General features: G+C 73.1%; 57 protein-coding genes (2 of these 57 cut by a window edge). 20 read left to right on the forward strand and 37 right to left on the reverse strand.

Annotation, left to right across the window (positions count from 1 at the left end; all coding sequences use genetic code 11):
• The 5 genes from ACZ60J_RS08380 to ACZ60J_RS08400 form a co-directional block, all read right to left on the reverse strand.
• On the reverse strand, positions 1-1,283 hold the 5' portion of the coding sequence (locus tag ACZ60J_RS08380) for an alpha/beta hydrolase family protein (protein ID WP_469679770.1). Its footprint begins 172 nt before the window's first position; only the first 1,283 of its 1,455 coding nucleotides appear in the window; it begins with the start codon at positions 1,281-1,283; its stop codon lies beyond the left edge, outside the window.
• A gap of 80 nt (positions 1,284-1,363) precedes the next feature.
• Positions 1,364-2,044, reverse strand: a complete 681-nt coding sequence (locus tag ACZ60J_RS08385; RefSeq protein ID WP_469679772.1) for a (2Fe-2S)-binding protein — start codon at positions 2,042-2,044, stop codon at positions 1,364-1,366.
• A gap of 1 nt (position 2,045) precedes the next feature.
• Entirely contained in the window at positions 2,046-2,594 is a 549-nt protein-coding gene (locus tag ACZ60J_RS08390) for a hypothetical protein (RefSeq protein ID WP_469679774.1), read from the reverse strand.
• A 125-nt stretch (positions 2,595-2,719) separates the two neighbouring features.
• Positions 2,720-3,772 carry an SIS domain-containing protein gene (locus ACZ60J_RS08395; protein ID WP_469679776.1) on the reverse strand — a complete coding sequence of 351 codons (1,053 nt, stop codon included), beginning with the start codon at positions 3,770-3,772 and terminating at the stop codon, positions 2,720-2,722.
• Positions 3,773-3,898: 126 nt separating this feature from the next.
• Positions 3,899-5,149 carry a PTS transporter subunit EIIC gene (locus ACZ60J_RS08400; protein WP_469679778.1) on the reverse strand — a complete coding sequence of 417 codons (1,251 nt, stop codon included), beginning with the start codon at positions 5,147-5,149 and terminating at the stop codon, positions 3,899-3,901.
• Positions 5,150-5,335: 186 nt separating this feature from the next.
• On the opposite strand from ACZ60J_RS08400, the gene ACZ60J_RS08405 reads away from it, so the two are divergent.
• Positions 5,336-6,106, forward strand: coding sequence for a GntR family transcriptional regulator (locus ACZ60J_RS08405; protein WP_469679779.1), 771 nt, complete (start codon positions 5,336-5,338; stop codon positions 6,104-6,106).
• Positions 6,107-6,232: 126 nt separating this feature from the next.
• Here ACZ60J_RS08405 and ACZ60J_RS08410 read toward each other — a convergent pair whose 3' ends face one another.
• Positions 6,233-7,039, reverse strand: a complete 807-nt coding sequence (locus ACZ60J_RS08410; RefSeq protein ID WP_469679781.1) for an alpha/beta fold hydrolase — start codon at positions 7,037-7,039, stop codon at positions 6,233-6,235.
• 140 nt (positions 7,040-7,179) lie between these two features.
• Between ACZ60J_RS08410 and ACZ60J_RS08415 the strand changes: the two genes are divergently transcribed.
• Positions 7,180-7,866 carry a GNAT family N-acetyltransferase gene (locus ACZ60J_RS08415; RefSeq protein WP_254380534.1) on the forward strand — a complete coding sequence of 229 codons (687 nt, stop codon included), beginning with the start codon at positions 7,180-7,182 and terminating at the stop codon, positions 7,864-7,866.
• An 87-nt stretch (positions 7,867-7,953) separates the two neighbouring features.
• Here the strand turns inward: ACZ60J_RS08415 and ACZ60J_RS08420 are convergent, their stop codons facing one another.
• Together ACZ60J_RS08420 and ACZ60J_RS08425 are read right to left on the reverse strand one after the other, a co-directional pair.
• Positions 7,954-8,982, reverse strand: a complete 1,029-nt coding sequence (locus ACZ60J_RS08420; RefSeq protein WP_469679783.1) for a TolB family protein — start codon at positions 8,980-8,982, stop codon at positions 7,954-7,956.
• A gap of 56 nt (positions 8,983-9,038) precedes the next feature.
• On the reverse strand, positions 9,039-9,920 hold the full coding sequence (locus ACZ60J_RS08425) for an alkaline phosphatase family protein (protein WP_469679785.1): 882 nt from the start codon (positions 9,918-9,920) through the stop codon (positions 9,039-9,041).
• Between the two features lie 262 nt (positions 9,921-10,182).
• Here ACZ60J_RS08425 and ACZ60J_RS08430 point away from each other — a divergent pair, with 262 nt between their 5' ends.
• Positions 10,183-11,325 (forward strand): alpha/beta hydrolase, encoded by a 1,143-nt coding sequence (locus tag ACZ60J_RS08430; RefSeq protein ID WP_469679787.1) that lies wholly within the window; start codon positions 10,183-10,185, stop codon positions 11,323-11,325.
• Here the strand turns inward: ACZ60J_RS08430 and ACZ60J_RS08435 are convergent.
• Positions 11,303-12,796: a carboxylesterase/lipase family protein gene (locus ACZ60J_RS08435; protein WP_469679789.1), complete on the reverse strand. Its 1,494-nt coding sequence runs from the start codon at positions 12,794-12,796 to the stop codon at positions 11,303-11,305. The two genes, ACZ60J_RS08430 and ACZ60J_RS08435, sit on opposite strands and share 23 nt — an antisense overlap.
• A 149-nt stretch (positions 12,797-12,945) precedes the next feature.
• On the opposite strand from ACZ60J_RS08435, the gene ACZ60J_RS08440 reads away from it, so the two are divergent.
• Positions 12,946-13,341 carry a hypothetical protein gene (locus tag ACZ60J_RS08440; protein ID WP_469679791.1) on the forward strand — a complete coding sequence of 132 codons (396 nt, stop codon included), beginning with the start codon at positions 12,946-12,948 and terminating at the stop codon, positions 13,339-13,341.
• Between the two features lie 154 nt (positions 13,342-13,495).
• Positions 13,496-13,774: a chaplin gene (locus ACZ60J_RS08445; RefSeq protein WP_469679793.1), complete on the forward strand. Its 279-nt coding sequence runs from the start codon at positions 13,496-13,498 to the stop codon at positions 13,772-13,774.
• Positions 13,775-13,891: 117 nt separating this feature from the next.
• On the opposite strand, the gene ACZ60J_RS08450 is transcribed toward ACZ60J_RS08445, so the two are convergent.
• From ACZ60J_RS08450 to ACZ60J_RS08470, 5 genes are all read right to left on the reverse strand, one after another.
• Entirely contained in the window at positions 13,892-14,755 is an 864-nt protein-coding gene (locus ACZ60J_RS08450; protein WP_469679795.1) for a tyrosinase family protein, read from the reverse strand.
• 6 nt (positions 14,756-14,761) lie between these two features.
• Positions 14,762-15,148 carry a tyrosinase family oxidase copper chaperone gene (locus tag ACZ60J_RS08455; protein ID WP_469679796.1) on the reverse strand — a complete coding sequence of 129 codons (387 nt, stop codon included), beginning with the start codon at positions 15,146-15,148 and terminating at the stop codon, positions 14,762-14,764.
• A 72-nt stretch (positions 15,149-15,220) separates the two neighbouring features.
• Positions 15,221-15,781 carry a GNAT family N-acetyltransferase gene (locus tag ACZ60J_RS08460; RefSeq protein WP_469679798.1) on the reverse strand — a complete coding sequence of 187 codons (561 nt, stop codon included), beginning with the start codon at positions 15,779-15,781 and terminating at the stop codon, positions 15,221-15,223.
• A 17-nt stretch (positions 15,782-15,798) separates the two neighbouring features.
• Positions 15,799-16,410, reverse strand: coding sequence for a trimeric intracellular cation channel family protein (locus ACZ60J_RS08465; protein WP_469679800.1), 612 nt, complete (start codon positions 16,408-16,410; stop codon positions 15,799-15,801).
• Positions 16,411-16,505: 95 nt separating this feature from the next.
• Positions 16,506-17,132, reverse strand: coding sequence for a sigma-70 family RNA polymerase sigma factor (locus tag ACZ60J_RS08470; protein ID WP_469679802.1), 627 nt, complete (start codon positions 17,130-17,132; stop codon positions 16,506-16,508).
• Positions 17,133-17,219: 87 nt separating this feature from the next.
• Between ACZ60J_RS08470 and ACZ60J_RS08475 the strand changes: the two genes are divergently transcribed.
• On the forward strand, positions 17,220-18,047 hold the full coding sequence (locus ACZ60J_RS08475) for an alpha/beta fold hydrolase (protein WP_469679804.1): 828 nt from the start codon (positions 17,220-17,222) through the stop codon (positions 18,045-18,047).
• A gap of 65 nt (positions 18,048-18,112) precedes the next feature.
• Here the strand turns inward: ACZ60J_RS08475 and ACZ60J_RS08480 are convergent, their stop codons facing one another.
• The 3 genes from ACZ60J_RS08480 to ACZ60J_RS08490 are packed head-to-tail and all read right to left on the reverse strand — an operon-like array spanning position 18,113 to position 21,431.
• The gene (locus tag ACZ60J_RS08480; RefSeq protein ID WP_469679806.1) at positions 18,113-19,237 is read right to left on the reverse strand and encodes an acyl-CoA dehydrogenase family protein; all 1,125 of its coding nucleotides are present in this window, start codon (positions 19,235-19,237) and stop codon (positions 18,113-18,115) included.
• Positions 19,234-20,436, reverse strand: a complete 1,203-nt coding sequence (locus tag ACZ60J_RS08485; protein ID WP_469679807.1) for an acyl-CoA dehydrogenase family protein — start codon at positions 20,434-20,436, stop codon at positions 19,234-19,236. The genes ACZ60J_RS08480 and ACZ60J_RS08485 overlap by 4 nt, the downstream gene beginning before the upstream one ends.
• Entirely contained in the window at positions 20,433-21,431 is a 999-nt protein-coding gene (locus ACZ60J_RS08490; protein ID WP_469679809.1) for an NADPH:quinone oxidoreductase family protein, read from the reverse strand. Before ACZ60J_RS08490 ends, ACZ60J_RS08485 begins: the two co-directional genes overlap by 4 nt.
• Positions 21,432-21,677: 246 nt before the next feature.
• On the opposite strand from ACZ60J_RS08490, the gene ACZ60J_RS08495 reads away from it, so the two are divergent.
• From ACZ60J_RS08495 to ACZ60J_RS08510, 4 genes are all read left to right on the forward strand, one after another.
• Entirely contained in the window at positions 21,678-22,844 is a 1,167-nt protein-coding gene (locus ACZ60J_RS08495; protein WP_469679810.1) for a hypothetical protein, read from the forward strand.
• A 64-nt stretch (positions 22,845-22,908) separates the two neighbouring features.
• Positions 22,909-23,808, forward strand: a complete 900-nt coding sequence (locus ACZ60J_RS08500; protein WP_469679812.1) for an SDR family oxidoreductase — start codon at positions 22,909-22,911, stop codon at positions 23,806-23,808.
• A gap of 128 nt (positions 23,809-23,936) precedes the next feature.
• Positions 23,937-24,539, forward strand: coding sequence for a TetR family transcriptional regulator (locus ACZ60J_RS08505; protein ID WP_382966565.1), 603 nt, complete (start codon positions 23,937-23,939; stop codon positions 24,537-24,539).
• Between the two features lie 63 nt (positions 24,540-24,602).
• Positions 24,603-25,421, forward strand: coding sequence for a hypothetical protein (locus tag ACZ60J_RS08510; protein WP_469679813.1), 819 nt, complete (start codon positions 24,603-24,605; stop codon positions 25,419-25,421).
• On the opposite strand, the gene ACZ60J_RS08515 is transcribed toward ACZ60J_RS08510, so the two are convergent.
• Positions 25,408-26,241, reverse strand: coding sequence for an enoyl-CoA hydratase/isomerase family protein (locus ACZ60J_RS08515; RefSeq protein WP_469679815.1), 834 nt, complete (start codon positions 26,239-26,241; stop codon positions 25,408-25,410). The two genes, ACZ60J_RS08510 and ACZ60J_RS08515, sit on opposite strands and share 14 nt — an antisense overlap.
• A 23-nt stretch (positions 26,242-26,264) precedes the next feature.
• Complete coding sequence (locus ACZ60J_RS08520; RefSeq protein WP_469679816.1) at positions 26,265-27,029, reverse strand: PIG-L deacetylase family protein; 765 nt, start codon at positions 27,027-27,029, stop codon at positions 26,265-26,267.
• A gap of 18 nt (positions 27,030-27,047) precedes the next feature.
• Between ACZ60J_RS08520 and ACZ60J_RS08525 the strand changes: the two genes are divergently transcribed.
• Positions 27,048-27,851, forward strand: a complete 804-nt coding sequence (locus ACZ60J_RS08525; RefSeq protein ID WP_469679818.1) for an MBL fold metallo-hydrolase — start codon at positions 27,048-27,050, stop codon at positions 27,849-27,851.
• A gap of 89 nt (positions 27,852-27,940) precedes the next feature.
• On the forward strand, positions 27,941-28,405 hold the full coding sequence (locus ACZ60J_RS08530; protein ID WP_469679819.1) for a DUF3887 domain-containing protein: 465 nt from the start codon (positions 27,941-27,943) through the stop codon (positions 28,403-28,405).
• A gap of 21 nt (positions 28,406-28,426) precedes the next feature.
• On the opposite strand, the gene ACZ60J_RS08535 is transcribed toward ACZ60J_RS08530, so the two are convergent.
• The 4 genes from ACZ60J_RS08535 to ACZ60J_RS08550 all read right to left on the reverse strand — a co-directional run bounded on the left by ACZ60J_RS08535 (position 28,427) and on the right by ACZ60J_RS08550 (position 33,143).
• Positions 28,427-29,767 (reverse strand): alpha/beta fold hydrolase, encoded by a 1,341-nt coding sequence (locus ACZ60J_RS08535; RefSeq protein ID WP_469679821.1) that lies wholly within the window; start codon positions 29,765-29,767, stop codon positions 28,427-28,429.
• 97 nt (positions 29,768-29,864) lie between these two features.
• Positions 29,865-30,815, reverse strand: coding sequence for a phosphotransferase (locus tag ACZ60J_RS08540; RefSeq protein WP_469679823.1), 951 nt, complete (start codon positions 30,813-30,815; stop codon positions 29,865-29,867).
• Between the two features lie 144 nt (positions 30,816-30,959).
• Positions 30,960-32,045: an S-(hydroxymethyl)mycothiol dehydrogenase gene (locus ACZ60J_RS08545; protein ID WP_469679825.1), complete on the reverse strand. Its 1,086-nt coding sequence runs from the start codon at positions 32,043-32,045 to the stop codon at positions 30,960-30,962.
• Between the two features lie 138 nt (positions 32,046-32,183).
• Positions 32,184-33,143, reverse strand: a complete 960-nt coding sequence (locus ACZ60J_RS08550; RefSeq protein ID WP_469679826.1) for a LysR substrate-binding domain-containing protein — start codon at positions 33,141-33,143, stop codon at positions 32,184-32,186.
• A 70-nt stretch (positions 33,144-33,213) separates the two neighbouring features.
• Here ACZ60J_RS08550 and ACZ60J_RS08555 point away from each other — a divergent pair, with 70 nt between their 5' ends.
• The 3 genes from ACZ60J_RS08555 to ACZ60J_RS08565 all read left to right on the forward strand — a co-directional run bounded on the left by ACZ60J_RS08555 (position 33,214) and on the right by ACZ60J_RS08565 (position 36,327).
• Positions 33,214-34,155: a dihydrodipicolinate synthase family protein gene (locus ACZ60J_RS08555; protein WP_469679828.1), complete on the forward strand. Its 942-nt coding sequence runs from the start codon at positions 33,214-33,216 to the stop codon at positions 34,153-34,155.
• Positions 34,156-34,248: 93 nt separating this feature from the next.
• The gene (locus ACZ60J_RS08560; RefSeq protein ID WP_469679830.1) at positions 34,249-35,289 is read left to right on the forward strand and encodes a DUF5954 family protein; all 1,041 of its coding nucleotides are present in this window, start codon (positions 34,249-34,251) and stop codon (positions 35,287-35,289) included.
• Positions 35,290-35,646: 357 nt separating this feature from the next.
• Complete coding sequence (locus tag ACZ60J_RS08565) at positions 35,647-36,327, forward strand: LysM peptidoglycan-binding domain-containing protein (RefSeq protein ID WP_469679831.1); 681 nt, start codon at positions 35,647-35,649, stop codon at positions 36,325-36,327.
• 41 nt (positions 36,328-36,368) lie between these two features.
• On the opposite strand, the gene ACZ60J_RS08570 is transcribed toward ACZ60J_RS08565, so the two are convergent.
• Complete coding sequence (locus ACZ60J_RS08570) at positions 36,369-36,815, reverse strand: nuclear transport factor 2 family protein (RefSeq protein WP_469679833.1); 447 nt, start codon at positions 36,813-36,815, stop codon at positions 36,369-36,371.
• Positions 36,816-36,933: 118 nt separating this feature from the next.
• Positions 36,934-38,676 (reverse strand): serine/threonine-protein kinase, encoded by a 1,743-nt coding sequence (locus ACZ60J_RS08575; RefSeq protein ID WP_469679834.1) that lies wholly within the window; start codon positions 38,674-38,676, stop codon positions 36,934-36,936.
• Between the two features lie 325 nt (positions 38,677-39,001).
• On the opposite strand from ACZ60J_RS08575, the gene ACZ60J_RS08580 reads away from it, so the two are divergent.
• Positions 39,002-39,487, forward strand: a complete 486-nt coding sequence (locus ACZ60J_RS08580; protein WP_469679836.1) for an NUDIX domain-containing protein — start codon at positions 39,002-39,004, stop codon at positions 39,485-39,487.
• 27 nt (positions 39,488-39,514) lie between these two features.
• Here ACZ60J_RS08580 and ACZ60J_RS08585 read toward each other — a convergent pair whose 3' ends face one another.
• The 4 genes from ACZ60J_RS08585 to ACZ60J_RS08600 form a co-directional block, all read right to left on the reverse strand.
• On the reverse strand, positions 39,515-39,781 hold the full coding sequence (locus tag ACZ60J_RS08585; RefSeq protein ID WP_469679837.1) for a GlsB/YeaQ/YmgE family stress response membrane protein: 267 nt from the start codon (positions 39,779-39,781) through the stop codon (positions 39,515-39,517).
• Between the two features lie 93 nt (positions 39,782-39,874).
• On the reverse strand, positions 39,875-40,198 hold the full coding sequence (locus ACZ60J_RS08590) for a hypothetical protein (protein ID WP_469679839.1): 324 nt from the start codon (positions 40,196-40,198) through the stop codon (positions 39,875-39,877).
• A gap of 5 nt (positions 40,199-40,203) precedes the next feature.
• Complete coding sequence (locus tag ACZ60J_RS08595) at positions 40,204-41,133, reverse strand: DMT family transporter (protein ID WP_469679841.1); 930 nt, start codon at positions 41,131-41,133, stop codon at positions 40,204-40,206.
• The gene (locus ACZ60J_RS08600; RefSeq protein WP_469679843.1) at positions 41,130-42,002 is read right to left on the reverse strand and encodes a phosphatase PAP2 family protein; all 873 of its coding nucleotides are present in this window, start codon (positions 42,000-42,002) and stop codon (positions 41,130-41,132) included. Before ACZ60J_RS08600 ends, ACZ60J_RS08595 begins: the two co-directional genes overlap by 4 nt.
• Before the next feature lie 215 nt (positions 42,003-42,217).
• Here ACZ60J_RS08600 and ACZ60J_RS08605 point away from each other — a divergent pair, with 215 nt between their 5' ends.
• On the forward strand, positions 42,218-42,862 hold the full coding sequence (locus tag ACZ60J_RS08605; protein ID WP_469679845.1) for a TetR/AcrR family transcriptional regulator: 645 nt from the start codon (positions 42,218-42,220) through the stop codon (positions 42,860-42,862).
• 250 nt (positions 42,863-43,112) lie between these two features.
• Here the strand turns inward: ACZ60J_RS08605 and ACZ60J_RS08610 are convergent, their stop codons facing one another.
• Positions 43,113-43,649 carry a TerD family protein gene (locus tag ACZ60J_RS08610; RefSeq protein ID WP_469679847.1) on the reverse strand — a complete coding sequence of 179 codons (537 nt, stop codon included), beginning with the start codon at positions 43,647-43,649 and terminating at the stop codon, positions 43,113-43,115.
• A 147-nt stretch (positions 43,650-43,796) separates the two neighbouring features.
• Positions 43,797-44,969, reverse strand: coding sequence for a hypothetical protein (locus ACZ60J_RS08615; RefSeq protein ID WP_469679849.1), 1,173 nt, complete (start codon positions 44,967-44,969; stop codon positions 43,797-43,799).
• Positions 44,970-45,228: 259 nt separating this feature from the next.
• On the opposite strand from ACZ60J_RS08615, the gene ACZ60J_RS08620 reads away from it, so the two are divergent.
• Positions 45,229-46,044, forward strand: coding sequence for a glutamate ABC transporter substrate-binding protein (locus ACZ60J_RS08620; RefSeq protein WP_469679851.1), 816 nt, complete (start codon positions 45,229-45,231; stop codon positions 46,042-46,044).
• Positions 46,045-46,553: 509 nt separating this feature from the next.
• Here the strand turns inward: ACZ60J_RS08620 and ACZ60J_RS08625 are convergent.
• Positions 46,554-47,126, reverse strand: a complete 573-nt coding sequence (locus ACZ60J_RS08625) for a DJ-1/PfpI family protein (RefSeq protein ID WP_469679853.1) — start codon at positions 47,124-47,126, stop codon at positions 46,554-46,556.
• A 237-nt stretch (positions 47,127-47,363) separates the two neighbouring features.
• On the opposite strand from ACZ60J_RS08625, the gene ACZ60J_RS08630 reads away from it, so the two are divergent.
• Positions 47,364-48,188: an endonuclease I family protein gene (locus ACZ60J_RS08630; RefSeq protein WP_469679855.1), complete on the forward strand. Its 825-nt coding sequence runs from the start codon at positions 47,364-47,366 to the stop codon at positions 48,186-48,188.
• Positions 48,189-48,219: 31 nt separating this feature from the next.
• Here ACZ60J_RS08630 and ACZ60J_RS08635 read toward each other — a convergent pair whose 3' ends face one another.
• From ACZ60J_RS08635 to ACZ60J_RS08650, 4 genes are all read right to left on the reverse strand, one after another.
• On the reverse strand, positions 48,220-48,660 hold the full coding sequence (locus tag ACZ60J_RS08635) for a GNAT family N-acetyltransferase (RefSeq protein WP_469679856.1): 441 nt from the start codon (positions 48,658-48,660) through the stop codon (positions 48,220-48,222).
• A 103-nt stretch (positions 48,661-48,763) separates the two neighbouring features.
• Positions 48,764-50,434, reverse strand: a complete 1,671-nt coding sequence (locus ACZ60J_RS08640) for a beta-N-acetylhexosaminidase (RefSeq protein ID WP_469679857.1) — start codon at positions 50,432-50,434, stop codon at positions 48,764-48,766.
• Positions 50,435-50,504: 70 nt separating this feature from the next.
• Positions 50,505-50,981, reverse strand: a complete 477-nt coding sequence (locus ACZ60J_RS08645) for a GlcG/HbpS family heme-binding protein (protein ID WP_469679859.1) — start codon at positions 50,979-50,981, stop codon at positions 50,505-50,507.
• 35 nt (positions 50,982-51,016) lie between these two features.
• Positions 51,017-52,243: an MFS transporter gene (locus tag ACZ60J_RS08650; RefSeq protein ID WP_469679861.1), complete on the reverse strand. Its 1,227-nt coding sequence runs from the start codon at positions 52,241-52,243 to the stop codon at positions 51,017-51,019.
• A gap of 185 nt (positions 52,244-52,428) precedes the next feature.
• Between ACZ60J_RS08650 and ACZ60J_RS08655 the strand changes: the two genes are divergently transcribed.
• Positions 52,429-52,896 carry a MarR family winged helix-turn-helix transcriptional regulator gene (locus tag ACZ60J_RS08655; RefSeq protein ID WP_469679862.1) on the forward strand — a complete coding sequence of 156 codons (468 nt, stop codon included), beginning with the start codon at positions 52,429-52,431 and terminating at the stop codon, positions 52,894-52,896.
• Positions 52,897-52,954: 58 nt separating this feature from the next.
• Here the strand turns inward: ACZ60J_RS08655 and ACZ60J_RS08660 are convergent, their stop codons facing one another.
• A protein-coding gene (locus ACZ60J_RS08660; protein WP_469679864.1) for an IMP dehydrogenase crosses the window boundary here: on the reverse strand, positions 52,955-53,844 show its 3' portion. Its footprint extends 280 nt past the window's final position; only the last 890 of its 1,170 coding nucleotides appear in the window; its start codon lies off the right edge, out of view; its stop codon occupies positions 52,955-52,957.

A 53,844-nucleotide genomic window follows, 5' to 3' on the forward strand; every position in this document is an offset into this window, starting at 1 on the left:
AAGTCGTAGTCCAGGACGAGCGTCGGGGCCTTGATCCTCGGGACGACGGCGGTGACGTCGAGGCTCATGGCGAGCTGGGCCGGGGTCCACAGGTCGGTGAAGATCCGCCCGGCACGGGCCGCCCGCAGTGCCTCCTTCGAGAAGATCTCGAACCGCTTCTTCACCGTGAACGCGAGCTGCGCGGTCAGTTCGGGGACCACCTCCTCGTTCCACACCCGGTTGGTCTCCGCCTTGTCGGCGGTCACGATGTCGCGGAGCTCCTTGTCGAAGCCCAGCCACGGACTGACGCAGCCGGGCTGGCAGACCAGGGCCGCGATGCGGGGTTCGAAGGCGGCGGCGCGGGCGACGAGGTTGCCGCCCATGCTGAGGCCCGTGAGCGCGATGCGCGTGCGGTCCACGTCATCGCGCCGCTCCAGCCAGTCGATCAGCGGACCGACCACCTGCTCCCAGCGCGGGGTGAAGGACATCTCCTGGACGAAGAGGAGCTCGCCCTGGCCCGGGCCGTCGTACACCAGGGCGTTGAAGCCCCGGTCCAGGGCGGCGGACACCCCGTAGGTCCACATGTCGACGTTCTGGCCGTCGCTGCCGTTGGTGAGGATGACCGTGGGCCGCGGGCCGGACTTCTCGTGCCCCTCCGGCCGGAAGAACCAGACCGGCAGCCGGGTCCTGCCGTACGGGACCTGCGCGCGGACGGCGGCCGGGGAGCAGAGCCGGGCGAAGTCGTCCCAGCCGCGGCGCCCCGCGAGGTAGACCTCCTTCTCGTCCCCCGGCCGGTCGGTGCCGAGGACGTAGAACAGGGCCTGCGCGTAGTACTGCGCGGCCCGCAGCGAGCGGAACCTGCGGGTCTGCGAGGAGGTCTCGCGGCCGTGCCGGGCGGCGGGAGCGGCGGCCGGGGGCGCTGCGAGACGGTCGCCCCAGTCCCGGAAGGTGTCGGTGAAGGTCTGCTCGGACAGCCCGGCGGTGTTGATCGCGTTGACGGCGGTGAGGACCTCCCCGACCTCGGAGGCGCGCATGCCGGCGGCCCCGAGGGCGAAGAGTCCGGCGAAGTTGAAGCCCGAGTCGGCGAAGAGCTTCATCGCTCCGGGCGAGGGATCGGGGGCGGCGGCGGCCGGGGGCGCCGCCGGAGCAGGTGCCGTCGCAGCGGACGCGCCCGGCGCGGGGGCAGCGACCGCGCCGCCGACGGCCAGGGCTCCGGCCCCGGCGGCGAGCCCGGTCAGAGCCGCGCGGCGGGACACCCCGCGTGCGGGGGCGGGTTCTTCGGATGCGGTGCGATCGTGACTCATGGCAGGGAAGGTAGAAGCGCCGACGGGCGCGTCGCCGTGCGCCACACGCTCCGTTGCTCCGAACGGCCCCGGAGTGCGGCCTACCTGGTCCGCAGCACGCAGTCCCCACAGAGTCCGCCGCCGGGCACCTTGTAGTACAGGCAGCAGCTGCGGCGCACGAAGGCCACCCCGAGGCCCGGTTCGTGGAGATAGGTGCCGGTCCCGCCGAGCGGGCCGCCGTCGGCGAGCAGCCCGGCGGCGAGCCCGGCCGCCGCTTCCCCCGGTACCCGATCCGTGAGCACCCGGACGGCTCCGACCAGCCCGGAGGCGGCGTTGCCGCGCAGCACCTGCGGCGAGACGCCGTACCGCTCGCGCAGCGCCGTGTCGAGCACCGCGAGGTGGCCGAGCACGGAGTCCGCAAGGGCCCGCGCCGGGCTGTCCCCGGGGAGTTCGGCGGGCTCGGGCAGCCACAGCTCCAGCGACCCGGCGCCGGGCAGCCGCCACCACAGCCGGTCGGGGGCCAGGTCCGGCACCCGGCCGGACAGGACGGCGCAGCCGAGCCCGAGCGACCAGAGCCGCGAGGCGATCCCGAACTGCGCGGTCGAGGCCGCCACCCGCCCGGGCCCGCTCCCGATCCGCCGGCCGACCTCCGCCACGTAGGCCCCGAGCTGCTCCCCGTACAACGCGTCGAGCGGCCGGAAGCCGGGGCCGGGCGGCTCCTTCCCGTACGCCACGGTGAAGAAGGGGCCGACGGAGCGCAGTTCCCGCAGGACGTCGTCCACGTCAGGCTCCGTAGCCGTCGTCGGGGAGGTTCGGGTCCGGCTCCGGGCAGGCGCCGTGGTGCAGTCCGTACGTGCCCGCCTTCTCCAGCGGCCAGTCCGCCGTGACCGGGTCCTCGTCGTCGGGCGCGACGAAGACGAAGTCGGCGATGATGCCGGGCGCGGGATCGGTCAGGAGCGTGCGCTGGTCCGGCAGGGACGGCGACCACTGCGTGCGCCAGGTGATGCCGGCGGCCGTGAGGGCGGCGGTGAAGCGCGACTCGGTGACCGGTTCGGTGACCGAGTACCCCGGTGCGCGGCCGGTCCCCGGGATCTCCAGTCCGTCACGCCAGACGGGTACGAACATCCGGTCCAGCAGCCGGCACCGGCAGAAGACGATCTCCAGGCCTCCGTAGCAGAACCAGTGCGGCCAGCGCCGCTCGTCCTGGACGCGCCCCGACCACTCGGGCTCCCCCTTCGCCTCGACGAGATCGGGCAGCCGGGCACCGACGAAGAAGTCTCCGAACCTGCCGGTGGCGGCGAGGCGGACGAGGTCGGTCGACAAGGGATCCATCCGAGCATGATCCCAGGCCGCCCCCGCGCGCCCCGGGCCGGGGAGCGGCACCGGGCGACGGGGCGCACGTGCCACGGCCCGCGGATCCTCCGGATCCCGCGGGCCGTGGCACGTGCAGCCGGGGTTCAGGCCTGGGTGAAGGCCGCGACCTCGAAGTCGGACATGTCGAGGCCGCCCTGCTTGGTGTCGTCGTTGGCGAAGACGAAGGACTCGATCGGGACGTCCCGCTCGGCGCTGAGCTGGGCCACCAGTTCCTGGAGGACCACGGTCTCCAGGACCACGCGGACCGCGTCGGCGGCCTTGGGGAGCCGGACGACGTAGAGGTTGTCGGCGACGTCCACGTCCACGGTGGTGAGGAGCAGCGTGAGGTGACCCGCGCCCGCCAGCGAGCGGGCCAGCTCGATCTCGCGGCCGTCGCCGTAGACGAGGTGGAGGGTGTTGCCCGCCGACTCCATCTCGCCGTGCAGGTAGTTGCGGGTCGCCGAGTGCGCCGCGGTCATCCGCACGACCTCGCGCAGCAGCAGGGCGCCTTCCTCGGCGGAGGCCCGGGAGGCCCCGGCCGCCACGCCGTCGGAGGCGATGCAGCGGGCGCCCCGCTCCCGCAGAGCCGCCACGACCTCGGTGGCCTGCGAGTGGACCGCGGTGGTCTGCTCGGCGATCTCGCCCCACGGGTCGCCGTCACGGCCCGCGACGGCCCCGGCGATCAGGTCGAGGGCGACGATGGTGCCGGTGTAGCCGATGGTCGAGGCGTACGAGTCGGGCTCGTTGCCGAGGTCCACGGTGAGGTCGGCGAGGTCGCCGAGCGGCGAGGGGACCACGTTGAGCAGCGCGGTCTTCGTGATGCCGGGGGCGGCGCACTCGAAGGCGGCGATGGTCTCGGAGCTGCGGCCGCCCTGGGAGACGGCGATCAGGCAGTCGGTGTCGAAGCCGGCGGTGCCGGTCTCGATCTCGCTGGACAGCACGCGCTGGGTGACGATCCCGGCCTCGCGGAGCTGCTGTACGGGGACGGCGAGGGCGGCGTACGAGGCTCCGATGCCGGTGAACAGGGGGCGCTCGGCGGCACGCAGCCCGGCGAGCTCCGGGGAGGCGAGCTGGGTGCGGACGCGGTCGGCGATCCGGACGAGGGCGGCGCCCTGGTCGGCCTGGCCTTCGAGGAACGTGATGCGGGATCCGGACATGGTGGGGGGTCCTTAGCGAAGTCGGGGGGGCGCGGGCCCCCGCCGGTACGGGCGGGCGGGGGCGGGCGGTCGGGCGGGGCGGTCGGGCGGAACGGGGGCCGGTCGGGGGGAGCCGCCGGCCGGGGCTCAGGAGGCGTCGGCCTTGGTGAGCGGGTTGCCCTCCTCGTCGCGTTCGCGGCCCGGGGTGGGGAGGTCGAACTTCACGATCGCCCAGCGGAAGAGCACGTAGTAGATGGCGGCGAAGGCCAGGCCGATCGGGATGAGCATCCAGGGCTTGGTGGCGATGCCGTAGTTCACGATGTAGTCGATGGCACCGGAGGAGAAGCCGAAGCCGTCGCGGATGCCGAGGGCGTAGCAGACGGCCATCGAGACGCCGAAGAGGAAGGCGTGGATCGCGTAGAGCAGCGGGGCCACGAACATGAAGGCGAACTCGATGGGCTCGGTCACGCCGGTGACGAAGGAGGTCAGGGCGACGGAGATCATCATGCCCTTGACCATGGTCCGGTTCTCGGGGCGCGCTGTGTGCGCGATGGCCATGGCCGCGGCCGGGAGCGCGAACATGTAGATCGGGAAGCCGCCGGTCATGAACTGGCCCGCGGTCGGGTCGCCGGCGAGGAAGCGGGCGATGTCTCCGTGCACCTCGGTGCCGGTGGCCGGGTTGACGAAGCTGCCCGCCTCGAACCAGGGGAAGACCGAGAAGAAGTGGTGCATCCCGATCGGGATGAGGGCCCGGACGACGAGACCGAAGAGGCCCGCGCCCCAGGCACCGGTGCCGACGAGCCACTCGCCGAAGTGGAAGAACCAGCTGCCGACGGTCGGCCAGACCACTCCGAATACCACTCCCATGCCGACGCCCGCGAAGGCGCTGAGGATGGGCACGAGCCGGCGGCCGCCGAAGAAGCCGAGCCAGTCGGGCAGCTTGGTCCGGCTGAAGCGCTGGTAGAGGAGGGCCGCGACCAGGCCCATCACGATGCCGCCGAGGACCTTGGCGTCGAGCGGCTCGCCGTCCACCCCCTTAGGGAAGGCGGGGCTGGCGAGTACGGCCTTGAAGACCAGGTAGCCGACCACGGCCGCCAGGGCGGTGGAGCCGTCCGACTTCTTGGCGAAGCCGATGGCCACGCCGACCGCGAAGAGCAGCGGCAGGTTGGCGAAGACGGTGTCACCGGCCGCCGCCAGGACCATCGCGAGCTTCTGGATGATCATCGGGAAGTTCTCGCGGCCGAGCAGGTCGGCGCCGCCGAGGCGGGTCAGCAGGGCCGCGGCCGGCAGCGTGGCCACGGGCAGCATCAGGCTGCGGCCGATGCGCTGCAGGACCGGCATGATCCGGCCCGGCTTCTTTCCGGCGGCCGGTGTGACCGCGGCGGTGGCCGTACTCATCTGGTGCTCCTCGTCGAGCGGGGTGGTGGGGACGACTCGAAGGTAACCAGTGGTTTTGGATTGGTCAACAGTGGTCCGCAGTGGTCTTTCATAAAAAATCAACACGCGGACTTAGGTCCCGTGAACACGTGGCCACGCCCGGGCCGGAAGCCGGGTCGAGTGGTAGCAAGTGGTATGGTCGACCTCATGATCGACGACGCTGCCATCGCCGACGCCACCTCCGCGCACACCCGCGCCGCGGACCCCCTGTGGGCCCAGGCCGCGGACCGCATCCGCGAGGAGATCGCCCGGCGGGGCCTGTCCGAGGGCAGCAAGCTGCCGCCCGAGCGCGAGCTGTGCACCCGGCTGGACGTCTCCCGCGTCACCCTGCGCCGCGCGCTCGCGCGCCTGGTCGAACAGGGTCTGGTCACCGCCTCCCACGGGCGCGGCTGGTTCGTCGCGGCGCCGGTGGCGCCCGCACCCGCCCGCGAATGGCCCAAGGACCTGGAGTCCTTCACCGCCACCGCGCGGCGCAAGCACATGCGCGCCAGCTCGGTCGTGCTGCGCCACGACACCGTCACCGCGTCCCTGGACGACGCCGACCGCCTCGACGTGCCCGCCGGCACCCCGCTGCTGCGCCTGGATCGGGTCCGGCTGCTCAACGACGTCAGGATCGCCGTCGACCGGACCCTCGTCGTCGCCGAACTCGCGCCCGACCTCGCCCGCACCGACTTCCGCGAGACCTCCCTCTTCGAGGAACTGCGCCGCTGGGGCGTCGAACCCGACCGCGCCGAGGCCACCATCGAGGCGCGCAACGCCGACGGGGAACTCGCCGGTCACCTGGGCATCGCCGAGGGCGCGCCCGTACTCGTACTCGACCAGACGGTGTACACCAGGCAGCAGCGGCCGCTGCTGCTGTCCACGGTGGAGTACAGCGGGGACCGCTACCGGCTGCGCACCACCCTGCAGACAGACTGACACCGCCCGTCCGGCGCGCGGTAGCCCCGTTCGGCACCTTCCGGAGCCCCGTTCGGCACCCTCCGGACAGCCGAAAGCCCCGGCCCGGGGCGGTCGTCCGCCCGGGCCGGGGCTTTCGGGCTCCGGTCAGATTCCCGCGAGGAACTCCAGCAGGGCCCGGTTGAAGGCCTCCGGCTGTTCCACGCCCGGCAGGTGGCCGGCCCGCTCCACCACGGCGAGGACCGAGTGCGGGACCAGTGCGTGCAGGGACTCGGCCTCGGCGACCGGGGTGTAGACGTCGTCGCGGCCGACCACGATCAGGCAGGGCACCTCGGCCGGCAGCGCGGCGAGCACGGGGGCGTAGTCGGGCCGCTCGGCCCGCCCGCGCAGGGCCGCGGCCGCCCCCTCGGGGTCGGTGGCGTACATCATCCCGGTGACCTTGGCCGCGGCCTCCGGCATCCCGGTCACGTTGTAGGGCGCGAGCATCTTGTCGATGACCTCGTCGGTATAGGGCTTCATTCCTTCCGTGAGGAGCCGCTCGGCAAGGTTCCGGCGGAAGGTTTTGCCGTCTTCCGTTTCCGGCGGAGCAGAGGTGTCGGAGAGAACGAGGGCCCGCACCCGACCCGGGTGGCGCAGCCGCATCTCCATGGCGATCTGGCCGCCCATGGACACACCGCCGACGACCGCCTGTTCGACGCCCAGACGGTCGAGCAGAGCGGCGAGATCATCCGCGAAGTCCGCGAGCAGCGTTTTGCCCGGCAGCACCGGACTCTTCCCGTATCCGCGCAGGTCAGGGGTGATCACACGGTAACCGGCCGTGGTCAGTGCGGCCGTCTGGGGGGCCCACATCGAGTGGCTGAACGGATGTCCGTGGATCAGGATTACGGGGGCTCCGTCGCGGGGACCCAAGTCCTCGAAAAAGAGTGTCACGCCATTGCCAATTTGGGGGTTCATGGAAGGACTCTAAGGGGCTACATTGAGCCACTCGCGTTCACCTGACAGCCCGTTGCCTTTCACCCGTGTTTTGCACGGGGGGCGACGTCAGGGACGCAGACTGTGCAACCACCCCACCGCCCAGAAGGACCGAAGGCTCCGTGCCCGTACCCGTACTCCTCGCCGGCCGCTCCGTGCGGCTTGAGCCCCTCGCCCCCCACCACACCGAGGCCTTGGCCCTGGCCGGGGCCGAGGATCGTACGACTTACGCCTTCACTCCCGTACCTCACGGGTTGCAGGCGTCACACGAGTACATCGACCGTGCCCTCGCCGATCAGGCGGCGGGTCGATCGCTCCCGTTCGCGGTGGTCAGAGCCACCGACGGTCGGGTGGTCGGTTCGACCCGGTTCCTGGAACTCGATTACTGGCAGGGGCCGCTGGTGTGGCCCGCCGTGCCGGGGGTCCCGTTCGGCGATCCGGCTACGGCGATCCCCGATGCCGCCGAGATCGGCAATACCTGGCTGTCCCCGGCGGCCCAGGGCACCGGCATCAACACCGAGGCGAAGCTGCTCATGCTCCGCCATGCCTTCGAGACCTGGGGCGTGCGGCGGATCTCGCTGCGCGCCGACGCCCGCAACGGACGCTCGCGCGCCGCGATGGAACGGCTCGGGTTCACCAGCGAGGGGGTCCGCCGGGCCCATTCGCGGGGCCTGGACGGCGCCGTGCGCAGTACGGCCTTCTACTCGATCCTCGACGAGGAGTGGCCGGCCGTGCGGTCGGTCATCGAGCTGCGGCTGTCGGCCGCGGCGCAGCGCAAGCGGCGCCGCAAGACGCTCATCCCGGCGTAACGGTCCTGCTCCGAGGCCCGGCAGGGCCCGATCCAGGCCCTGCCCCCGCCTGAAGCCTGCCCCCTGCCCCGCCCCCTCTTCCCGGTGTCAGCCGAGGAAGGCGGGGGCGAGGGCCGAGGTCATCAGCCGGGCCGGGGCCCCGCCGCCGTCGGCCGGCAGGGAGTACAGGTCGGCGCCGAAGTCCCCGGGCAGCGAGTAGACGACGGTCTTGTCGTCGGTCCACACCACCTGGTCGTCGACGCTGCGCTCCTCGGCGAGCGGAGCCTCGGCCATCGTGCCGAGGTCCAGGACGTACAGCCGCCACGGCGCGTCCGCCGACAGGCCCGGCACCCGCTTCTTGAACACCAGCCGGGTCCCGTCGGGCGACAGGGACGGGCATTCCACGTTCTCCCGCAGCGTGGTCACCGTGCGTGCCGCGATGTCGCCGCGGACCAGGTGGGTCTGACCGCCGGTGGCGAGCGTCGCGTAGAAGGTCCGTTCGTCGGCGGCGAAGGTGACCCCCCAGAAGTTGACGTCCGCGTTGCGGTAGGTCTTGCCGTCCTTCTGGATGGTGAAGTCCTCCAGTGAGGCGTCGTACGTCCCGCTGCGCAGGTCCAGCAGGGAGGTCCGGGTCGAGAAGTTCGTACCGGCGTACGAGTCTCCGCCCACGAAGACCGTCCAGGCGACCAGGTGACCGCCGGGCGAGACCCTGGCCCGGGTCGGGATGCCGGCCAGCGGCCGGGAGGCGACCTCCTTCAGCCGGGCGTCGAGGACCACCGCCTTGTAGCCGTCCTGCACCCCGGCCTTGTCGGCCTGGAGGCAGACCCCCGTGCCGGCGGCCGCGTGGAAGCGCAGGCAGCTGACCCCGGAGGCGGTGCGCGGACCCTCGGGCGCGCCGGCCGCCGCCGTGGCGAGCTCGTCGCGGTGCGGCCCCCAGGCCATGTTCCGGAAGACGATCCGCCGACCGCCGTCACCCCCGGCGAGGGAGACCTCGCCGGGGGTGACGGACGGCCCGCCGGCCTGGACCCGGTTCTTCTCCTCGGCGCGCGAGGAGGCCCGTACGACGGCGAGCGCGCCTACGGCGGCGAGCAGCACGACGGCGGAGACGAGGATCAGGATCCGGCGCTGGAGGGGCATGGGTGGCGGCCCTTTCGGAGGTTACGGGGGGGGGAGGCGCGACGGTCGGGGCGCGGTCAGGACGTCCAGATCCCCGTGATGTCCTTGGCGGTGGCCGCGTTCCCGGCGTGGGCGGTCAGGCCGGACAGCCCCTCCAGGGTGCGCAGCACGTCGTAGTGGTTGTAGGTGGTGGAGGTGCTGGAGCCGGGGGTCACGGACTGGCCGTAGAACACGGTCGGGATCTTGTTCCCGGCCAGCCGGTTGTCCTCGTCGAAGGTGACCACGAGCAGGCTGTTGTGGGTCTTGGCCCAGTCCGCGTAGGCCTTGATCTTGTTCTTGAGCCAGGTGTCGCCGGTGCCGACGGAGCAGTCGTGCATGTCGTTGCAGAGGTCCGGAACGACGAAGGACACGCGGGGCAGGGTGGTGAAGTCCGTGGGGAACTGGGCCATGGTCTTCGCCGTGGAGGTGGGCACGTTGGAGAACGCGAACCAGGGGTTGTGCTTGCGCGCGTACTTGCCGCTGGAGCAGGTCGTGGAGCCCTGGCTGGGCAGCCCCTCGTTGTAGCTGCCCCAGGTCTTGCCCGCGGCGATCAGCTCGGAGGCCAGGTTGGGCGCGGAGCTGAAGCCGGGCGTGTAGCAGCTGTCGCCGGTCACGCCCTGGTTCGATCCCGAGAAGAGCTGCATGTAGTTGGGCTGGCTCGGGTGCGTGATGCCGTACGACTGGGTGAGGACGGCTCCCCCGGCCTTCAGGGAGTTGATGTACGGGGCGCTGGAACTTCCGATGACCTGGCTGTAGGCGTGGTTCTCGAAGACCACGACGACTGTGTGGTCGGGTGCGGGCAGCCCGGCCGCGTGCGCGGGCTGGGCGGCACCGATGCCCGCCCACAGCGCGGTGCCGGCGGCGGTGAGGCCCAGGGCGGCGGCGAGGGCGGTCTTGCGGCGGGAGCGTAAAAGGGGCATGCCGAACACGGAAGTGACCTCCGGGCAGGGGGGCTGGGGGCGGCGCGGAGGTACCGTACCGAGCGGCATGTGCGGTGGCCAGGGCTACCAAGCGAACAGATCGGGAACTCCGCGGAGCCGTTTCGCGCCGGGCAACGCGCTCCCCTGCGGAACGCCAAGAGACGTAAAAATCGGGAACCCGTGAGCACGTACGCTCATCTTTCGAACGAAAGCAGTCCAACCCCGCCCCCACGGGGCAGCACCAGCCGGAGAGCCACCGCACATGTCGCACGCACCCGACGGACGTCAGCAGCCGTACCGACCCGCGGAGCCGTACCGGTCCGAGGAGCCGCGCCGGCCGTCCCGGGTCCGGCGGTGGGTGATCGCGGGCGCCTCCGTCCTCGCGCTCGCGGGCGTCGCCTCGCTCGTGATGAACCACTACGAGATACCGCCCTTCACCGACAAGGGCGACTCCGTCTCCTTCGGGCAGCTGCCGCCGTCCGGTTCCGCCGGGGGCGACACCGGCGGGAAGGCGGTCACCCCGCCGCCGAACTCGAAGATGGCGATGCCCACCGGCCCGGCGGCCGACTTCAAGAACTCGATGACCCTGCCCGACGGCACCCACGTCGCCGTCACCACGATCACCGGCAAGAAGTCCGGGTTCAAGGGCAAGGTCTGGGTGTGGGCGCCCAAGGAGTACAACGACCCGAAGTTCGCCAAGAGCGGCTTCCCGGTGATGATCGCGCTGCCCGGCGGCGCCGGATACCCCAACAACTACTGGATGGGCACCGACCTGGGCCTCCAGACCAGCATCGGCAAGTGGTACGCGGAGGGCAAGAGCAAGCCCTTCATCCTGGCCATGCCGGTGCTGAACCCGGGCCCGGACGACAAGGGCGTCTACTGGGACGGCTCCGACATACCCGGCCAGCCCAAGATGGGCACCTGGCTGACCGAGGACGTCCCGGACCTGATGCGGGAGAACTTCCGCACGGTCAAGTCCCGTGACGGCTGGGCCTACATGGGCTCCTCCACCGGCGGCTTCGCCAGCCTGAAGGCCGTACTGAAGCACCCGGACAAGTTCAAGGCCGCGATCTGCTCCGGACCCGACATCGTCCCCGACTCCTCCCTGTGGGCCGGCCACGACAAGGAGAAGGCGGAGAACAACCCCGAGCTGCTCGCCAAGGCGCTGATCGACAAGAAGGGCAGCCCGGACGTCTACCTGGCCTTCCAGGTCGGCACCAACGAGAGCAACAAGAACACCCTGCCGAACGTGCAGAAGTTCATCGCCACCTACGGCAAGGGTCCGATCCACACCGAACTGAAGGTCATCCAGGGCGGCAAGCACAACGCCAAGACCTACGTGCCCAACATGGGCGAGGGACCGATCCAGTTCATCAGCAAGGTCATGGAAGGACCCGTCGAGTAGCCACCGCGCCCACGCGCGCCGGCTCCGCATCCTCCGCTCCCCCGTGCCCCGGCCCGCCGAACACCTTCGGGGGGCCGTCGCCGTTCCAGGGCGCCCAGCCCGGGTCCCCGTCGACGGCGAAGCGCACCCAGGCCGCGTGCATCTCCCGGGCCAGTTCCCGCGGGGTGTCCGGCCCGGCCAGCCAGGAGGCCTCGGGTGCGTCGAGGGTGTCGAAGACGAAGCCCAGCTCCAGGGCGTGGCAGGACCCGAGGCCCGGGATCCCGGAAGGCCATGCGAACTCGTACACGAAGCTCGGCGCGCTCCGCCCGGCCGCGCCCGCCAGCGCGCGCAGCGGATCGCGCAGCAGCCGGTCGGTGAGCAGGTGTCCGAGGAGGTCGGCCGGTCCCGCGCCGGGCCGCTCGGCGCGCAGGGCCCGTACGGCGGCCCGGTCCTTGCCGGAGCGGATCCGGCCCAGGGCCACGGACAGCGGCCCCAGCCGGTCCAGCAGCCGCATCGTCCCGGTCGGGGCCAGCCAGAGCCGGTACTCCTCGGCGGTCCAGCCCAGCAGCAGCGGTACGTCGCCCCGCGCGGCCGCCGCTGTGAGCGGATCGGGCGGCAGCGTCCCGGGGTCCGCGACCAGGCCGAAGGCGGGGCCGCCGAGCAGCGGGGAGGAGCGGCGCAGTACGGCCGCCTGGGCGGCGAGCAGATCGGGCAGGGCGGCCCCGGCGAAGGCTTCGGCGGTGGCGGGGACCTTGAGCAGCGCCGCCATCCGCCGGACCATGGTGCGCACCCGGTCCCGCGGCAGCGCCTCGGGGGCGCCGCTCTGCAGGACGGCCTGCCGGAAGAGGCCCGCGGCGCGGGGTGCCGCGAGCAGGGCGCCGATGCTGATGGCTCCGGCGGACTCGCCGAAGACGGTGACGCGGCCGGGGTCGCCGCCGAAGGCCGCGATGTTGTCCCGCACCCAGGCCAGGGCGGCGATCTGGTCGAGCAGCCCGCGGTTGGCCGGGGCGTCGGGGAAGAGGCCGTAACCGAGGACGCCGAGGCGGTAGTTGACGGAGACGAGCACCACGCCGTCGCGGGCGAAGGCGGAGCCGTCGTAGACGGGGACGGCCGAGGAGCCACGGGTGAGGGCGCCGCCGTGGATCCACACCATGACGGGCAGGGCGGCCTGCGGAGCCGGGTCCGGGGTCCACACGTTGAGGTTCAGGCAGTCGTCGCCGGGGACCTCGGGGTCCGGCAGCAGCGCGGCGAACGTCTCGGGGTAGGGCACCTTGGGGGCGGTGGGGCCGTACGCCCCCGCGTCGCGCACGCCGTCCCAGGCCTCGGGCGGCTCGGGCGCGGCGAACCGGCGGGCTCCGACGGGCGGGGCGGCGTAGGGGATGCCCCGGAAGACTGCGATGCCGCCCGGCCCGTTCCTGCCCTCGACCACGCCGAAGGCGGTCCGGACCCGGGGACGGTCCCGGTCCGGGGTCTCGCTCGCCGCTGCGGCCATCACACGTCCTCCTGCGATCGGGATCCACGGCCCCGGATGCCCCGGGCCGCTGAATGCAGTGTTCCGCACGGCGCCGCCGCACGGTCGCACAGGCATGCGCGGGGTGACAAGGCGTGACCCCGCCCCCGGCGCGCCGGGTTGGGCGGGGCATGCGATCCCTGTCTCTCCCCCACTCCATTCGGAGCCTCGTCCGGGCCGGTTCGGTCCCCGTCCTGCTGCTCGCGGCCACGGCCGGAGCGGCCGCCGCCGGCGGCAGCGCGTACGCGGCCGACGGCCCGACCGCCGCCCTCGGCACCCCGACGGCCGTCGGGCCCGCCTTCCAGTACCTCGGCACGGACGACCGCCCGCACGGCATCGACTCCCCCAAGGGCTGCGTGGAAGCCCTGGGCGGCGGCGGGCGGGCGGTGACGAACAAGACCGGCCGCTCGGTGGCCCTGTACCGGGAGCCGGGCTGTGTGGGCACGCCGGTGGCGGTGCTGGCGCCGGGTGCGGTCACACCGGTGCGCCCGTACTTCTCCTCCGCACGCTTCTCGGCCGGATCGTAGGCCGTCCGGGGCGGGTGGCCGGCTCCGCTCGGCCGTCGGAGATCACCGGCGGCCCAGCGGCCGTGACCCTTGGGCGCCCGCCGCGTTGTACGCCATGTCAAACGCCGCAGGTTCTGTTCCCTGGGGCACCCCCATTCCTTTCTAGGAGATCTTGATGTCGCGTATCGCGAAGGCATTCGTCATCACCGCTGCCGCCGGTAGCGCCCTGGCCGCCGGTGCGGGCATGGCGGCTGCCGATGCCGGAGCGCACGGTGCGACGGCCGGCTCCCCCGGTGTCCTGTCGGGCAACCTGCTCCAGGTTCCGGTGCACGTCCCGGTCAACGTCTGCGGCAACACCGCCAACCTGGTCGGCCTGCTGAACCCGGCGTTCGGCAACACCTGCATCAACGCCTCCGGCGGCGGCGACCACCACACCGAGGGCTACGGCGGCTGAATCGCCCGGTGACGAGAAGGGCCCCCGCCGACGGCGGGGGCCCTTCTTCGTGTCCCGGTGTCCTGCACTGTGTCCCGGTGGGCGGGCCGAGCCCGGCCGCGGCCCGCCCGCCGGGGCTCACTCGTAGCGGTAGATCCCCTGGTGGCCGAGCATCTCGCGCGGGGTGACGTCCCACGGCGGCATGGCCTCGTCGAGGGCGATCACCCGGCCGCGCTGGAGGTCGCCGAGTTCGAGCGGGGCGGCCGGCAGGTAGCCGGAGGCCGGGTGCTGCTGCTGCCAGCGGTCCCAGAGCAGGTCCACGAAGGCGTGGTGCAGCCAGAAGGCGGGGTCGTTGGGGGCCGTGCCGCCGGTCATGTGGCCGCCGATCCACTGGTGCACCTTGTTGTGGTTGCGCCACTTCTCGCTCTTCGGCGCGGCCCAGCCCTCCAGCTTGTTGCGGAAGCCGCCGCGCCCGGCCGTCGAGTCCCAGGGGGAGCTGTCGTACAGCGGGTCGTCGATCGCCCATTGGAGCTCGGCCGGGGTCGGCAGGCTGATCGGGTTCTGCGGCCGGCCCAGGTTGCGGGTGAGGAAGGCGGCCTCCGTGATGCCCACCGTGACCGTCCAGTTGCCCTTCTCGTAGGCGAACGGGCCGGTCATCACCTGGCGGTCGCTCGCGCGGCCGGTGCCGCCGAGGAAGTCCTCGGCCCACAGGGAGGAGGCCGGGCTGTTGTCGGTGGTCCAGTCCCAGTACGGGATGGTGACGCCCGGGTCGACGGTCTGGAGTTGCCGTTCGAACTCCAGCAGGTAGCGCCGGTGCCAGGGGAAGAAGGACGGCGACATGTGCCCGACACGCAGCTTGCGGTCCCGGTCGGGGACGAAGTACTTGTCGTGGGTGCGGACGAACGCGTCGTAGGTGCCGTTGCGCTTGAGCTCGATGACGGCTGCGGTGAAGCGCTTCTTCTGCGCACTGGTCAGGTTCTTCTGGTTCTGCCGGGTGTACACGCCCTGCTACTCCTGTCCCCCGTGGTGCGCGGCGGCGAACGCCAATTGTGTGGTGCCCAGTTCGTCCACGGCCGCGCGGGCCAGCTCCAGCGGGGTCGCGTAGGACTGGAAGTGGTTGATCCCGCTCAGGTACGTGCCGTCGGAGCGGCGCATGACGTGCAGGGCACGGCCGTCGATGCGGACGGAGGTGCCCGCCGGGTCGACGGCGATGTGCCGCCCGCGGTACGTCTCCTCGCCCGCCGGGATCAGCGGGGCCGGTGTGAGCGTCTGCCGGGGGCGGCGGGCCCGCAGTACGGGGGCCAGCGCCGCGGCGGTGCCGGCGAACACCGCCGCGGTGAAGGCCGTACGGAGGACCGCGCGGCGGGTGAGTGGTGCGGCGGTTGCTGCGTACATACGGTCTCCCTCGCTCGGTGGCCGGTGGCTACGGGTCTAACGCGGCGCGGCGGGCGAGGTCACCGGGAGCACCTACTCCTGTTCGGTGTGTTTGTAGTAGAGGGTGGTCGCCACGAGGCGGCCGGCCGGGTCGGTGGCGTAGTCGGGGATGGAGCCGGCCTCGGTCCATCCGGCGGCGCGGTACATCCGCTCGGCCGGACTGCCGCTCTCGGTGTCGAGGAACAGCAGCAGCACCCCGGCGCGGGCAGCGGCGGCCTCGGCTTCGGCGAGCAGCGCGCGGCCGGTGCCGCGGCCGCGGGCCCCGGGGTGGACCATGAGCTTGCGGACCTCGGCACGGTGACGGCCGTTGGGCTTGGTCTCCCGGCTCCAGCTGACGGTGCCGTCGATGCGGCCGTCCGGCCCCCGGGACACCCACAGGGCGAGCGAACCCTCCTCGACGGCGGGGCGCAGGGAGTCCCACCAGGCGGTGGCCTCCGGGTGGTCGAGGTCGGCGAGGAAGCCGATGGAGGAGCCGGCGTGCACGACGGCGAGGAGCAGGGCGGTGAGCTCCTCGCGGTGTGCGGTCAGAGCGGCGGCGTCGTCGATCCGGGTGAGGGACTGGAGGGCCGGGCGGGCCGGGAGGGAGGGGTCCATCCGACCGAGGATAGGGATCAGGCGGTGGTGCGCTGGAGCCGGGGCAGGTGCAGATCGCGGAAGATCGCGGTCATGCGCAGGGCGAAGACGAGGCCGGCCGACACGACGATGTTGCCGGTGTCCGGGACACCGGCCCAGTGCAGGCCGAGGTAGGACAGCGCGCCGGCGAGGGCGGCGGTCGCGTACACCTCTTCGCGGAGCAGCAGCGGCGGGAACTCGCCGCAGAGCACGTCGCGGACGACTTCGCCGGTGACGCCCGTCAGGACGGCCAGGATGAGCACGGCGACGGGGGTGACGTGCGCGTCGATGGCGGCGCGGGCGCCGATCACGGTGACCACGGCGAGGCCGACGGCGTCGACGACCATGAGCGCGCGGTGCGGGAGTTCGCGGCGGCGCAGGTAGAGCATGGTGGCGACGGCGACGGTCCCGATGAGGACGAGCAGCACCCAGTCGTGGGTCCAGTAGAGCGGGTGCCGGCCGAGGATCAGGTCGCGCAGGGTCCCGCCGGAGATGCTGGCCGCGAAGGCCAGTACGAGCCCGCCGAAGGGGTCCATGTTGGCGCGGTGGGCGGCCAGGACGCCGGAGGCGGCGAAGGCGGCTATGCCGAGGAGGTAGAGGGCGTGCAGCATGGCGCCTCCTTCGAAGGGCGGGATCCGGGGCGACTCGTAGAGGTTGCCGCGTCCGCCCGGGTGCGCGCATCGGCCGTTCGGCCAGAGCGGTCCCGTCAGGAGCCGTCGGCGAGCCGGTCGCGCTGGATCCGCTGGGCGAGGGTGCGGCGCACGGACGCCGGGGCGTCCGCGGTGGCTCCCGAGGGGACGTCGAGGCCGCGGCTGATCGCGTCGTAGGCCTCCCGGTAGCTGCCGGGCAGCTCCTCCCGGTGCAGCCGCAGGTCCTCCTCGACGAGGCGTCGCAGCTCGTCCACGTCCCGGGGCGTGAAGCGCTTCTTCCCGCGGGCGACGGCATCGACGTGGCGGGCGCAGCGCGCGGTGTCCGGGTACGCCTCGGCGATCTCCTCGGCCAGGCCCCACAGGCGCCCTTCGAGCCACGGCGCGTCGCCCTGGTCGAGGGAGAGCCCGATCGGCGGGAGCGGTTCCTCCGCCTTGTACTTCGCCACCTGCTTCGACACGGCGGGCTGGCTCATGGCGGTGAGCCGGGCGATCTTGTCCTGTGTCCAGCCGAGACTTGTGAACACCCTGATCATCTCGGTGCGCAGCTTGCGCATCTCCTCGCCCGCACGGATGACCTCGTTCATCTCCGCCAGCATCCGTCCGGCCTGCTCCTCCGTCAGTGTCCCGGGGATCGGCTCGGGGGCCAGTTCCGAGATCCGGCGCGCACCCTCTTCACCTGTCATAGCTCGGTTATACACCGGAACCGCGCTCCGGAGGCACCCATCCATAACCAGGTTGTACAACCTTGTTATGGATGGCAGGGTGCGTCCATGCCCACCTTCCGCGCACCCGATGGAACCCTGCTCGCCTACCGCACGGCCGGCGACGGCGACCCGCTCCTCTGCATCCCCGGAGGCCCTACGGACTCCCGCTACCTCGGAGACCTCGGCGGCCTGTCCCGCCGGCGCCGGCTGATCCTCCTCGACCCCCGCGGCACCGGCCGGTCGGCGGTGCCCGAGGACCCCGCCTCCTACCGCTGCGACCGGCTCGTCGAGGACGTGGAGGCGCTGCGCGAACACCTCGGGCTCGACCGGACGGACCTGCTCGGCCACTCCGCCGGGGCGAACGTCGCGATGGGGTACGCGGCCCGGTACCCCCGCAGCATCCGCAAGCTCGCCCTGATCGGCCCGGGCACCCGGGCCGTCGGGATCGAGATCGCCGGCGCGACGCGGCTCGAACTGGCGCGGCTGCGCAAGGACGAGCCGTGGTTCCCGGCGGCGTTCGCCGCCCTGCAGGCCCTCTCCACGGGCACGGGCAGCGACTGGGACGCCGTCACCCCCTTCTTCTGCGGCCGCTGGGACGACGCGGCACGGGAGCACCACGCGGCCGGCCTGCCGGTCAACCGGGAGGCCGTCGCCCGCTTCGGCGCCGACGGCGCCTTCGCCCCGGAGACCACCAGGGCGGCGCTCGCGTCCTTCGGGGCACCCGTCCTGCTGCTCACCGGGGAGTTCGACCTGAACAGTCCCCCTCGGTCGACGGCCGAGCTCGCGGCGCTGTTCCCCGACGCCACGCTCTCGGTGCAGGCCGGGGCGGGCCACTACCCCTGGGTCGACGATGCCGGACGGTTCGCGGAGGCCGTCGCGGCGTTCCTGGGGTGACGGCCCGCCCACGGCCCGGGCGCCCGCGGCCCGCGCGCCCAAGGCCCGCGCGCCCGGGACCCTGCCTACGGGGCCGGAAGCTCCGCGAAGTCCGCGACCAGGCCGCGGTGGTGGCCGGCCGTGCCCAGGGCGAGGGAGTCGGCCTTGGCGCGCTTGAGGTACAGGTGCGCCGGGTGCTCCCAGGTCATGCCGATGCCCCCGTGGAGCTGCACGCACTCCTCGGCGGCCCGGACGGCCACGCCCGAGCAGTAGGCCTGGGCCACCGCCACCGTGAGCGGCGCGTCGGCGGCGCCGGTCGCGAGGGCGTCGGCCGCGGCACGGGCCGCCGCGCGGGCGGAGGCCACGTCCAGCCACAGCCGGGCGAGGCGGTGCTTGAGGGCCTGGAAGGAGCCGACGGGGCGGTTGAACTGGTGGCGGGTGCGCAGGTACGCCACCGTCTCCGTCAGGCACCACTCGGCGATACCGAGCTGTTCCGAGGCGAGCAGTCCGGCCCCCGAGAGCAGCGCCCCGGCGATGGCCGCACGGGCCGTGGCCGGGTCGGCGAGCCGGGTTCCGGCGGCTCCGTCGAGGGTGACGCGGGCCAGCGGGCGGGTCAGGTCCAGCGCCACGAGCGGGGTCCGCGAGACCCCCTCCGCGTCGGCCGGCACGGCGTACAGCCCGGTGTCGGCGAGGACCAGCAGCACGTCCGCGCAGACGGCGTCGGCGACGGAGCCGACGCTCCCGGTGAGCGAGCCCGCGCCGGAGTCCCGTACCGGCGCCGGCAGGGGGGCGCCGGGGGCCAGGGTCAGGGGCAGCGCGGGCACGCAGACGCGGCGGCCCGCCGCGAGCTCCCGCAGGAGGTCCGCGGACTCCGCGCTCTCGCAGCCGAGCAGGATCTCCGTCGCCAGGACCGAGCTCGTCAGGTACGGGACCGGCGTCGCGGCGCGGCCGAGCTCCTCCAGGACCACGGCCGCCTCCCGGTGGCCGGCCCCCTGCCCGCCCAGCTTCTCCGGTACGAGGAGTCCCGCCGCGCCGATCCCGGCGGCGAGCACCCGCCACAGCTCGGGGTCGTGGGGTTCGGCCCCCTCGATCCGGGCGAGGACGGCCGCGGAGTCGCAGCGGGCGGCGAGCAGGGAACGTACCGCCGTGCGGAGTTCCTCCTCGGTCTCGGAGTACAGCAGGTCCAGCGGAGCCGCGGCGGGAGAGCTCATCGGGCCAGGTCCTTCCAGGCGAGGTCCTTGTCGTCGCGCGGCTCGGCGGGCAGGCCGAGGACGCGTTCGGCGACGATGTTGAGGAGGATTTCGCTGGTGCCGCCCTCGATGCTGTTGCCCTTGGCGCGCAGGTAGCGGTAGCCGGCGTCGCGGCCGGTGAAATCGACGATCTCGGGGCGGCGGAGGGTCCAGTCCTCGTACAGCAGGCCTTCTTCGCCGAGGAGTTCCACCTCCAGTCCGCTGATCTCCTGGTTGAGGCGGGCGAAGGTCAGCTTCATGCCCGAGCCCTCGGGCCCGGGCTGGCCCTGGGCGAGCTGCTGACGCAGCCGCTCGCCGGTCAGCCGGGCGACCTCGGCTTCGACCCACAGCTCCAGCAGCCGCTGGTGCAGGTCGAGCGTCCGCAGCTCCGGCCGCTCGCGCCAGGCGGCGGCGACCGGGGCGATCATGCCGCCCTCGCGCGGGATGCGCATGCCGCCGATGGAGACGCGTTCGTTCATCAGGGTGGTACGGGCCACCGCCCAGCCCTGGCCGACCTCGCCGAGGCGGTGGGCGTCGGGGATCCGGACGCCGGTCAGGAAGACCTCGTTGAACTCGGCCTCGCCGGTGATCTGGCGCAGCGGACGCACCTCGACGCCGGGCGCGGTCATATCGCACAGGAAGTAGGTGATGCCCTGGTGCTTGGGCAGCGCCGGGTCGGTGCGGGCGATCAGGATGGCCCAGCGGGCGGTGTGGGCGCTGGAGGTCCACACCTTCTGACCGTCCACCACCCAGTCTCCGCTCCCGTCGTCGGCGCGTTGCGCGCGGGTGCCGAGGGCAGCCAGGTCGGAGCCCGCTCCGGGTTCGCTGAAGAGCTGGCACCAGACTTCCTCGCCGAGCCACAGCGGGCGCAGGAAGCGCCGCTTCTGCTCCTCGGTGCCGTACGCGAGGATCGTGGGCGCGGCCATGCCGAGGCCGATGCCGATCCGGCGCGGGTCGTTGTCGGGGGCTCCGGCCGCCTCCAGCTCGGCGTCGACGACGGCCTGCAGGGAACGGGGCGCACCGAGGCCGCCGAGGCCTTCGGGGAAGTGCACCCAGGCGAGTCCGGCGTCGAAGCGGGCGCTCAGGAACGCCGCGCGGTCGGTCCCGGCGGGCGGGTGCGCGGCGAGCAGGTCCCGTACGCGGGCGAGCAGCCGGTCGGCGGTGAGCGCGGCGGCCGTCATCGGGAACCCCCTGCGGGAGAGGCGAGCAGGGCGGCGTCCAGGGCCGGTACGACGACCAGCCGGCCGGTGGTGGTCCCGTCGGCGAGGCGCTGCACGGCGTCCGCGGCTCCGGCGAGCGGCACCCGCTCGCTGACCAGCGGTGTGATGGAGCCGTCGGCGGCGAGCCGGGTGAGCTCGGCGTGGCAGGCGGCGATCGCGGCCGGGTCCTTGGCGGCGTACAGGCCCCAGTGGAGGCCGAGGATCGCGTAGTTCTTGACGAGGGCGTGGTTCAGCGCGGGCGCGGGGATGGTTCCGCTCGCGAAGCCGACCACGACGATCCGGCCCTCGAAGGCCACGCACTTGGCCGAGGCGGTGTAGGCCTCGCCGCCGACCGGGTCGTAGACCACGTCGGCTCCGCGTCCGCCGGTGAACTCCTTGACCCGGGCCACCAGTTCTTCGCTGGTGCGGTCGATGACGAGATCGCAGCCGAGCTCCTCGGCGGTACGCACCTTGGCCTTGCCGCCGACGACCCCGATGACGGTGGCTCCGGCGGCCTTGCCGAGCTGGACGGCGGCGCTGCCGACCCCTCCGGCGGCGGCGTGCACGAGGAGGGTCTCGCCGGCCCGGATCCGGGCCCGGCGGTGCAGGCCGAACCAGCCCGTCTGGTAGCCGATGTGCAGGGCTGCCGCCTCGGCGTCGTCGAGGGTGTCCGGGGCGGGGAGCAGGGCGCGCGCGGGGGCGGTGACGTACTCGGCGAAACCGCCGTGCGGCAGGGTCGGGTTGGCGATGACGCGGCGGCCGTCGTCGGTCTCGCCGCAGATCTCGACGCCGGGGGTGAAGGGGAGCGGCGGGCGGATCTGGTACTGGCCGCGCACGAGCAGCGCGTCGGGGAAGTTGACGTTGGCGGCGAGCACCTTGAGCCTCACCTCGCCCTCGCCGGGCACCGGTTCGGGAACCTCTTCGAGGCGCATGGCCTCGCGGGGCTCACCGGTGGTGTGTACTCGCCATGCCTGCATCCGGGGCCTCCAGCCGCCGACGGGAACCACGCCTTGGGCGCATACTAAGCGGTCGCTTGCACCGGTGGGAACGGGTGGGAGCCCATGGGAACCGACCACTCCGCAGAAACACGCGCCGATGCGATCACAACCCGCCTCCTTTCGGGCAACATATGACACGCGCACGTCACCAGCAGCCATGACCGACGTGCGCGGGGGATCCGCCGTCAAGGCGGGACGTTTCACACATCCTGGGGGAAGCACCACATGAGCAGAAGCATGTCCGCGGCCACGGCCGCCGTCGTCCTGGCGGGCCTCGTCACGGCGGTCGCTCCGGCGGCCGCGCACGCGGCCACCGTCCCGACCACCGGCGCGAGCTCGTGCGTACCGGACGTCGTCCGCCTGCCGGCCCTGCCGTCAGGCCCCTGGACCTCCGGGGCCGTGAACGGCTTCGGGGCGAACGGCCTCGCCGTCGGTGAGAGCCGCGGCCTCCCGGCCTACTGGACCGCGGACCGCACGGTCCACGCCGTCCCGATGCCGGCCGGCTTCCAGAACGGCAGGATCGAGGCCGTCAACTCCAAGGGCCTGATGACCGGCACCCTGGAGCGCTCCTCGGACCGGGCCGACGCCGTCTTCACCTACCGCCACGGGGACGCGGCGGTGCGGCTGCTGACCGGCACCGGCACCGGCACCGGCGTGTCGGACGTCAACGACGCGGGCCGGATCGTCGGCATGGAGGCCGGTGTCCCGAAGGAATGGGCGAACGGCACCGTGGTCCGCGAACTGCCGGTGCCCGAGGACGCGCACCCCAGCACCCGGATCGTGTCGCTGGACGGCATCAACAAGCGCGGGGACGTGCTGGGAACCGCCCACACGGAGTACCTCGACGTGGAGAACGACCAGACCGTCAGCAAGACCTTCCCGGTGGTCTGGCCGGCCGGCGGCGGCTACCCGCCCTACAGCCTGCCCGTCTGGAACGAGACGGACTGGACGACGGGGACCCGGGCGAGCGGCATCGACGACAAGGGCCGCGTCGTCGGCTACGAGGCGGAGAACTACCACGGGCTGCGGCGCCGGACCCCGGCCGTCTGGAAGAAGCCGTACGATGCTCCGCCCGTCAGCCCCGCCCTGGTCGCCGGCTACGAGAACCTGACCTTCGAGGACATCAGCCCGACCACCAACGTCACGGTGGGCTCCGCCATCACCTTCGTCGAGGGCTACGCCCGCTACGTGCAGGCGGCGTACTGGCCGGGCACGGGCGCCCCGCTCGTCCTGCCGAACCCGGCGGGCACCGGCGCCGACGTCACCACAGAGGCCCGCACCGTCTCGGACGACGACCGGGTGGGCGGCTCGTTCCGCGATCTCCTCACCCTGACGGACAGCGCGACGGTCTGGACCTGCGCGAGCAAGCAGGCGTACGCCCCGAAGAAGTAGCGGGGAGCAACTGCCTCCGGCACGACCATGGTGATCTCGGCGCCCGCACGCTATCGATGGGCGCATGGAGACCCCCGCACGCGGCCTGCCCGCGCCCCCGCCGCTCGGTTCGGCCGCCCTGCCGCCCGGTACGTTCACCGGCCGGGCGGTGCTCGTGACCGGCGGCGGGACCGGGCTGGGCAAGGCCATCGCCACCGAGTTCGCGCGGCTCGGCGCGGATCTGGTGATCGCAGGCCGCCGGATCGAGCAGCTGAAGTCCGCCCAGGAAGAACTGGCGGCCGTCCCCGGGGCGGGCCGGGTGACGGCCGCCGTCTGCGACATCCGCGACCCCGAGCGGGTCGCCGAGGTCTTCGACGCGGCCGCGGCGGCCTTCGGCGGGGTTCCGGACGTGCTCGTCAACAACGCCGCCGCCAACTTCCCCTGCCCGGCCGAGGACTTGTCCCCCAATGCCTGGCGGGCGGTGGTCGACATCACGCTGACCGGCACCTGGTTCGTGACCCGGGAGTTCGGCCGCCGCCACCTCGCCGCGGGCAGCGCCGGGTCCATCGTGAACATCGGCGCCTCGTACGCCTGGACGGGCGGGCCCGGCTACGCACACAGCGCCGCGGCCAAGGCGGGGGTGAAGAACCTCGTCGAGACCCTCGCCGTCGAGTGGGGACCGTACGGGATCCAGATCAACGGCCTGGTCCCGGGGCTGTTCCCGCACACGGACATGACGCAGGACATCCGGAGCGGGCTGGAGCGGGCCGCCCCGGACGACAAGGACGCCAGACAGCCCGCCCTGCGGGTCGGCGCACCGCGCGAACTGGGCTGGGCCGCCACCTTCCTGGCCTCGCCCTACGCCCGCTTCATCACCGGCCACACCCTCGTGGTGGACGGCGCGAACTGGCAGCGCCGCTCACTCGTCAACCCCGAAGTGATACCGGTCCGCAGCCAGTTGGGGCGGGGCCCGTTCATCCCCTGACGTGCCCGCGGTGCGGACGTACGCGCCGCTGCGGCCCGTTACGCCATGTCGGCGTGACGCGCCATGGTGCGATCGTGTGACACATTGACTCCGACTACAGCCCTCGTCCACCCCATGGAGGTGTCGCGGTGAGCACGGTGAGCACGGGCCGCCCGTCCCTGACCGCACGGCGCAGGGAGGCCACGTGGTACGAGATCGCGGAGGCGGCCGCCGACCTGTTCTCCGAGCGGGGGTTCGAGGCCACCACCGTCGACGACGTCGCGCGGGCGGCCGGCATCTCGCTGCGCACCTTCTACCGGTACTGCCCGACGAAGGAGGACGCGCTGACCCCGGTCCTGACCGCCGGCGTCTCCACCCTGGTCGAGGAACTCGCCCTGCGCCCCGCGTCGGAGCCCCTCACCGAAGCGGTCCAGGCCGCCTTCACCACGGCCACGGCGGGCACGCGCTACGAGGGGCCCGGCCAGACGGCCCGCCTGATCCAAGTGATGGGCGGCGTCCCGGAGATCCGCCTGCGCTGGCTCGCGGCCGCCCGTGCGATGCAGGACCGCCTGGTGCCGGTCCTCGCGGTGCGCACGGGGCGCCCGGAATCCTCCCTGGAGACCCGCGTCCTGGCGGCCGTCCTCATCGACGCGGTGACCGTCGCCCTCGAACACTGGGCCTCCGAAGGCGGCCGGGAACCCCTTCCGGCGGTCTCGGCGCGCGCTCTGGCCCTCCTGCGCCTGGAGGAGTAGCGGCGTCCGGCCAGTGCCCGGGCGGTGCCCCGCTTGTCAGTGGTACGGGGCACCATGGACCGCATGTCCCACGCTGATCTGACCCTTGACCAGTGGCGCTCGTACGCGCTGCCGGACGTCCACCGGTTCGCCCGGGAAGCCGCCGCCCTGGCGGGTGCCCGCGTGAGCCTGATCGATGCCGCCCCGCCCGAGGCCGCCGCGCACCTCGGCGGCCCGCTCCACCGCGTGTTCGTCGAGCGGGACGGGCAGGAGTTCGCCCTGATACCCGGGGGAAGCGTCCGGCTCGGGTTCGACCTGGACGCCTGGGAGCCGACGCCGGAGCAGACCGCCGACTTCGAGCAGAGCCTGGCCGAGGAGTACGGCTACGGCCCCGACCTCAAGTCCCACCTCGCCGAGTTGCTGAGCCCGCCCAGGACCGTCACCCTCCCGACGGTGTTCATGGCCGTGGAGAGCGAGCCGCTCGGCGAACCCCCGGCCGACATGCCCGCGGTGCTCGCGGGGCGCGGGCTGCGGATGCCCGGCGCCGACGAGTGGGAACACGCCTGCGGGGCCGGGGCGCGCACCCTCTTCCGGTGGGGCGACACCTGCCCGATCGGCGAACCCTCCTACGGCAGCGGCACGTTCGCTCCGCGGTGCGAGCCCAACGCCTTCGGTCTGCGCATCGCCTACGACTCCTACGCCGCCGAGCTGAGCGGCGACCGCGGCGCCGTCCACGGCGGGGACGGCGGGGAGTCGGTGTGCGGCGGATACGGGGACCTGTGGGCCTGGCTGACCCTGGCCACGGCGAACCGGAACCCGCCGATGGCCGAGTTCGTGTACGGCCCGGAGGGCGAGTCCGCTTGGGAGGCCTTCTCCGTCCGGCCGGTGCTCAGCCTCCGGTGAAGTGCGGGGGACGGCGCTGCGCCTTGGCGGTGTAGCCCTCTCGGGAGTCCTCCGAGGTGAGGGTGAGGGCCGCCGTCATCGCCACGCGGTCGAGGGCCGCGGGCAGGGCGGCGTCCGCGTAGGAGTCGATCGCGCGCTTGATGCCCTGGACGGCGAGCGGGGCGTTGGCCGCGATCTCCGCCGCGAGCGAGCGGGCGACCTCCTCCAACTCCTCGGCGGGGACCACCTGCTGGACGAGGTTCAGGCGCTCCGCCGTCCGGGCGTCGATGCGGCGGCCGGTCAGGGCCAGCAACTTGGCCCAGCCGGCGCCGGCCTCGCGGGCGATGCGCAGGTCGCCGCCCGCGTCCACCGCCACCCCCAACTGGGCCTCGGGCAGGGCGAAGACGGCGTCCTGCGCGGCGATCCGGACGTCCGCCATCAGGGCCAGCTCGAAGCCGAAGCCCAGGCAGTACCCCTGTACGGCCGCCACCACCGGCTGCGGAAGCCGGGCCAGGACCGCGAAGCGTTCGTGGACCCAGCGGATGCCCTCGTAGTAGTTGCGGTTGCGCTCGGCCGCCGAGCCGCCGGTGATCGCGCCGCCCGGGGCCGTCACGTCGATCCCCGCGCAGAACGCCCGGCCCTCGGCCCGCAGCAGGACCACCCGTACGCCGGGATCGAAGCGGATCCGGTCCGCGAGCAGGCCCAGCTGGCGCGTGGACTCCCAGCTCCAGCCGTTGAGCTTCTCCGGCCGGCAGAGGGTGAGCTCCGCGATCCCGTCCGCGACGTCCAGACGGATCCGTTCCTCACCCTCCGCGATCTCCGTGCTGATGGTGTCGATCACGCGGACACCATAGGGGCCCGCGCCTAACGCGGGAAGACCTCGAAGGCCACTGCCGGGCGGCCGCCGAAACGGGCCGCCGCCTGCTGGGCGTTGCCCGTCAGGAAGGTGCGCACGTACGTCTCCGGGTCCTCGTCCGTCAGCGCGGCGATGTACGCCTTGTGCTCCATCAGGGACTTCACCGAACGCTCCAGGCCGGGGCCCGCGTCGGCCGCGTGCGTGGGCGTCGTGGTGCCGGACACCGCGACCCAGCGCACCCCGTTCCACGGCTCCAGGCCCTGTTCCGTGAGGAGTTCGGGGAAGATCCAGCGGTTGCCGGCGTCGCCCGCCGCATCCAGGGTGGCCCGGCCGACGGCCTTGTGGTCCGGCGTGTTCCAGTAGCCGCCGCCCTCGGCCCCGCCCCAGGTGTCACGGTGGTTCATCGTGATCACCAGCTCGGGTCGGTGGCGCCGGATGGCCGCCGCGATGTCCCGGCGCAGGTCCAGGCCGTACTCGAGGACCCCGTCACGGTGGTCGAGGAACTCCACCGTGGGCACGCCGACGACGGCCGCGCTCGCACGCTGCTCCGCCTCGCGCAGCGGGGCGCAGGCGACGGGGTCGATGGTGTCGATGCCGGCCTCGCCGCGCGTGGCGAGCAGGTAGACGACCTCGCGGCCGCCGTCCGTCCAGTCCGCGATGGCCGCCGCGCAGCCGTACTCCAGGTCGTCCGGGTGCGCCACCACGGCCAGTGCACGCTGCCAGTCGGTGGGCATGGGCTCCAACGGGGCGGGTCCGTCCAGTCGTTCGTTCATACATCGCACAATAGGCGAATGGAGACACAGGGGCAGGTGGTGGCCCTGCTCGACGCCACCGGGTCGTTCTTCGAGCCCGCGGTCACGGCGTTCCCGGGGGCGGGCGCCGCCGCCTGGGGGCGGGCCGCGCTCCTGGATCCGGGCGCGGCCGGTCCGGACGGCTCCTGGCGGCTGGACTTCCGGTGCTTCGCCGTGTCCCGGCCGGGCGGCCGCTGGGTGCTGATCGACGCGGGGGTCGGCCCGGCACAGGGCCCGGCGGCCGGCTGGGCCCCGGTACCGGGGCGGCTGCCCGCCGCGCTCGGGGATGCCGGGATCGACCCGGGCGACGTGGAGGCGGTGGTCCTGACCCACCTGCACGAGGACCACACCGGCTGGACGCAGGACGCGGACGGCCGGCCCTTCTTCCCCGGCGCGCGGTACCTCGTACAGGGCGCGGAAGTGGCGGCCCTGGACCGGGCAGATCCCGTGTGGGACTGGACCGTGGCCCCGCTGCGGGCCACCGGGCAGCTCCACGAGGTGGCCGGGGAGCACCGGCTCGCTCCCGGCATCACCCTGCTGCCGACACCCGGGCACACGCCCGGCCACCAGTCGGTACTGGTGGAGGACGCCGCCGGGGGCCGGGACGTCCTGGTCACCGGTGACGTACTGGTCCACGCGGTGCAGCTGGCCGATCCGGCGGTCCCGTACTCCCACGAACGCGACCGGGCCGCCGCCCGCGCCTCGCGGGAGGAACTCCTGGGCCTGGCGGTCCGCCGCGGCGCCCTCCTGGCCACCGCGCACCTGACCCGGGCCTTCGTGGAGCCGCCCGGACCGGGCCGTTGACGGCCCCGGCACCCCTGCCCCGCAGCCGGCGTGCGACCGCCTGAGCGGCGCTCTAGCATGAAGGATGGCGTTCCCCGAAGGAGGAAGCCATGATCCCGCTGTTCCGGTTCGCGCCCGCGGCCGTACTGGCCTGCGGCGCCCTGCTCCTGACGAACGGCTCCCCGCCCGCCGCGGCCCAGGTCCGCGACCCCGCGGAGGTCACCGCCCCGGCCGTCACGGCCCTTCCGGGGCGGGCCGATGACGAGCGGCTCGCACTCGACACCCTCGACGAGGTCGTACGGGGCGACTTCGCCGCCGTCTCGGCCCGCTTCGACGTGACGCTCCGCCACCAGGCGTCCCCGGAGGCGCTCGCACTGGCCTGGAAGGACTACCAGGAGCAGTTCGGGCCCTACCGGTCGCACGGGGACCCGCGGCAGGTCACGTCCGTCCACGGGTCCGTGGTGAACGTGCCCCTCCACATGGAGAAGGGGACCGGAGAGTTCCGCGTCACCTTCAACGAGGGCGGACACCTCATCGGCCTGTACTTCCTCCGCACGGGCGTCCCGGTCCCGTAGCCCACGGCTCTTCGGACGGGGTCAGACCTCGTCGCGTACGAGCGCCAGCAGCCGGTCCAGGACCCGCGGGCCTCCCGCACGGACCCCGTCGTGCTCGAACTCGTCCGTCACCCAGGTCTTCAGACCGCGGATCGCCCGGGCCGTGGCCAGGGAGTGCGCGGTGTCCACGTACATGTCGTCGTGGTAGACGGCCGCGGCCACCGGCACCTCGTTGACGGCCAGCCGCGCCCGGTCGTAGAGCGGGGTCCAGCCGGTGCGGGCCAGCAGCAGTCCGGCGGTCTCGCGCAGCGGGGCGAGCGCCGGGTCGCAGTCGAAGTGCCAGGGGTGGATGGTCTCGCCGGTGAAGAACAGCGGCTCCGCACCCGCGAGGGTCTTCGCGGCGTCGAACCGGGGGTGCCCGGAGCGGACCGTCTCGGCGGCCCAGCCGATGGGCGCGCCCGGGTCCTGGGCGTAGATCGCCTCGTGGAGCAGGGCGTAGAGGGGGTGCCCGGCGAAGGAGAGCTGGGCGTGCACGGCCTCCAGGAAGGCGTCGGACAGGGCGGGTCCGGCCGGGGTGGGGACGAAGGCGTCCTCCAGCAGGTAGTGCAGCTGGTGGCTCCCGTCCGAGCCGCCGAGGAGCAGGCCGAGGGACTGGAAGGCCTCGGCCGTCAGCAGGTATCCGCCGGGGAGTTCGGCCGGGCGTTCGACGAGGTGGGCGGCGATGCGGCGGGCCCGCTCCACGTCCATGGGGTAGCGGGCGTAGTGCGCCCGGTTCTTGCGCTCGATGCGGGGGTACGCGGCTTCGTACACCTCGGCGGCGGTGGCGTCGAGGGAGGGCAGCCCGCCGGTGATGAGGGCGGCGGCGAGTCCCTCGGGGGCGGCGCCCAGGTAGTGGGTGACGCAGAAGCCGCCGAAGCTCTGGCCGAGGACCGTCCAGGGCGCGCCGCCGGTGAGGAGCGGGCGGATGGTCTCGGCGTCGCGGACGATGGAGTCGGCGCGGAAGTGGGCGAGGTACTCGGCCTGCTCCGCGGGGCCGCCGCGCAGCGGCAGGGTCTGCCGGTTGACCGGGGTGGAGCGGCCGGTCCCGCGCTGGTCGAGCAGCAGCACCCGGTACTCCTCGAGGGCCCGCTCCAGCCACGCCTGCCGACCGGTGAACCGGCGGGCGCCGAAGCCGGGTCCGCCCTCCAGGTAGAGCAGCCAGGGCAGGGATTCCGGGTCCTTGCCGGTGGCGACCAGTTCGCGGGCGTACAGCTCGATCCGCTCGCCGTCGGGGCGGGCGTGGTCGAGCGGAACGCCGAAGTAGTGGTCGGTGAGGACGACGCCGGGCTGGCGGTAGCTGCCGGCGGCGGCGCTCTCGGAGGGCACGGGGGTCACGGGGGTCACGGGAGGTCCCTGGGGTCGGCGCGGTGCGGTGGGGTACGCGGCAGCCGTCCCGGGGCCGGTGGGTGGTGGCGAACCGGGACGGCGGACCCGCCCGAGCCTACGCGAGGCCCGCGGGGGCGCCGCCTGCCGCACCCGGGGGCACGGGTGGGGCCGGACGCCACCAGTGGCGCCCGACGATGAGCTCCTCCAGCGAGCGGAGCCGGTCCGCGGCCATCCGCGCGTGGACGTCGGGGCGCTGCAGTGCGACGCGGAGGTCGGCTGCGAGGTGGGTCGCTTCGCGCACCTCGCAGGCTGCCCGGAGGGTGTCCGGAGGGGTCCCCGTCGTACGGGCGACGACGTCGAGGACGATCTCCATGTGCGGGCCGCTGAACCGGATGAGGAAGAACCAGTCGTCGGCCGGATCCCCGAAGCGGGCCCATTCGAAGTCCAGCAGGGCCGTCACGCTCCGGCCGTGTGCGAGCCAGTTGTCCCAGTGGCAGTCCGCGTGGACCGGGACGACCGTACGGGCGTGCAGGGGTGCGGCGTGCGCGATCGCGCGCAGTCCGTCGAGCAGGTGGGGAGGTACGGCTCCGGTCCGGTCGAGTCCTCCGGTCCGGTCGTGTCCTCCGGTCCGGTCGTGTCCTCCGGTCCGGTCGAGTCCGGCGATGCGCTCGATCTCGGCGAGGAACGCGGCCCGGCCGGTGAATCCGCCGTGGTCGAGGGTTTCCCGAAGCGTCCGGGCGGCCCCGCCCGTGGGAACCCAGGCGTGGAGCCGGCCGAGGCGCTCGACCGCCTCCTCCGCCCACGCGCGCGCGGTCGCCGCGTCCGCGCCGGGCATGCCCATGCCGGGAGCCGTCCCCGGCACGCGGGCGTAGCAGGCGTAGCGGACGTCCCCCGCCTCCGTCCTGCGGGTCCCGCTGTCCAGCAGCGGGGCCGTGAGGCCCGCGGGCAGGTGGGGCGCGAGCGCGATCTCCCTGTTCAGCCGCGTGTGGGAGGCCGCGTCGATGAGCTTCACCACCGTGTCCGGGCCCACGTACACGTGGTGGGAACCGCTCGTGGCGGTGGCCATGGGACCGGGGTCCCGCCCCCCGGGCCGCCGCCGCGATGGCGCGAGCGGCGGCCCGGGCCTGCCCCGGGTCGGCCATCGGTGCGCGGGCGGTCACAGGGCCGTCGGCGGGGGCGTTGGCAGGGGCGGGGGCGGGGGCGGGGGTGTTCAGAACTCGACCACCGAGCGGAGCACCTCGCCCCGTTCCATGCGTGCGAAGGCCGCCTCGACCCCGTCCAGGGCGATGCGCTCCGAGACGAACGCGTCGAGGTCGAGCCGGCCTTGCAGGTAGAGGTCGATGAGCAGCGGGAAGTCCCGCTCGGGCAGGCAGTCCCCGTACCAGGAGGACTTCAGTGCGCCGCCGCGTCCGAAGACGTCCAGCAGCGGGAGTTCGAGCTGCATCTCCGGCGTCGGGACGCCGACCAGCACCACCGTGCCGGCCAGGTCGCGCGCGTAGAACGCCTGCTTGTACGTCTCGGGGCGGCCGACGGCCTCGATGACCACGTCCGCCCCGTTGCCTCCGGTGAGTTCCTGGATGGCCTTGACCACGTCCTGCGTACCGCCGTTGACGGTGTGCGTGGCGCCGAGTCCGCGTGCCCACTCCAGCTTCCGGTCGTCCAGGTCCACGGCGATGATGCGGGAGGCTCCGGCCAGCCTGGCCCCGGCGACGGCGGCGTTGCCCACTCCCCCGCAGCCGATCACGGCCACGGAGTCGCCGCGGCCGACGTTGCCGGTGTTCAGGGCCGCGCCCAGGCCGGCCATCACCCCGCAGCCGAGCAGTCCGGCGGCCGCCGGGGAGGCGGCCGGGTCCACCTTGGTGCACTGGCCGGCGGCGACCAGGGTCTTCTCGGCGAAGGCGCCGATGCCGAGGGCCGGGGAGAGCGGGGTGCCGTCCTCCAGGGTCATGGGCTGGGTGGCGTTGTGCGTGGCGAAGCAGTACCAGGGCCGGCCGCGCTTGCAGGCCCGACAATTCCCGCACACTGCACGCCAGTTGAGGACGACGAAGTCGCCGGGGGCCACGTCGGTGACGTCCGGGCCGACGGATTCGACGACCCCGGCCGCCTCGTGTCCGAGGAGGAAGGGGTACTCGTCGTTGATCCCGCCCTCCCGGTAGTGCAGGTCGGTGTGGCAGACCCCGCAGGCCTGGACCCGTACGAGCGCCTCGCCGGGGCCCGGGTCGGGCACGAGGATCGTCGTGGTCTCCACCGGTGCGCCCTTGCTACGGGCGATGACCCCTCGTACGCGATGCGTCACGTGCTACCCCGATCTCGATCACGGTCTCGTCGATGCCGCCGGAAGCCCCCGAGGGCTCCGCCGGTCCCCCGCCAACGTACACGCGCTGTCCCGCGTGCGGGAGTTGCACCGCGCCTGACAAGATCCGAAAGAGATGGCCTAGACGTGGTCCCCGGACAGTTCGGGTGGCAGGGCCACTCGTAGGGCCGTGTCGAAGGCGGCCACGGCGGGGTGGGCCGCGGCGCCGCTGCGGAAGGCCACATTGGTGCGGCGCTCCATGGCGAGGCGGGTGAGCGCCACGGCCGGGTCCGCGCGACCGGTGATCCCCAGCTGCGGGACCACGGCCACCCCCTGGCCGGCCGCGACCAGGGCGAGGACGGTGGCGAACTCGTCCACCTGGTGGCGGATCCTCGGCACGAACCCGGCGTCCTCGCAGGCGCGCACGGTCATGGCGTGGCAGAGCGTGCCGGGCGTGGCGGTGATCCAGGGCGCGTCGGCGTGCGTACGGAGCAGCGCCCGCTGCCCGGCTCCGCCCGGCCCCGCGGGAGCCGCCCCGTCGGCCGGGGCGGCGGGTGTGCGCGCCCACGGGGTCGGCGCCGCAAGGTACATGGCCTCGCGGTAGAGCGGTTCCGTGGCGAGGCCCGGTTCCTCCGGCTCGGGGACGAAGTCGTACGCGTTGATCAGGGCCACGTCCAGGTCCCCGGCCCGCAGCGCGTCGGCGACGGCCGCCGGGTCGGTCTCGGAGACCATCGGCTCCAGTCCCGGGTGCCGGCGGGCCAGCTCCGCGAGGGCCTCCGGTACGACGGCTCTGGTCGCGGTCGGGAAGGAGCCGATCCGCAGCGCTCCGGCCAGTCCGCCGCGCGCCTCCGCGAGCTCGGCGCCGGCCCTCTCCAGCAGTTCCAGCACCGCGTCGGCGTGCCGGACCAGGTTCTGGCCGGCGGGCGTGAGCCGGACCCGGCGCCCGGTGCGTTCCAGCAACGGCAGACCGGCCTCGCGTTCGAGGACCGAGAGCTGCTGGGACACCGCCGAAGGGCTGAAGGAGAGCGCCTCGGCCACCGCGGCGATGGTCCCGCGGTGGGCGAGTTCGCGCAGGAGGCGCAGACGTCGTACATCGAGCATCGGATCAGCTTACGGGTCGGGTAAGAAACGCGAACTGGATTCGATGCTCGGGACGGGTCAGGCTCGTCCCATGACCCAGACGCCCGGGACCTCGTCCGCACCCGCCTCCGCCGCCTCCACTACCACGTACGCCCCGTACGGGGTCCACGTGCCGCTGATCACCCCCTTCACCGCGGCCGGCGACGTCGCCGCCGACGCCCTGGAGGCGCTCGCCCACGAAGTGCTCGACGCGGGGGCCACCGGGATCGTGGCGCTGGGCACCACCGGCGAGCCGGCCGCCCTCGACGAGGCCGAGCGCGACCTCGTCACCGACGTCTGCGCCCGGGTCTGCCGGGAGCGCAGGGCGGCGCTGACCGTGGGCGCCGGGGCGAGCGGGACCCGGGCCGCCGAGGAGTCGCTGGTCCGGCTGAAGCGGTGGCCGGAGGCGCGGGCCGCGCTGGTGACCGTGCCCGCGTTCGTGCGGCCCGCGGCCGCCGGGGTGCTGGCGCACTTCGAGCGGCTGGCACGGGTGAGCCCCGTACCGCTTATCGTCTATCACGTCCCGTACCGCACCGGGCAGCCGTTGGACGCGCCGCTGCTGCGGGCGGTCGGTGCGCTGCCCGGGGTGGCCGGGGTGAAGTACGCCGTCGGCTCGCTCGACGGGGAGACCGTGGCACTGCTCGGTGATCTGCCGGACGGTTTCGCGGTGTTGGCGGGCGACGACGCCTTCCTCTCGCCTCTGCTCGCGCTCGGTGCGGCGGGCGGGGTCCTCGCGTCGGCCCATCTCGCGACGGGCCGGTTCGCCGAGCTCGCGGCCGCCTGGCGGGCGGGCGAAGCGGACCGGGCACGCCCCCTGGGCCATGCGCTGGCCCGGCTCTCCGCGACCCTCTTCGCCGAGCCCAATCCGACGGTGATCAAGGGGGTGTTGTACGCGCAGGGCCGTATCCCGACCCCTGACGTACGCCTCCCCCTGCTGCCCGCAGGCACGGAATCGGTCGCCGCGGCCCTGCGGGAACTGGCGCAGATCTCCTGAAGCCCACCTCCCCGGTACCACAACCTCGCTCACCCCGGGGCGAGTTGACGATGCTCCGGCGGCCCGTCGACGACGGGAGCCAGAATGCTCGCCATGAGCAGCGAGGTACCCCCCGGGCGCGAGCACCTCTACATCAACGTCGAGCCCGCGGAGCATCCGGTGGCGGCCGCGCAGGAGGCCGACGCCTCCGACGCCGCGCAGCGGTACACGCGCTACATCATCCGGGGCCCGCTCTTCGGGGTCGCCGCCCAGGAGGCGGGCGGCGGGCACCGGTGGCAGGTGCTGGCTCCGGTCACGTGCGGGTATCCGCAGGGCGCCCGGGACCGGCTGAACTCCGCCCTGTGGTTCCGGGCCAAGGACGACACCGACGACCGGGCGGTCCGCCGGGAGCTCCTGGCCGCCGTCGCACGGCTGGAGACCGAGACCGTCGACGAGGTCGTCGCGGCCGACACCCGCTACCGCGTGGTGCGCTGCGAGGAGATCATCTACAGCAACGCGGACGGGCCGGAGCCGCCCCGCCCCACCGATCCGGAGCCGGTCGTGCGCGACTGGGAGCTCGGGACCCGGGACCCCGAGATCGACCTGGGCTTCGTGATCGACCACATCGCGGCGGCGAGCGTCATGGAGGCCTCCGAGCGGCTCGCACTGATGGGCCTGCACTACCGCAGCCCCCGCTACCCGGCCGAGGTACGGGCGGACTCGCGGCGCGCACTGCGCACGCACGCCGGGACCGTGCTGCTGCCGACCGGCTACCGGGTGCTGGAGCGCACCGCGACGGGCTGGGAGCCCGCATCCGCGGTGCTGCCGAGCCCGCACGCGGCCCGCAGGGCGCTGGTGCACATCCTGACCTGGCTCTGGCCCGCCACGTCCGCGCTGCAAGGGGCGGAGCTGCCGGAGCCCCGGCGGGCGGGGTACGAGCGTGCGGCGGCGGAGTTTCGGGCGGCCGGGGACGCGAACGCGGTGCGGCTCGACGACGGCCGCGAGCTGCGACTCGTCCGGATGCGCCGGCTGGTGCGGATCGGGCCGGACGGGCCGGAGGGTCCGCGGCCGTCGGACGAGGAGGAGGACGGGGGGGGACCGACCAGGATCCACCCCGCGATGGACGAGGACGGCACGATCACCTACGAGGGCTGATTGACCCGGGATGGGCGATTCGCCGCCAACGGGCGGGTCGCCCGAATCGGCCCCGGCGACGGGCGACTTGCCCGAATTGAACCGCCGCCCGCCGGCCCGTGATGTGAGTCACGCCGGGGTCGTCAACATCATTTCCCCGCGAGGGACGATTCCCTTTTCCCGGTTGGATATTCACGAATTCCCGCATCCCTTTCCAAGGTCATCCGCCGGGCCGAATCCGAGAAGTTGATCTCCCGGTCGAATTCATGTCTTGTTCCGGCCCGGCGGGCTCGCCTACGGTCACCTCATTCCCGGTGGTCAGCTGCCGAATCCGGCCTCCACCAGGGCTCTTCCGTCCCCCACGTGAGGAATTCCGCCATGCCCGGACAGGGAAAGCACCGTCGGCCGAAGCAGCACCACGCACTCACCCGCAAGCTGGCCCTCGCCGGTACGGGCGGTGCCGCGCTGGCCCTCCCGCTGATCGGCGCGACCACGGCCGGGGCGGCCGAGACGGCCAAGGCCGCCGTCGCCCCGACGACGTACTCCGTGGTCAGCGGTGACACCCTGAGCAAGATCGCGGCCGAGCACTCCATAGGCGGCGGCTGGCAGCAGCTGTACGAAGCCAACAAGAGCATCGTCGGCGCCAACCCCGCGGCCATCCGCCCCGGCCTGAAGCTGAACCTCACCGGGGCCGCCCCCGCCGCCGCGCCGGCCGCGGCCAAGGCCGCCACCGGTTACGCGAACAACCTCGACGGCTGGATCCGGGAGTCGCTCGACGTCATGGCGCAGCACGGAATTCCCGGAAGCTACGAGGGAATTCACCGCAACGTCATGCGCGAATCCTCGGGGAATCCGCTGGCCATCAACAACTGGGACTCCAACGCGGCGGCCGGCATCCCCTCCAAGGGGCTCCTCCAGGTCATCGACCCGACCTTCAAGGCCTATCACGTCCCCGGCACCCCGATGGACTCCTACGACCCGGTCGCCAACATCACGGCCGCCTGCAACTACGCGGCGGCCCGCTACGGTTCGATCGACAACGTCAACGGCGCCTACTGAGGCCGAGTCCGTCATCCGTCATCCGTGACGAGGGCGAACCTTCACACCTGCATCTCAGGACCAGGGCCCTCGCCCTGACGCCACACCGGGTCGAGGGTCGTGGTGGCCGGCCTCCAGCCGTCCCGTGTCCGTGTCGCCACCCCCGTCAGCACCGCGCCCACGGTGAAGACATCGTCGACCGCACCTCCGGCCTCGCTCACGAGGTGAGTGATCTGCGCGTTGGCGCGATAGCCGGCCTGGTCGCCCCGCAGGTCGATGATGTAGTTGCCGAACGAGTGCAGTGTGCGGTCGAACGGTGCCATGACGGCGCCGAGGAACGCATTCAGGCCGCCGAGTCCCTGATGGCTACCCGGCGGAAGCTCGACCGTGCAGTCCGCGCTGAACAGCGTCGGCAGCACCTCGGTGAAGTCCCGCTCGTCGAAGACGCGCGCATACCGGTCGAGGAGCTCGCCGATCGCGGCACGATCGAGCAACGCCTGAACGTCCATCGCAGCCTCCGAGACCGGCCGGGGTCTTCCCCGGGCGCACCGTCATGGCCAGCATGCGGGCCCCCCTCGGCGGGCGCATCAGCCCGTGGTCCGTATGGACCACACCCGGGCCCGGGGCTCAGCTCCGGTAGACCTTCTTGATCTTGAAGTCGGTGCCGGCGAGGACGTAGCCGCCCTGTCCGTACTCGTCGCTCAAGTAGGGCCGGACGGCGGGGTCGTTCATCCAGGGCGAGACGTTGAGGTAGCGGGAGCTCGGGTTGTCGACGCCGAGCTCCTTCGTCGACTCGGCGAGCAGGGCGGGCAGGGCGTCCCAGTCGAGCGCCGCCATGTCCATGAGCGGATCGCCGGGCTTCACGGTGCCGGAAGGGCCGGTGCGCTTGGCGGCGCCTCCGCGGTACTGCCAGGAGTCGACGGTCTTGGCTCCGGGTGCGGTGGGGATGTCGGCGAGCACGTACTCGTCGTAGACCCGCATGTTGACGAAGGTGGTGGTGCCCGTCTGCTGCTTGAGCGCCTCGACGGCGGTACGGATGTTGGCCGGGTCGATCAGGCTGCCCTTGGGCGGGGTGACCGGCTTGGGCGTGCTCGCCTTCGGTGTGGGGGCGGGCGTCAGGGCCACCGCGGTGCCCTGGGCCGGGGAGGCCGGGCCGGAGGCGGACGGGGTGTTCGCGGCCTTCGTGTCGCCGCCCTTGCCCGCGGTGCCGCCGGCGTTCCCGCCGGGCAGTCCCTTGACGAGGCCGACGACGCCCGCGGCCAGGACCACCGCGAGGAGTCCGGCGAGCAGGGCCGGGCGACGGCGGCGGCGCGGAGAGGTCGGCGCGGAGAGGGTCACGGGGACGGTGAACGCGTACGGGTTGCCCGCGCCGGGCACGAACGGAGTCGGCGTCGGCGGTGTCTGAGCGGGGCCGTGCGCCGCCACCGACATCGGTACGGATCCCATGGCGGGATCCAGGGTCGTGACGGCCGGCCCGAAGCTTCCGAAGGAGCCCGTCGGCACCACCGGGGAGCCGGCGTCGAGAGCACTGCTCGCACTGCGGAGCAGCGCTTCCAGCTCCTCGGCGTCGGGCCGCACGGACAGGTCCCGCACCAGCAGCCGTTCCAGTACGGGGCCCAGCGGGCCGGACCGGACCGGCGCGGGGATCGGCTCGTCGAGCACCGCGACCACAGTGGCCAGGCTGGTGGCCCGGCGCAGCGGATGCACCCCCTCCGCGGCCACGTACAGCAGCATCCCGAGCGACCACAGGTCGGAGGCGGCGAGTCCCTCCTCGCCGCGCGCCCGCTCGGGCGCGATGTACTCCGGCGAGCCGATCAGGGCCCCGGTCGAGGTCAGCCCGGTCGCTCCGTGCAGGGCGGCGATCCCGAAGTCGGTGAGCACCGCGGAGCCGGCGGGGCGCAGAAGCACGTTGGCCGGTTTCACGTCGCGGTGCAGCACCCCCTCGGCGTGGGCGGCCCGCAGCGCGGAGAGCAGGTCGAGCCCGAGGCGCAGCACGTCCGCGACCGGCATCGGCCCGGCCTCCAGCCGGTCGGCCAGGGAGCCGCCCCGGACGAGCTCCATCACGATCCAGGGATGGCCGTCGGAGCCGGGATCGGGCTCCACGATGTGGTGGATCGTGACCACGTTCGGGTGGGCGAGCCGGGCGAGCGCCCGGGCCTCACGGACGGCCCGTTCGCGCAGTTGGACGACGAGCCCGGGCTGCGCCGCGGCGGTCGCCGGGTCCGGCGGCCGCACCTCCTTGAGGGCGACCTCCCGGTCGAGCGCGATGTCGCGCGCGAGCCACACCGTCCCCATACCGCCGCTGCCCAGGGGGCGGGCGAGTTCGAATCGCCCGTCGATCAACCGTCTGCCGGCCTCACTGCTGTCCATGGCCGGTCATCGTAAACGCCACCACCGACGCCGGTGCACCCGTACCGGGACGTGGACATCCCGGCCCCCGTCCAGGGCCCCGCGCGTGGGCGCCGCACACCGTGGGTAGTGTGCCTGCCCGATGTCCCCGAGGGGCCTAGGCCGTCTCTTTCGGATCTTGTCGGCCGAGTCCGCGGTGTCCGGTGCCGTGCCTGGGCGTGCTGTCGGGGCGCTCGCGTACTGGGCGTACTCGGTCGCCCCGGCAGTGCGGCCGGGCGCGGTGCCGGACACCGCGGGCCCGGCAAGATCCGAAAGAGACGGCCTAGGCCCGGACGGAGGTGGAACGGTGTCCGTGTGGCTCCCGCCCGCCGAGTACGTCAAGACCATCCCCCGGGCGACCGGTTACGCCTGCCTCTACTTCACCGACACCGGCGGCCGCCCGGTGCAGCTGCGTGCGACGTACTCCACGGAGACCTGGCAGTGGCCCGGCGGGAACATGGACCACGGCGAGACGCCCTGGGAGTGTGCGCTCCGGGAGTGCCTGGAGGAGACGGGCATCGCCTTCGAGGGCGAGCGGAAGCTGTTGGGTACACAGTTCATCGCCCACCGGGGCGAGGCCTGGCCCGCGAACCACGTCGGCTTCCTCTTCGACGGAGGCACCCTCACCGACGAACAGATCGCCGCCATCGTCCTCGACCCCGAGGAGCACAGCGAGGTACGGGTCCACTCGGTGCGGGAGTGGGAGGCGCTCATGAGCCCCGCGAACTTCGCCCGCCTACGGGAGATCGACGTGGCCCGCCGTACCGGCACGGTGGCCTACATGGAGCACTGACCCCCGGCAGGCGGCGGGGTAGGTCGGTCAGTTGCGGGAGTTGCCGAAGAGGATGCGGTAGGCGATGAGGAGGACCAGGGAGCCCGCGATGGCGGAACCCCAGGTCGCGAGGTCGAAGAAGTCGTTCTGGATGTTCCGGTCCAGGAACTTCGCCGAGAGCCAGCCGCCGGTGAAGGCTCCGGCGATACCGATGAGGGTGGTGCCGATCAGGCCGCCCGGGTCACGGCCGGGCAGCAGGACCTTGGCGATTCCGCCCGCCAGCAGTCCGAGGATGATCCAGCCGATGATGCCCATGCCCGTTCACTCCGCTTCGATGTGCGCGCCGTCGTGCGCGCGCCGTCCGTTCAGGTCTCACAGGGGGAGACGCGTGAACAGGCGAAACGGTTCTCAGCCGGCCCGCCGGGATGCGGCGGCGGGCCTGAGGGCGGCCAGCGCCACGAGGCCCAGCACCGCCGCTCCCGCACCCGCTCCCGCCGCCAGGAAGCCGCCGCGCGAGCGCCAGGACAGCACCGACAGCGTCGACTGGGCGGAGGCGAACGAGCCCGCGCTCAGCACGGAACCCACCGACGCGGCCGACAGCGACGAGCCGATCGAACCGACCGACAGCACGCTGCCGACCGATCCGATGGAGAGGATCGAGCCCACCGAACCGATGGAGAGGATCGAGTTCTTGGAGCGGAGCGAGAGGAACGAACCGTCGTCGGCAGCCATGCGGCTCATGCTGCCACACGGGCCCTCGGCGCGGCCTGAGACGCGACTTGGGGTCCGGGCTGGGGCCCGAGGTGGGGTCCGGCTTGGGATCCGGCGCCGGTCGCGGCGACCTTCGTCTGCTGCGGGGTCCGGGTGAGCAAGAGCACGCCCCGGGCCGCCGCGAGCGCCCCGGCCACGGCCAACAGGACTCCGAACGCACCGCCGTGGATGCGTTCGCCGAGCAGGATCATGCCGATCGCGGCCGCGGCCAGCGGGTTGGTCAGGTTGACCACCGCGAGCGGGGCGCCGAGGCCGCCCCGGTAGGCCCGCTGGGACAGGAGCATCCCGCCAACGGCGAAGACCACCACGAGCAGTCCCACGGAGACGACACGGACGCTGAGCAGGGACCCGCCCCGACCACCCGCCACGGCGACGGTCTGGGTCAGGGCGGAGGCCGCCGCCGAGGCCAGCCCGGAAGCCGTCGCGTGGCGCAGGCCCGAGCGGGTTTCGGTCCGTGCGGTCAGCAGCATGATCACCGCGGCCGTGGCTCCGGAGACGGCGAGCGCCTCGGTCAGGGTCAGGGTCTCGTCGGGGGACGGGCCGGAGGCGGGCAGCAGGAGCAGGCCGAGGCCGACGACGGTGGCCAGGGTGCCGCGCCACTCGCTGGCGACGACCCGCCTTCCGGCGCCGCGGGCGCCCAGCGGTACGGCGGCGACGAGGGTGAGCGCGCCGAGCGGCTGGACCAGGGTGAGCGGCCCGTACCGCAGGGCGGCGGCGTGCAGGAGCGCGGCGGCGGCGTTCAGGCCGGCCGACCACCACCAGGCGCCGTTGCCGAGCAGTGCCGCGGTGCTGCGGGCGACGGCGCGGCGGGCGAGGCGTTCCTGGGCCACGGCGGCGGCCGCGTAGGCGATGGCCGCGGCGAGGCAGAGCAGGACGGCGAGGACCGTGGCGTTCACCGGACCGCTCCTACGGGCTCCACCGGCTCCGGGTGCTCCACCGGCTCTACGGTCCCCGGTGCGCCCGGACCCGCACCCGCACCCGCCGCCGCGGGCAGCTCCGCGGAACGCTGGACCGGCACGCTCCGCCGGGCGACGAGCGACCGGCCGACCGGGCGCGGGACCAGCAGCAGGGCGGCTCCGAGGAGCAGCGTGGCGACGATGGCGTCGAGCCAGTAGTGGTTGGCCGTGCCGACGATCACGAGCAGGGTCACCAGCGGGTGCAGCAGCCACAGGGCGCGCCACCGCGAGGAGGTGGCGGCGATCATGCCGAGGGCCAGCATCAGGGCCCATCCGAAGTGCAGCGAGGGCATCGCGGCGAACTGGTTGGCCATGGTGTCGGTGGCGGGCGCGGCCCCGTAGACGGTCGGGCCGTAGACCTGGCCGGTGTCGATCAGGTGGGCTTCGCCCAGCATCCGCGGGGGTGCGAGGGGGAAGGCCAGGTGGATGACGAGGGCCGCGCCGGTCAGGACGGCCAGGACGCGGCGGGTCCAGAGGTAGTGCGCGGGGCGGCGTACGTAGAGCCAGACGAGGAAGAGCACCGTGGCGGGGAAGTGCACGGCCGCGTAGTAGGTGTTCGCGGTGTGCACGAGGGCGTCGCCGTGCAGGAGCAGGCTCTGGACCAGGCCTTCGCCGGGCAGGTGCAGGGTGCGCTCGGCGTCCCAGATCCGGGTGGCGTTGCGGAAGGCCTCGTCCGTGCGGCCGGTGGCGAGCGTACGGCCGCACTTGTAGACCGCGAAGAGGCCCACGACGAGCAGGAGCTCGCGTATGGCCCGGGGGCGGGCGCCCGGCCCCGCGCCGGCCCCGACGGGTGTGGTCTGGGAGGTCATCCCCCGGTCTCGCTTCCTGTACACAGCTCTGGCTCACAATCGACACACCAGTGTATCGATACATTCTCGTATCGATACGAGTGTGTACCGATACGCTCGCGTTCCCGTAGACTTTCACTAGAGCCCGCTGCCCCGCGACCGAAAAAAATCGGCCATCATGACCAGGGCCCACCCGGCCACCCAGGCCTGCACGCAGCATCGAGGAGAGCCGCCCCATGACGTCGCCGACGCCGGAAGCCGCCCCGGCCCCCGCGCGCCGCTCCAAGATCACTCCGGAGCGCGAGCAGCAGCTCTACGACGCCGTCCTGGAGCAGCTGCGCGAGGACGGCTACGAGGCGCTGACCATGGAGAAGATCGCCGCCCGGGCCGCCTGCGGAAAGTCCACGCTCTACCGGCAGTGGAAGACCAAACCGCAGCTCGTCGCCGCCGCCCTGCGCGCGGACCGGCGCGGGACCCTCGCCGCGGTGGACACCGGAACCCTGCCGGGCGACCTGCGCGAGGCGGCCCGGATCGCCGCCTGCACCTCGGGGCGCGACACCCGGCTGATGCAGGCCCTCGGGCACGCGGTGCTGAGCGACGAGGAGCTGAAGGCGGCCCTGCGCGAGGCTCTGGTGGAGCCGGAGCTGGCGGCGTTCGACTCAATCGTGGCGCGGGCCGTGGCCCGGGGCGAGCTCGCCGCCGGACACCCCGCCGTGGAGTTCCTGCCGGCGCAGCTGATGGGCGTGCTGCGCATCCGGCCCGTGCTGGAGGGCCGCTACGCGGACGCCGAGTACCTCGTGCGGTTCGTCGACGCGTGCCTGCTGCCGGTGCTGGGCGCGGCCCCGCCCGCGGCGGACCGGGCTCCCGGACCGGGCGCCTGAACCGGGCCCCGAACCAGGGGCCCCCTGAACCAGCGGGCCGCCGTCCCCGATGACCGGACGGTGACCCGCTCGCGCTGCCTCGTGGGGACGGTGGCAGCGCAGCCCCCGGACCGGTCGGCGGGCACTCCCTCGCGGAGTGACCGCCGACCGGTCCGCGTGGCTGTCCGGGCCGTTGTACGGGTTGTCGTACGGGCCGCCGCCCGGGCTCCCGTACGGGCCGCCGCCCGGCCGGCGAGCCCGTGCGGCCGGGTCAGTTGCGGGCCGCGCCCATCTCCCGGGCGAACTCCTCCGGGTCGGCGTCGAAGCCCCGTAGGGTCGGATCCAGGGACCAGACCCCGTCACCGTCGCGGGTGAACTCGGCGACCGTGACCGCACTCGCCGCGCCGAAGCCGGTGAGGTCGTCCACCGCGAGATCGGTGTAGCCCTCCCGGATGCGCAGGCCCTTCCCCGCGACCTCGTCGAAGGTCAGCGCCGGCCCGCCACCCGGCCGCTGGATCACCACTCCCACCACGACCCTGTTCAACTCGTCGGCGATCCGGGTCAGTTCGAGGGTCATGACCTCGTCGAAGCCCAGCCCCTGACCGGTCCTGCTGTCCCGGTTCAGCGTGATGGTGCCGTCGGGCGACCGGCTGCCGAAGTGCACCAGGTGGACGGGGTCCCCGTGCGGATCCGCCGCGGCGTAGACCGCGGCGAGCAGGTCGAGGTCGTGGACGGGCGCCCCCGCCGGGCTGGGATCCCACCGCAGCGCGATCTCCACCTTGGCCAGGCCCTTGCGTACTCCGCTCACCGAACTCCCCCTCCGACCACCGTGTGTTGCCCGCCCATGCTGTCACGGGTCACGCCCCGGGCGTCGAACGACCATACGTTCCCGGCCAGTCCGGGTACGCGGCGGCCGGTCCGCGGGGCGGGCCGGGGCAGCGGGAACCCGTGCCGGCTACCAGTCGCCGTCCTGGACCGGCTTGCCCGGCCGGGGCGCGTTCCCCAGGGGTGCGACCTGGCCGGGCGCCGGCTCCGCCCACGGGGCCTCGTCGGCGCCGAGCCATTCGCCGACCGGCTGCACCCCGCCGAGCGTGTCGGAGGGGGCGAGATCGGCGGCATCCTCGTCGTAGTAGTCGAACCACGGCAGCCCGGCCTGCGTGTAGGCGGCCCGGTCCACCGGCGAGGGCGGCGGCTCCTCCCCGGTGATCCGGCGCCACGCGGGCGGGGTCACCAGGTGGACGAAGACCCGCGCGGCCGGCTCGGACGCCCACTCCTTGGCCTTGCGGTCGTCGCGGTACACCTCCTGCCGCATGGAGCCGCCGACGCCGAGCCCCATCGCCGGGGCAGCCTGCGGGGCGGGCCCGCCCCGCGAGCGGCGCAGCGGTCCCCCGGCCGCGGCCTGAGCAGCGGGCGCTGCGGGGATCCCGCCCGGAGCCGGTGCCGCCATCGGCGCCGGCATCGGCATGCCCGGCACCGGCATGCCCGGGGCCGCCCCGTAGCCGCCGCCCCCGTAGCCGCCCGGCGGCAGCGTCCCGTAGGGAGCGCCGCCGACCCGGCCGGTCCCGGCCGTGCGCGCCCGCTCCTCCTCCCGCCACCGCTCCAGCGCCTTCGCCCCGAGCGGGAAGGCCTGGAGCTGTACGCCGCCCGCGGTCTCCTCACCGGTGACCTGGCCCTCCACCGTGGCACCGAGCCCCAGCGGGACGGCGACGAACTGGCGGACCGTACCCGTGCCCGAATTGATCCCGTCCAGCCACGGCTGGCGCGGCAGCACGAGGTAGTTCTGCGGCTTGCGCCCCAGTTCGCCCGTCCACCGCTCGCCGGAGACGGCACACACCTTGCCCACGCCGACCTGGAGCGCGGTGGGCTCCCGGGTCCCGCCGAAGCTGAGCCACATCGCCTCGCGCAGGTACACGGGAAGCATCACCCCGCCCTTGGCGAGCCAGTCCGCGGGGACCGTGTCCGGATAGTCCTCGACCCGCCGCAGCGGGAACTCCCCCAGCCCCGGGGGCAGATTGTGCGTACCGGTCTCCGGCAGCCGCAGCGTCCGCATGAACCGGACCTGCGCCCCCTCGCCCAGCAGCAGTGCGTTCCCCTCGACCCGTACCCCGCCTACCCCGCCCTTGGTCACCCGACCGGCTCCTCTCCCGTCGATAACCGGATGCGCCGCAGGATCTGCAGCCATTCCGGATCGTTACCCTCAAGATTTGCTCAGATGCCGTGACACTGCGCCCGGCACCTTCCTAGCTTCCTCATATACGCGTCCACCAGCCCGTGCGGTTCCCCGCACCCCGGGCCGGTCCCGGTGCGCTCCGCGCGCTGCCGCGCGGCACCGCCCGACCGGGCCTCCGGGACTCCGCGTATCCGCGTACCCCAGGAAAGAGTGCAGCATGAAGGTTCCCAAGGCCGGCGCCATCGCCGCAGTGATCGGTCTCTCCCTGACCGCATCGGCTTGTGGCGGTGACGATGACCAGGGGACCCTCGCCGTCGGCATCAAGTTCGACCAGCCGGGCGTCGGCATGCGGGAGCCGGACGGCACCTTCACCGGTTTCGACGTGGACGTGGCGACGTACGTGGCCAAGGAGCTCGGCTACTCGAAGGACCGGATCGTCTTCAAGGAGGTCCTCAGCAACGACCGCGAGCTCCTCATCGAGTACAACGAGGTCCAGATCGTGGCGGCCAGCTACTCGATCAACGACAAGCGCAAGCAGAAGGTCGACTTCGCCGGACCGTACTTCCTCGCGCACCAGGACCTGATGGTCCGCGCCGACGACGCCACGATCACCAAGGCCGAGGACCTCAACAACCCCGCCAAGCGGCTGTGCTCGGTGACCGGCTCGACCTCGGCGGAGAACGTCAGGAAGAACCTGGCCCCCAAGGCGAGCCTCCTGGAGCTCGGCGGCTACTCCGAATGCGTCGTCGCCCTCAAGGACGGTCTGGTGGACGCCATGACCACGGACAACTCCATCCTGGCCGGCTACACCGCCCGCAAGGGCAACGAGGGCAAGTTCCGGCTGATCGGGCTGAGGCTGAGCAGCGAGAACTACGGGATCGGCATGAAGAAGGGCAGCTCCGAGCTCCAGGTCAAGATCAACAACGCGCTCCGCAAGATGGTCGAGGACGGCACCTGGGAAGCGGCCGTGAAGAAGAACTTCGGCCCGGACTACAAGTACGAGCCCGCGCCGGCCATCACGGCGGGCAGCTGACGACCTCCGAGGCGGTGGCCGGGTCCGACCAGTCGGCGTCGAAGCGGGCGTTGACCCCGTAGGGCCGGCCGCCGTGCACCGCGACCGCCGTCGGCTCGCCGAAGCGCGGGTCGGCGATCCGCTCGACGAAGCGGGCCCGGCGGCCGTCCCCGCTCAGGGGCCGACGACGGCGTCGTCGACGAAGGCGGTACCGGTCGCGGCCCGGTGAGTGGCCAGAACCCGCCCGTCCGCGGCGTCGATCTTCCGGATCTGCCCACGGGCACCGCCGCCCGGGCCGCCTCCTGCACCCGGGCGAGCGGCGCCCCGGCTCCGACGAGCGCGGCGCCTCCCAGCGCCGCGACCGCACCGATGCCCCCCTCATCGCCCCGTCATGATCGACCCCTTGCAACTGCCGTGCGCATGAGGTGAGTCGAGGCTTCACACGCCACCACACCGGTCACGCTCCAGGGCAGTACCCGGCAGTCGTCAGCACCCACCGGGCGCGATCCTTCACAAGGGGGCGGCGGAGCTCACCCTCCCGAAACCGGGGCCTTGCCGCGCAGGACGGTCAGGAACTCCCGCATCCAGGCGGAGTGGTCGGGCCAGGCACGGGCCGACACCAGCGTGCCGTCGACCACGGCTTCGGAGTCCTCGAAGGTGGCCCCGGCCGCCTTCACGTCCAGCTCCAGCGCCGGGTAGGCCGTGACCCTGCGGCCGTCGAGCGCGCCGGCCGCGGCGGCGATCAGGGGGCCGTGGCAGATCTGCGCGATCGGCTTGTCGTCGCCGGCGAAGGCCGACAGGATCCGCCGCACCTCGGGGTCGTTGCGCAGGTACTCCGGGGCGCGTCCGCCGGGCACGACGAGCGCCGCGTACTCCCCCGGGTCGACGTCCGCGAAGGCGATGTCGGCGGGCCAGGTGTAGCCGGGCTTCTCGGTGTAGGTGTCGAAGCCGTCCTCGAAGTCGTGTACGACGAAGCGCAGCTTCTTCACCGCCGGCGCCGCGATGTGGACCTCGTACCCCTCCTCGATCAACCGCTGGTAGGGGTAGAGGACTTCGAGGGATTCCGCCGCGTCGCCGGTCACGATGAGGATCTTCGGTGCCATGGGCTGCTCCTGGTCGGGCTGTTCACGGTGTGGCCTCCGCCACCGTGCCCGCACCGCCCCGTCCTGCATAGGGACTCTTACGCCAATCACCCCGCATGACGCGCGTAGAAAATCCTGCCTCCCGACACGTGCTTTTTACCTGTAGGGCACATGACAATGTGAATCTCGCTCTGCCACCTGACACCCCGCCAATTCCCCGGGCGGGAGCGGTGCGTGTGGAGAGGTACCCCCCACGTGATGAGAATCTCGCGCGTTGCCCCCTGGGCAGCCGGCCTCGCGGCCGCGTCCCTGATACTGGTCCCGGCCTCCGCCTCGGCCGGCCAGCAGCACACGGCCGCAGCCCCCGCGGCGGCTTCGGCCCAGGCTTCGGCCTCCGCCGTCGACACGTACTACGCCGCCGCCGAGGGCAAGACCGGCGCCGCACTGAAGACGGCACTGCACAACATCATCAAGAACCAGTCCAAGGTGACGTACGACGGCGTGTGGAACGCCCTGAAGGTCACCGACCAGGACCCGGCGAACTCCAACAACGTCATCCTGGTCTACTCGGGCCGCTCCCAGTCCAAGTCCACCAACGGCGGCGGCGTCAACGACTGGAACCGCGAGCACGTCTGGGCCAAGAGCCACGGCGACTTCGGGACCGCCACCGGCCCCGGGACCGACCTGCACCACCTCAGGCCCGAGGACGTCACCGTCAACAGCACCCGCGGGAACAAGGACTTCGACATGGGCGGCGGCCCGGTCTCCGAGGCCCCCGGCAGCCTGACCGACGCCGACTCCTTCGAGCCGCGGAACGCGGTCAAGGGCGACGTCGCGCGCATGCTGCTCTACATGGCCGTGCGCTACGACGGTGGTGACGGTTTCGCCGACCTGGAGATGAACGACAAGGTCAACAACGGCAGCGCGCCCCTCTTCGGCAAGATCAGCGTGCTGAAGCAGTGGAACCTGCAGGACCCGCCGGACGCCTTCGAGCAGCGCCGCAACCAGGTCATCTACGACACCTACCAGCACAACCGCAACCCGTTCATCGACCACCCGGAGTGGGTCAACTCCATCTGGTAGGCGCACGCCAGGGTCTCTCTGCGCCCGCGCCCTACTGCACGCCCAGCGCCATCCACTTCTCCGGTGCCGTGAGCGGCTCGAAGCCGACCTTCGCGTACACCTCGTGGGCGTCCGCGGTCGCCAGCAGGATCCTGCGCAGCCCGTACGGGGCGAGGTGGTCCCGTACCGCCCCCGCCAGGGCGGTGCCCAGCCCCTTGCCCCGTACGCCCCGGTCCACGTACACGTCGCAGAGCCACGCGAAAGTGGCGCGGTCGGTGATGACGCGGGCGTAGGCCACCTGGAGACCGGACACGGCTTCGTAGACCCCGAAGTTGAGGGACCCCTCGATGGCGGCGTCCTGCTTCTCCCGGCTCCGGCCGAGCGCCCAGTAGGCGTCCTCGGACAGCCACCGGTGGATCAGCTCCGGGTCGAGGCGGCCGGGGTCGGTGGAGATCTCGTAGCCGTCGGGCGAGGGCGGCGTGCTGGCGTCCATGCCCGCATCCAACCAAAGCGGACGCCGCCCGGCGAGCGGGTTTCGACAGCCGGGAGGCCGAGGGTGCGGCCGCGTCCGACCGGCCGCGCTACAGGCGGCCGCGCTACAGGCGGTCGGCCAGGGCCTTGAAGGCCGGCCAGTCCAGGGCCGGGGTGCGGGCGTCCCAGACCTTCTGGGACAGAGCGGCGAGGGGGAGCCGGATGCCGGCCGCGACCTGGGCCTGGGTCTGGGATGCGGCCAGATCGCACCAGACGGCGAAGCGCGCGCCCAGGATCTGCCCGTTGTACCGCGCGGGCACGGCCGTGGTGCCGCGCAGGACGAGCGGGGTCCACTGCTCGTAGATGCGACGGCCGTCGGGGTACGTGAACTGGTTCGGCTCCCCGAGCACGTAGTAGAGGTACTCGTCGTTGAGGTTGACGACCTTGCGGCCCTCGCGCAGGTACTCCAGCGGCGGCCGGGCCCCGATCTCCTTGCCCGTCCAGTACTCGACCTGGATGTCCCCGGCCGGCTGGGCGATCCCGCCGGTGAAGAAGCCGTCGTTCCATGCCGCCGGTGCCCGGCCCGCCGAACGGACCACGGCCGCACGGTCGTTCAGCCAGCCCGTCGCCAGGTCCTGGACCCGCGCGGTGGGCCCGTACCGCTGCCGGGCGGCGGCGGTGAGCTGCGGGAAGGAGGTCTGCGGATCGCGGTAGACCAGGGCCTGGTACTCGTCGGCACCCACGTTCCAGATCGCGCCGGGGAACAACGGCAGGTACTCGCGCAGGAGTTCGTCGACGAGTTTCGCCGCTGCCGGGTTCGCGATGTCGACCGCGCCCTTGACCGCCCGGCCCTGGACGTCGCGCAGTTGCAGCCCGGGGTACGCGCGCAGCACCGCTCCGAGGTGGCCGGGCGAGTCGATCTCGGGGACGACCGCGATGTGCAGCCGGGCGGCGAGCGCCGTGATCTCGCGCACCTGCGCCTTGGTGAGGTGGGGGGTGGAGACGATCTCGGGGTGGGTGTCGGACTCGATCCGGAAGGCCTGGTCGTCGGAGAAGTGCAGGCCGAGCTGGTTGAGCTTCAGGTCGGCCATCTCGCGCAGCCGGTCCTCGATCCAGTCCGGGGTGAAGTACTTGCGGGCTATGTCGAGGTTGAGCCCGCGCTGCGGCTTGGCCGGGGCGTCGCGCACGATGCCTTCCGGAGCCGAACCGCCGCCGCTCACCTCCTGTTTGAGGGTGCGGGTGCCGTAGAACACCCCGGCCTGGTCGGGTCCGGTGATGCGGACCTGCCCGTCGCTGACGGTGAGGGTGTACGACTCGGGAGTGCCGGAGCCCTTCGGCCCGAGGGCGAGTTCCACGTCCCCCTTGCGCGGGGTGGCCGACGCGGCGAATCCGATGTGCAGCTCCCCGGCGAGCAGCTTGCCCTCGTCCGCCAGGGCCGCACTGTCGGCCGGCGGTACGACGACCCGCGCCTCGGGGCCGGGCCGCCAGCCGGGGCCGCGGGCCGGCACGTGCTCCCGTACGGCGGGGACGGTGCGCGGGGCCTCGGACAGCGGAAGGGCGGGCGTCGGCGAGGGCGTCGGAGCCTGCGGGGAGGAGGGCGCGGCCGGGGTCGCGGCGGATGCCGTCGCGCTCGCCGGGGCGGCGGGCGGGGTGCTCCCCGCAGCCGGTGCCCGGGCTTCCCCCGGACCGGGCGCCCCGGACGCACAGCCGGGAACGGCGACAAGGGTGACCAGCGCGGCGACTACTGCCGTCGCGATGCCGTGGCTCCGCCCGTGCTGCTCTGTCTGCCGCATCATGCACCTTTCCCCCGTACCAACGTGGCACGGGGGACCCCGACGCGCGACCCGGAGGCCTGGGAGGCGGCGGTCAGGCCAGGGCGGTGAGTGCGGACTCCGCGAAGGCGTGGTCCTGGGTCGGGGCTCCGCCGCCGACGCCGATGGCGCCGATGAGCCGGCCGTCGCGGTGGACCGGGAGGCCGCCCGCGATGAACAGCAGCGGCCGGTCCAGGGCGGTGGGCAGCGTGTGGAAGGGGCCGCCGGGCTGGACGGCGTCGACGAGGTCGGCGGTCGGGGCGTCGAGCTGCAGGGCCGTGAAGGCCTTGCGGGTGCTGGTCTCGCCCGAGATCAGCACGGCCCGGTCGTCGCGCCGGAAGGCGAGCGGGTGGCCGCCCGCGTCGAGCACGGTGACGCTGACCGCGACCCCGGCGGCTCCGGCGGCGGCGGTGGCCACGGCCACCAGCGCCTCGGCGTCCGCAGTGGTCAGCGGCGCGACGGCGGTACGGGTCAGGGTGGAGGTGGAGGTGGGGGTGGGGGTGGGGGTGGGGGTGGGGGTGGGGGTGGACATGTGGGGCTCCTGTGATGTGGGGGCGTGGTGGTGGGTCAGTGGTGGGCCGGGATGGCGGTGGCTGCCGGGGTGCCGGCCGCGATGACGCGGCTGGTGCCTTCGGCGCCCGCGCGGGTCCCCGTACGCCGTTCCAGCGCTCCGGACACCAGGGCGAGGGCGAGGGCGGAGCCGGCCAGGGCCGCGCCGACCCAGTTCGGGGCGGTCCAGCCGAGTCCGGCGGCGATGACGAGTCCGCCGAGCCAGGCGGCGAGGGCGTTGCCGAGGTTGAAGGCGCCGATGTTGACGGCGGAGGCCAGGGTGGGGGCGCCGGCGGCCTGGTCGAGGACCCGCTTCTGCAGCGGCGGCACGGTGGCGAAGCCGAGGGCCCCGATGAGGAAGAGGGTCGCGGCGGCTCCGGCCCGGGTGTGGGCGGTGAGGGTGAAGGCGGCCAGGACCACGGCGAGCGCGCCGAGCGAGGTGTACAGCATCGGCATCAGTGCGCGGTCGGCGAAGCGGCCGCCGACGAGGTTGCCCGCGACCATGCCGAGGCCGAGGAGGACGAGCAGCCAGGTGACGGAGGTGTCGGCGAAGCCGGCGACGTTGGTCATCATCGGGGTGATGTAGGTGATGGCGGCGAAGACCCCGCCGAAGCCGAGGACGGTCATGCCCATGGCCAGGAGCACCTGGACGTTGCGGAACGCGGCCAGCTCGTGGCGGATGCGTACCCCCTCGGGGCGGGGCAGGTCGGGGACGAGCCGCGCGATGCCGAGCAGTCCGAGGAGGCCGAGCGAGGCGACGATCAGGAAGGTGACGCGCCACCCGAGGTGCTGGCCGACCAGGGTGCCGAGCGGGACGCCGACGACGTTCGCGACGGTGAGGCCGGTGAACATCATGGCGATGGCTCCGGCCTTCTTCTCGGGGGCGACGAGCTCGGCGGCGACGACCGCGCCGATGCCGAAGAAGGCGCCGTGGGCGAGGGAGGCGACGACGCGTCCGGCGAGCATGACGCCGAAGGCGGGGGCGAGGGCGGAGAGCACGTTGCCCACGATGAACAGGCCCATGAGCAGCATCAGCATGCGCTTGCGCGGGATGCGGGTGCCGAGCACGGTCATCAGCGGGGCGCCGAGGACCACGCCGAGGGCGTAGCCGGTGACCAGGAAGCCGGCGGTGGGGATCGAGACGCCGTACGTGCCGGCGACCTCGGGGAGGAGGCCCATGATCACGAATTCGGTGGTGCCGATCCCGAAGGCGCCGATGGCGAGTGCGAGGAGTGCGAGAGGCATGAGGGGTGCCCTTCAGGAGCTGCGGAAGCTTCAGGGGAGGGGGGGCGGAGGCGGTCGGCGCGGCGATTGCCGCAGCGGGTTGCCTGCGCCCACATTAATTGCATACGCGGGATATTTGCAAGCGCGGGCAATTGCAGACGTGCCCTATCCTGGAGTCAGCCACACGCCTTCGAGGAGGACCGCCCATGACGGCCACGGACAGCGCACTCACCGCCCTCTCCCAGGGCTGGTGCGCCCTCTCCCTCCTGCACGGACGCATCGAGACGCACATCGAGCGCGCGCTCCAGGCGGGACACGACCTGAGCGTGCGCGAGTACTCCCTGCTCGACGTCCTCAGCCGCCAGCACAGCGGCCCGGGCGGCCACCTGCGCATGCACCAGGTCGCGGACGCGGTGGTGCTCAGCCAGAGCGCCACGACCCGGCTGGTCAGCCGCCTGGAGGACCGCGGGCTGCTGAGCCGCTACCTGTGCGACACGGACCGCCGGGGCATCTACACCGACGTCAGCCCGGCCGGCTTGGCGCTCCTGGCCGAGGCCCGCCCCACCAACGACACCGCCCTGCGCGAGGCCCTGGACGAGGCGGCGCGCACTCCGGAGCTCGCCCTGCTGGTGGCCGCGGTGAAGAACACCCCGGCGGTAGTCCCGGCCGGCTAGGTCGTCTCCGTACGGGCGGCCCTCGGCCCCGGGGCCGAGGCGCCCGGGGCCGGCCGGATCATTCCCCGAAGTCGACGGCGGGGTGGCGCAGCTGCACCTCGGCGCCCGTCTGCTTGAACGACTCCGCGGAGACCGGTACCAGCACCGCATCGCGGTGGAAGTCCCGCAGGCTGGTCGACCCGCAGCTGATCATCGTCGAGGTGATCTTCGCCCGGGTCCGCTCCACGTTGTCGTGGAGGCCGCCGGCGTAGGGCACGTAGCCGTCGACGCCCTCTTCGAAGACCATCCGGCCGCGCTGGCCGTAACGGGCCTCGTTCTGCGCGCGCCGCGAACCCTCGCCCCAGTACTCCTTGTACCACTGGCCGCCGATCTGCAGCTTCCGCGACGGGCTCTCGTCGAGCCGGGCGAAGTAGCGGCCGAGCATGACGAAGTCGGCCCCCATCGCGAGCGCCATCGCCATGTGCGAGTCGTCGAGCAGGCCGCCGTCACAGCACAACGGCACGTACGCACCGGTCTCCCGGGCGTAGGCGTCGCGCGCCTGGACCACGTCGATCAGCGCGGAGGCCTGCCCGCGGCCGATGCCCTTCTGCGCCCGGGTGGTGCAGATGGCCCCGCCCCCGATCCCGACCTTCACGAACGCCGCGCCCGCATCGGCCAGGTAGCGGAAGGCCCTGCCGTCGACGACGTTGCCCGCTCCGACGAAGACGTCCTCCCCGTACGTCTCCCGCGCGAACTCGAGCGTCCTCGCCTGGTGTACGGAGTATCCGTCGGAGGAGTCCAGGCACAGCACGTCCGCGCCCGCTTCCGCCAGGGCGGGGATGCGGTCCTTGAAGTCCCGGGAGTTGATGCCCGCGCCCACACGCAGACGCCGCGCGCCGTCCAACGTCGCGCGGTGATAGGTCTCGTGGGCCTGACCGTCGCCCTGCCCGGCCCTGTGCCGCTTCACCG

Source organism: Streptomyces sp. NPDC104226 (genome assembly GCF_055584085.1).

Bases quoted from the DNA above. Each gene is read 5' to 3' on its own strand.
- ACZ60J_RS08390 (WP_469679774.1), bottom strand. From the start codon at position 2,594: ATGGATCCCTTGTCGACCGACCTCGTCCGCCTCGCCGCCACCGGCAGG.
- ACZ60J_RS08395 (WP_469679776.1), bottom strand. From the start codon at position 3,772: ATGTCCGGATCCCGCATCACGTTCCTCGAAGGCCAGGCCGACCAGGGC.
- ACZ60J_RS08400 (WP_469679778.1), bottom strand. From the start codon at position 5,149: ATGAGTACGGCCACCGCCGCGGTCACACCGGCCGCCGGAAAGAAGCCG.
- ACZ60J_RS08405 (WP_469679779.1), top strand. From the start codon at position 5,336: ATGATCGACGACGCTGCCATCGCCGACGCCACCTCCGCGCACACCCGC.
- ACZ60J_RS08410 (WP_469679781.1), bottom strand. From the start codon at position 7,039: ATGAACCCCCAAATTGGCAATGGCGTGACACTCTTTTTCGAGGACTTG.
- ACZ60J_RS08420 (WP_469679783.1), bottom strand. From the start codon at position 8,982: ATGCCCCTCCAGCGCCGGATCCTGATCCTCGTCTCCGCCGTCGTGCTG.
- ACZ60J_RS08425 (WP_469679785.1), bottom strand. From the start codon at position 9,920: ATGCCCCTTTTACGCTCCCGCCGCAAGACCGCCCTCGCCGCCGCCCTG.
- ACZ60J_RS08430 (WP_469679787.1), top strand. From the start codon at position 10,183: ATGTCGCACGCACCCGACGGACGTCAGCAGCCGTACCGACCCGCGGAG.
- ACZ60J_RS08435 (WP_469679789.1), bottom strand. From the start codon at position 12,796: ATGGCCGCAGCGGCGAGCGAGACCCCGGACCGGGACCGTCCCCGGGTC.
- ACZ60J_RS08440 (WP_469679791.1), top strand. From the start codon at position 12,946: ATGCGATCCCTGTCTCTCCCCCACTCCATTCGGAGCCTCGTCCGGGCC.
- ACZ60J_RS08445 (WP_469679793.1), top strand. From the start codon at position 13,496: ATGTCGCGTATCGCGAAGGCATTCGTCATCACCGCTGCCGCCGGTAGC.
- ACZ60J_RS08455 (WP_469679796.1), bottom strand. From the start codon at position 15,148: ATGTACGCAGCAACCGCCGCACCACTCACCCGCCGCGCGGTCCTCCGT.
- ACZ60J_RS08460 (WP_469679798.1), bottom strand. From the start codon at position 15,781: ATGGACCCCTCCCTCCCGGCCCGCCCGGCCCTCCAGTCCCTCACCCGG.
- ACZ60J_RS08465 (WP_469679800.1), bottom strand. From the start codon at position 16,410: ATGCTGCACGCCCTCTACCTCCTCGGCATAGCCGCCTTCGCCGCCTCC.
- ACZ60J_RS08470 (WP_469679802.1), bottom strand. From the start codon at position 17,132: ATGACAGGTGAAGAGGGTGCGCGCCGGATCTCGGAACTGGCCCCCGAG.
- ACZ60J_RS08475 (WP_469679804.1), top strand. From the start codon at position 17,220: ATGCCCACCTTCCGCGCACCCGATGGAACCCTGCTCGCCTACCGCACG.
- ACZ60J_RS08480 (WP_469679806.1), bottom strand. From the start codon at position 19,237: ATGAGCTCTCCCGCCGCGGCTCCGCTGGACCTGCTGTACTCCGAGACC.
- ACZ60J_RS08485 (WP_469679807.1), bottom strand. From the start codon at position 20,436: ATGACGGCCGCCGCGCTCACCGCCGACCGGCTGCTCGCCCGCGTACGG.
- ACZ60J_RS08490 (WP_469679809.1), bottom strand. From the start codon at position 21,431: ATGCAGGCATGGCGAGTACACACCACCGGTGAGCCCCGCGAGGCCATG.
- ACZ60J_RS08495 (WP_469679810.1), top strand. From the start codon at position 21,678: ATGAGCAGAAGCATGTCCGCGGCCACGGCCGCCGTCGTCCTGGCGGGC.
- ACZ60J_RS08500 (WP_469679812.1), top strand. From the start codon at position 22,909: ATGGAGACCCCCGCACGCGGCCTGCCCGCGCCCCCGCCGCTCGGTTCG.
- ACZ60J_RS08510 (WP_469679813.1), top strand. From the start codon at position 24,603: ATGTCCCACGCTGATCTGACCCTTGACCAGTGGCGCTCGTACGCGCTG.
- ACZ60J_RS08520 (WP_469679816.1), bottom strand. From the start codon at position 27,029: ATGAACGAACGACTGGACGGACCCGCCCCGTTGGAGCCCATGCCCACC.
- ACZ60J_RS08525 (WP_469679818.1), top strand. From the start codon at position 27,048: ATGGAGACACAGGGGCAGGTGGTGGCCCTGCTCGACGCCACCGGGTCG.
- ACZ60J_RS08530 (WP_469679819.1), top strand. From the start codon at position 27,941: ATGATCCCGCTGTTCCGGTTCGCGCCCGCGGCCGTACTGGCCTGCGGC.
- ACZ60J_RS08540 (WP_469679823.1), bottom strand. From the start codon at position 30,815: ATGGCCACCGCCACGAGCGGTTCCCACCACGTGTACGTGGGCCCGGAC.
- ACZ60J_RS08550 (WP_469679826.1), bottom strand. From the start codon at position 33,143: ATGCTCGATGTACGACGTCTGCGCCTCCTGCGCGAACTCGCCCACCGC.
- ACZ60J_RS08555 (WP_469679828.1), top strand. From the start codon at position 33,214: ATGACCCAGACGCCCGGGACCTCGTCCGCACCCGCCTCCGCCGCCTCC.
- ACZ60J_RS08560 (WP_469679830.1), top strand. From the start codon at position 34,249: ATGAGCAGCGAGGTACCCCCCGGGCGCGAGCACCTCTACATCAACGTC.
- ACZ60J_RS08565 (WP_469679831.1), top strand. From the start codon at position 35,647: ATGCCCGGACAGGGAAAGCACCGTCGGCCGAAGCAGCACCACGCACTC.
- ACZ60J_RS08570 (WP_469679833.1), bottom strand. From the start codon at position 36,815: ATGGACGTTCAGGCGTTGCTCGATCGTGCCGCGATCGGCGAGCTCCTC.
- ACZ60J_RS08575 (WP_469679834.1), bottom strand. From the start codon at position 38,676: ATGGACAGCAGTGAGGCCGGCAGACGGTTGATCGACGGGCGATTCGAA.
- ACZ60J_RS08585 (WP_469679837.1), bottom strand. From the start codon at position 39,781: ATGGGCATCATCGGCTGGATCATCCTCGGACTGCTGGCGGGCGGAATC.
- ACZ60J_RS08590 (WP_469679839.1), bottom strand. From the start codon at position 40,198: ATGGCTGCCGACGACGGTTCGTTCCTCTCGCTCCGCTCCAAGAACTCG.
- ACZ60J_RS08600 (WP_469679843.1), bottom strand. From the start codon at position 42,002: ATGACCTCCCAGACCACACCCGTCGGGGCCGGCGCGGGGCCGGGCGCC.
- ACZ60J_RS08605 (WP_469679845.1), top strand. From the start codon at position 42,218: ATGACGTCGCCGACGCCGGAAGCCGCCCCGGCCCCCGCGCGCCGCTCC.
- ACZ60J_RS08620 (WP_469679851.1), top strand. From the start codon at position 45,229: ATGAAGGTTCCCAAGGCCGGCGCCATCGCCGCAGTGATCGGTCTCTCC.
- ACZ60J_RS08625 (WP_469679853.1), bottom strand. From the start codon at position 47,126: ATGGCACCGAAGATCCTCATCGTGACCGGCGACGCGGCGGAATCCCTC.
- ACZ60J_RS08630 (WP_469679855.1), top strand. From the start codon at position 47,364: ATGAGAATCTCGCGCGTTGCCCCCTGGGCAGCCGGCCTCGCGGCCGCG.
- ACZ60J_RS08635 (WP_469679856.1), bottom strand. From the start codon at position 48,660: ATGGACGCCAGCACGCCGCCCTCGCCCGACGGCTACGAGATCTCCACC.
- ACZ60J_RS08640 (WP_469679857.1), bottom strand. From the start codon at position 50,434: ATGATGCGGCAGACAGAGCAGCACGGGCGGAGCCACGGCATCGCGACG.
- ACZ60J_RS08645 (WP_469679859.1), bottom strand. From the start codon at position 50,981: ATGTCCACCCCCACCCCCACCCCCACCCCCACCCCCACCCCCACCTCC.
- ACZ60J_RS08650 (WP_469679861.1), bottom strand. From the start codon at position 52,243: ATGCCTCTCGCACTCCTCGCACTCGCCATCGGCGCCTTCGGGATCGGC.
- ACZ60J_RS08655 (WP_469679862.1), top strand. From the start codon at position 52,429: ATGACGGCCACGGACAGCGCACTCACCGCCCTCTCCCAGGGCTGGTGC.